The 57,671-nt window shown below is 40.8% G+C and carries 54 protein-coding genes (2 of these 54 cut by a window edge); 19 read left to right on the plus strand and 35 right to left on the minus strand.

The window, feature by feature from the left end; genetic code table 11:
- Both OO007_RS01830 and OO007_RS01835 read left to right on the plus strand, forming a co-directional pair.
- Positions 1-38 carry the end of a low molecular weight protein-tyrosine-phosphatase gene (locus tag OO007_RS01830; protein WP_325808047.1) on the plus strand. The gene continues 376 nt to the left of window position 1, outside the view, so the window shows 38 of its 414 coding nt (coding positions 377-414); its start codon lies beyond the left edge, outside the window; its stop codon occupies positions 36-38.
- A 55-nt stretch (positions 39-93) separates the two neighbouring features.
- Positions 94-2,298, plus strand: coding sequence for a polysaccharide biosynthesis tyrosine autokinase (locus OO007_RS01835; RefSeq protein WP_325807519.1), 2,205 nt, complete (start codon positions 94-96; stop codon positions 2,296-2,298).
- A 154-nt stretch (positions 2,299-2,452) separates the two neighbouring features.
- Here the strand turns inward: OO007_RS01835 and OO007_RS01840 are convergent, their stop codons facing one another.
- From OO007_RS01840 to zapB, 3 genes are read right to left on the minus strand one after another with little or no spacing between them, the layout of a single operon-like run.
- On the minus strand, positions 2,453-3,961 hold the full coding sequence (locus tag OO007_RS01840; protein ID WP_325807520.1) for a capsule assembly Wzi family protein: 1,509 nt from the start codon (positions 3,959-3,961) through the stop codon (positions 2,453-2,455).
- A gap of 57 nt (positions 3,962-4,018) precedes the next feature.
- Positions 4,019-4,321, minus strand: a complete 303-nt coding sequence (locus OO007_RS01845) for a cell division protein ZapA (RefSeq protein ID WP_131904331.1) — start codon at positions 4,319-4,321, stop codon at positions 4,019-4,021.
- 29 nt (positions 4,322-4,350) lie between these two features.
- Positions 4,351-4,590, minus strand: a complete 240-nt coding sequence (gene zapB / locus OO007_RS01850; RefSeq protein ID WP_131904332.1) for a cell division protein ZapB — start codon at positions 4,588-4,590, stop codon at positions 4,351-4,353.
- Between the two features lie 410 nt (positions 4,591-5,000).
- On the opposite strand from zapB, the gene OO007_RS01855 reads away from it, so the two are divergent.
- The 4 genes from OO007_RS01855 (at position 5,001) to OO007_RS01870 (ending at position 9,266) form a co-directional block, all read left to right on the plus strand.
- Positions 5,001-6,011, plus strand: a complete 1,011-nt coding sequence (locus tag OO007_RS01855; protein ID WP_131904333.1) for an amino acid ABC transporter substrate-binding protein — start codon at positions 5,001-5,003, stop codon at positions 6,009-6,011.
- 123 nt (positions 6,012-6,134) lie between these two features.
- Entirely contained in the window at positions 6,135-7,328 is a 1,194-nt protein-coding gene (locus tag OO007_RS01860; protein WP_131904334.1) for an amino acid ABC transporter permease, read from the plus strand.
- A gap of 12 nt (positions 7,329-7,340) precedes the next feature.
- A complete protein-coding gene (locus OO007_RS01865) occupies positions 7,341-8,444 on the plus strand; it encodes an amino acid ABC transporter permease (protein WP_325807521.1) in 1,104 nt (367 codons plus the stop codon).
- Between the two features lie 21 nt (positions 8,445-8,465).
- The gene (locus OO007_RS01870) at positions 8,466-9,266 is read left to right on the plus strand and encodes an amino acid ABC transporter ATP-binding protein (protein WP_131904336.1); all 801 of its coding nucleotides are present in this window, start codon (positions 8,466-8,468) and stop codon (positions 9,264-9,266) included.
- A gap of 204 nt (positions 9,267-9,470) precedes the next feature.
- Here OO007_RS01870 and OO007_RS01875 read toward each other — a convergent pair whose 3' ends face one another.
- The 17 genes from OO007_RS01875 to gspG all read right to left on the minus strand — a co-directional run bounded on the left by OO007_RS01875 (position 9,471) and on the right by gspG (position 28,804).
- Positions 9,471-10,361 (minus strand): DMT family transporter, encoded by an 891-nt coding sequence (locus OO007_RS01875; protein WP_325807522.1) that lies wholly within the window; start codon positions 10,359-10,361, stop codon positions 9,471-9,473.
- A 149-nt stretch (positions 10,362-10,510) separates the two neighbouring features.
- Complete coding sequence (dxs, locus tag OO007_RS01880; RefSeq protein WP_325807523.1) at positions 10,511-12,382, minus strand: 1-deoxy-D-xylulose-5-phosphate synthase; 1,872 nt, start codon at positions 12,380-12,382, stop codon at positions 10,511-10,513.
- A 126-nt stretch (positions 12,383-12,508) separates the two neighbouring features.
- A complete protein-coding gene (locus OO007_RS01885; protein WP_325807524.1) occupies positions 12,509-13,411 on the minus strand; it encodes a polyprenyl synthetase family protein in 903 nt (300 codons plus the stop codon).
- A 40-nt stretch (positions 13,412-13,451) separates the two neighbouring features.
- Entirely contained in the window at positions 13,452-13,706 is a 255-nt protein-coding gene (locus OO007_RS01890) for an exodeoxyribonuclease VII small subunit (protein ID WP_131904340.1), read from the minus strand.
- 358 nt (positions 13,707-14,064) lie between these two features.
- Complete coding sequence (gene rpoH / locus OO007_RS01895) at positions 14,065-14,949, minus strand: RNA polymerase sigma factor RpoH (protein ID WP_131904341.1); 885 nt, start codon at positions 14,947-14,949, stop codon at positions 14,065-14,067.
- 108 nt (positions 14,950-15,057) lie between these two features.
- Positions 15,058-16,338 carry a glutamate-1-semialdehyde 2,1-aminomutase gene (gene hemL, locus OO007_RS01900; RefSeq protein WP_131904342.1) on the minus strand — a complete coding sequence of 427 codons (1,281 nt, stop codon included), beginning with the start codon at positions 16,336-16,338 and terminating at the stop codon, positions 15,058-15,060.
- 244 nt (positions 16,339-16,582) lie between these two features.
- A complete protein-coding gene (locus OO007_RS01905; RefSeq protein WP_325807525.1) occupies positions 16,583-18,016 on the minus strand; it encodes a dynamin family protein in 1,434 nt (477 codons plus the stop codon).
- A 71-nt stretch (positions 18,017-18,087) separates the two neighbouring features.
- Positions 18,088-18,819, minus strand: a complete 732-nt coding sequence (locus OO007_RS01910) for a hypothetical protein (protein ID WP_131904344.1) — start codon at positions 18,817-18,819, stop codon at positions 18,088-18,090.
- A gap of 17 nt (positions 18,820-18,836) precedes the next feature.
- Positions 18,837-19,787 (minus strand): tetratricopeptide repeat protein, encoded by a 951-nt coding sequence (locus OO007_RS01915; protein ID WP_325807526.1) that lies wholly within the window; start codon positions 19,785-19,787, stop codon positions 18,837-18,839.
- 71 nt (positions 19,788-19,858) lie between these two features.
- Complete coding sequence (locus OO007_RS01920) at positions 19,859-20,479, minus strand: AAA family ATPase (RefSeq protein WP_325807527.1); 621 nt, start codon at positions 20,477-20,479, stop codon at positions 19,859-19,861.
- Positions 20,476-21,384 (minus strand): hypothetical protein, encoded by a 909-nt coding sequence (locus OO007_RS01925; protein WP_325807528.1) that lies wholly within the window; start codon positions 21,382-21,384, stop codon positions 20,476-20,478. Before OO007_RS01925 ends, OO007_RS01920 begins: the two co-directional genes overlap by 4 nt.
- 18 nt (positions 21,385-21,402) lie before the next feature.
- The gene (locus OO007_RS01930; protein WP_325807529.1) at positions 21,403-25,323 is read right to left on the minus strand and encodes an efflux RND transporter permease subunit; all 3,921 of its coding nucleotides are present in this window, start codon (positions 25,321-25,323) and stop codon (positions 21,403-21,405) included.
- A 63-nt stretch (positions 25,324-25,386) separates the two neighbouring features.
- Complete coding sequence (locus OO007_RS01935) at positions 25,387-26,562, minus strand: efflux RND transporter periplasmic adaptor subunit (RefSeq protein ID WP_325807530.1); 1,176 nt, start codon at positions 26,560-26,562, stop codon at positions 25,387-25,389.
- A 328-nt stretch (positions 26,563-26,890) separates the two neighbouring features.
- The gene (gspJ, locus tag OO007_RS01940; protein WP_325807531.1) at positions 26,891-27,484 is read right to left on the minus strand and encodes a type II secretion system minor pseudopilin GspJ; all 594 of its coding nucleotides are present in this window, start codon (positions 27,482-27,484) and stop codon (positions 26,891-26,893) included.
- Positions 27,481-27,852, minus strand: coding sequence for a type II secretion system minor pseudopilin GspI (gspI, locus tag OO007_RS01945; RefSeq protein ID WP_131904350.1), 372 nt, complete (start codon positions 27,850-27,852; stop codon positions 27,481-27,483). Before gspI ends, gspJ begins: the two co-directional genes overlap by 4 nt.
- Complete coding sequence (gspH, locus tag OO007_RS01950) at positions 27,842-28,339, minus strand: type II secretion system minor pseudopilin GspH (RefSeq protein ID WP_325807532.1); 498 nt, start codon at positions 28,337-28,339, stop codon at positions 27,842-27,844. Before gspH ends, gspI begins: the two co-directional genes overlap by 11 nt.
- Before the next feature lie 18 nt (positions 28,340-28,357).
- Positions 28,358-28,804 carry a type II secretion system major pseudopilin GspG gene (gene gspG, locus OO007_RS01955; RefSeq protein ID WP_131904352.1) on the minus strand — a complete coding sequence of 149 codons (447 nt, stop codon included), beginning with the start codon at positions 28,802-28,804 and terminating at the stop codon, positions 28,358-28,360.
- A 182-nt stretch (positions 28,805-28,986) separates the two neighbouring features.
- Here gspG and rrtA point away from each other — a divergent pair, with 182 nt between their 5' ends.
- Positions 28,987-29,598 carry a rhombosortase gene (rrtA, locus tag OO007_RS01960; RefSeq protein ID WP_325807533.1) on the plus strand — a complete coding sequence of 204 codons (612 nt, stop codon included), beginning with the start codon at positions 28,987-28,989 and terminating at the stop codon, positions 29,596-29,598.
- A gap of 21 nt (positions 29,599-29,619) precedes the next feature.
- Here rrtA and OO007_RS01965 read toward each other — a convergent pair whose 3' ends face one another.
- From OO007_RS01965 to purD, 4 genes are all read right to left on the minus strand, one after another.
- A complete protein-coding gene (locus OO007_RS01965) occupies positions 29,620-30,393 on the minus strand; it encodes an HvfC/BufC N-terminal domain-containing protein (protein ID WP_325807534.1) in 774 nt (257 codons plus the stop codon).
- Positions 30,390-31,223 carry an MNIO family bufferin maturase gene (gene bufB, locus OO007_RS01970; RefSeq protein ID WP_325807535.1) on the minus strand — a complete coding sequence of 278 codons (834 nt, stop codon included), beginning with the start codon at positions 31,221-31,223 and terminating at the stop codon, positions 30,390-30,392. Before bufB ends, OO007_RS01965 begins: the two co-directional genes overlap by 4 nt.
- A gap of 78 nt (positions 31,224-31,301) precedes the next feature.
- The gene (gene bufA2, locus OO007_RS01975) at positions 31,302-31,592 is read right to left on the minus strand and encodes a BufA2 family periplasmic bufferin-type metallophore (RefSeq protein ID WP_131904356.1); all 291 of its coding nucleotides are present in this window, start codon (positions 31,590-31,592) and stop codon (positions 31,302-31,304) included.
- 185 nt (positions 31,593-31,777) lie between these two features.
- Positions 31,778-33,064 (minus strand): phosphoribosylamine--glycine ligase, encoded by a 1,287-nt coding sequence (gene purD / locus OO007_RS01980; protein WP_325807536.1) that lies wholly within the window; start codon positions 33,062-33,064, stop codon positions 31,778-31,780.
- Between the two features lie 114 nt (positions 33,065-33,178).
- On the opposite strand from purD, the gene ispH reads away from it, so the two are divergent.
- On the plus strand, positions 33,179-34,123 hold the full coding sequence (gene ispH / locus OO007_RS01985; protein ID WP_325807537.1) for a 4-hydroxy-3-methylbut-2-enyl diphosphate reductase: 945 nt from the start codon (positions 33,179-33,181) through the stop codon (positions 34,121-34,123).
- Positions 34,124-34,125: 2 nt separating this feature from the next.
- Here the strand turns inward: ispH and OO007_RS01990 are convergent, their stop codons facing one another.
- The 4 genes from OO007_RS01990 to OO007_RS02005 form a co-directional block, all read right to left on the minus strand.
- On the minus strand, positions 34,126-34,674 hold the full coding sequence (locus OO007_RS01990; protein ID WP_325807538.1) for a GspH/FimT family pseudopilin: 549 nt from the start codon (positions 34,672-34,674) through the stop codon (positions 34,126-34,128).
- Between the two features lie 301 nt (positions 34,675-34,975).
- The gene (locus OO007_RS01995) at positions 34,976-36,358 is read right to left on the minus strand and encodes a TolC family outer membrane protein (RefSeq protein WP_325807539.1); all 1,383 of its coding nucleotides are present in this window, start codon (positions 36,356-36,358) and stop codon (positions 34,976-34,978) included.
- 161 nt (positions 36,359-36,519) lie between these two features.
- Positions 36,520-37,011: a hypothetical protein gene (locus OO007_RS02000; protein ID WP_131904360.1), complete on the minus strand. Its 492-nt coding sequence runs from the start codon at positions 37,009-37,011 to the stop codon at positions 36,520-36,522.
- Entirely contained in the window at positions 37,008-37,835 is an 828-nt protein-coding gene (locus OO007_RS02005; protein WP_131904361.1) for a symmetrical bis(5'-nucleosyl)-tetraphosphatase, read from the minus strand. Before OO007_RS02005 ends, OO007_RS02000 begins: the two co-directional genes overlap by 4 nt.
- Before the next feature lie 161 nt (positions 37,836-37,996).
- Here OO007_RS02005 and OO007_RS02010 point away from each other — a divergent pair, with 161 nt between their 5' ends.
- The 3 genes from OO007_RS02010 to OO007_RS02020 all read left to right on the plus strand — a co-directional run bounded on the left by OO007_RS02010 (position 37,997) and on the right by OO007_RS02020 (position 40,835).
- Positions 37,997-38,335 (plus strand): P-II family nitrogen regulator, encoded by a 339-nt coding sequence (locus OO007_RS02010; RefSeq protein ID WP_131904362.1) that lies wholly within the window; start codon positions 37,997-37,999, stop codon positions 38,333-38,335.
- Between the two features lie 2 nt (positions 38,336-38,337).
- Positions 38,338-39,672: an ammonium transporter gene (locus tag OO007_RS02015; protein WP_131904363.1), complete on the plus strand. Its 1,335-nt coding sequence runs from the start codon at positions 38,338-38,340 to the stop codon at positions 39,670-39,672.
- A 131-nt stretch (positions 39,673-39,803) separates the two neighbouring features.
- Positions 39,804-40,835: an aminopeptidase gene (locus OO007_RS02020; protein WP_325807540.1), complete on the plus strand. Its 1,032-nt coding sequence runs from the start codon at positions 39,804-39,806 to the stop codon at positions 40,833-40,835.
- Positions 40,836-40,911: 76 nt separating this feature from the next.
- On the opposite strand, the gene OO007_RS02025 is transcribed toward OO007_RS02020, so the two are convergent.
- Entirely contained in the window at positions 40,912-41,730 is an 819-nt protein-coding gene (locus tag OO007_RS02025; protein ID WP_325807541.1) for an MOSC domain-containing protein, read from the minus strand.
- A 148-nt stretch (positions 41,731-41,878) separates the two neighbouring features.
- Here OO007_RS02025 and OO007_RS02030 point away from each other — a divergent pair, with 148 nt between their 5' ends.
- The 3 genes from OO007_RS02030 to OO007_RS02040 all read left to right on the plus strand — a co-directional run bounded on the left by OO007_RS02030 (position 41,879) and on the right by OO007_RS02040 (position 44,790).
- The gene (locus OO007_RS02030) at positions 41,879-43,015 is read left to right on the plus strand and encodes an NAD(P)/FAD-dependent oxidoreductase (protein WP_325807542.1); all 1,137 of its coding nucleotides are present in this window, start codon (positions 41,879-41,881) and stop codon (positions 43,013-43,015) included.
- 74 nt (positions 43,016-43,089) lie between these two features.
- Positions 43,090-43,872, plus strand: coding sequence for a fatty acid desaturase family protein (locus OO007_RS02035; RefSeq protein ID WP_207906928.1), 783 nt, complete (start codon positions 43,090-43,092; stop codon positions 43,870-43,872).
- 18 nt (positions 43,873-43,890) lie between these two features.
- Positions 43,891-44,790 carry a radical SAM protein gene (locus OO007_RS02040; protein ID WP_325807543.1) on the plus strand — a complete coding sequence of 300 codons (900 nt, stop codon included), beginning with the start codon at positions 43,891-43,893 and terminating at the stop codon, positions 44,788-44,790.
- Here OO007_RS02040 and OO007_RS02045 read toward each other — a convergent pair.
- Positions 44,780-45,769, minus strand: coding sequence for a Rossmann-like and DUF2520 domain-containing protein (locus tag OO007_RS02045; RefSeq protein WP_325807544.1), 990 nt, complete (start codon positions 45,767-45,769; stop codon positions 44,780-44,782). The genes OO007_RS02040 and OO007_RS02045 overlap by 11 nt on opposite strands.
- Before the next feature lie 41 nt (positions 45,770-45,810).
- Between OO007_RS02045 and acuR the strand changes: the two genes are divergently transcribed.
- Positions 45,811-46,452, plus strand: a complete 642-nt coding sequence (gene acuR, locus OO007_RS02050) for an acrylate utilization transcriptional regulator AcuR (RefSeq protein ID WP_325807545.1) — start codon at positions 45,811-45,813, stop codon at positions 46,450-46,452.
- Between the two features lie 73 nt (positions 46,453-46,525).
- A complete protein-coding gene (acuI, locus tag OO007_RS02055) occupies positions 46,526-47,518 on the plus strand; it encodes an acrylyl-CoA reductase (NADPH) (protein ID WP_325807546.1) in 993 nt (330 codons plus the stop codon).
- 111 nt (positions 47,519-47,629) lie between these two features.
- Here acuI and OO007_RS02060 read toward each other — a convergent pair whose 3' ends face one another.
- On the minus strand, positions 47,630-49,753 hold the full coding sequence (locus tag OO007_RS02060) for a DUF5011 domain-containing protein (RefSeq protein WP_325807547.1): 2,124 nt from the start codon (positions 49,751-49,753) through the stop codon (positions 47,630-47,632).
- Between the two features lie 463 nt (positions 49,754-50,216).
- Between OO007_RS02060 and OO007_RS02065 the strand changes: the two genes are divergently transcribed.
- Positions 50,217-51,416, plus strand: coding sequence for a zinc-binding metallopeptidase family protein (locus OO007_RS02065; RefSeq protein ID WP_131904373.1), 1,200 nt, complete (start codon positions 50,217-50,219; stop codon positions 51,414-51,416).
- Positions 51,417-51,524: 108 nt separating this feature from the next.
- On the opposite strand, the gene OO007_RS02070 is transcribed toward OO007_RS02065, so the two are convergent.
- The 4 genes from OO007_RS02070 to OO007_RS02085 form a co-directional block, all read right to left on the minus strand.
- Entirely contained in the window at positions 51,525-52,205 is a 681-nt protein-coding gene (locus tag OO007_RS02070; protein ID WP_325807548.1) for a Fe2+-dependent dioxygenase, read from the minus strand.
- A 23-nt stretch (positions 52,206-52,228) separates the two neighbouring features.
- Entirely contained in the window at positions 52,229-53,332 is a 1,104-nt protein-coding gene (locus OO007_RS02075; RefSeq protein ID WP_325807549.1) for an alpha-hydroxy acid oxidase, read from the minus strand.
- A gap of 121 nt (positions 53,333-53,453) precedes the next feature.
- A complete protein-coding gene (locus OO007_RS02080) occupies positions 53,454-55,781 on the minus strand; it encodes a TonB-dependent receptor (protein WP_325807550.1) in 2,328 nt (775 codons plus the stop codon).
- A gap of 223 nt (positions 55,782-56,004) precedes the next feature.
- Positions 56,005-57,018: a Fe(3+) ABC transporter substrate-binding protein gene (locus OO007_RS02085; RefSeq protein WP_325807551.1), complete on the minus strand. Its 1,014-nt coding sequence runs from the start codon at positions 57,016-57,018 to the stop codon at positions 56,005-56,007.
- Positions 57,019-57,164: 146 nt separating this feature from the next.
- Between OO007_RS02085 and exbB the strand changes: the two genes are divergently transcribed.
- Complete coding sequence (gene exbB, locus OO007_RS02090; RefSeq protein ID WP_325807552.1) at positions 57,165-57,656, plus strand: TonB-system energizer ExbB; 492 nt, start codon at positions 57,165-57,167, stop codon at positions 57,654-57,656.
- A protein-coding gene (locus tag OO007_RS02095; RefSeq protein ID WP_165874598.1) for an ExbD/TolR family protein crosses the window boundary here: on the plus strand, positions 57,643-57,671 show its 5' portion. Its footprint extends 346 nt past the window's final position; 29 of the gene's 375 nt are visible here — the first part of the coding sequence; it begins with the start codon at positions 57,643-57,645; its stop codon lies beyond the right edge, outside the window. The genes exbB and OO007_RS02095 overlap by 14 nt, the downstream gene beginning before the upstream one ends.

Raw genomic sequence — 57,671 nt, forward strand, 5'->3', positions numbered from 1 at the left:
AAGGCCTAGAAGCCTGGCAAGAAAAACTGTGGAATTAAACCTAAGAATGTTTATTAATTCCTATTTAAAGATGACTGAGAACAGATATATTAAATGACCACTACAAATCAACAACATACGGAAGACGACGAAATAGATTTAAGAGAATTGTTAGCGACTCTTCTGGATGGGAAATGGCTAATTCTATCTTTAATGATTTCATCTTTACTTTTAGCGATTATTTTTGCTTTTGGAAAGACTCCTATATATAGAGCTGACTCATTATTACAAATAGAGGCTGAAAAAGCTGGAATCCCAGGAATTGAGGAATTAGCAGGACTAGGTGGCGTCAGCGCGTCTGCTGGGACTGAGTTACAAATTTTAAAATCTAGAAAAATTATAGGAAAAGCTGTTAGTGATTTAAAATTAGATATAATTGCCACACCTAAAAAAATTCCTTTTTTTAGCAACTTAATCAAACGATTCGTTGAAGAAAATGAATCTAATTATGCTCCCTTTAATTCTTCGTGGCTAAGTCCTTATTCATGGTCACATGAAAGCATAAAAGTTAATCGTCTAGACGTCGCAAAGAACTACTTAAATAAACCTCTGTCCTTAATTAGCCTTGAACGCGGAAAATATAGTTTATATCATGATGACAAGCTCCTCTTAAATGGAGTTGTGGGTAAACTAGAATCTACATCTGACGGTTTGTTAGAAATTAATATTCAGGAACTGAATGCTGGCGAAGGCAAAGCATTTATAATAAAAAAACTGAGCAAATATCAAGCCATTGTGACATTACAAAAAAAGTTAAATGTCTCAGAACAGGGCAAAAAGACAGGGATCATTAATCTTGCATTGGAAGGAGAAAATAAGGAACAAATATTAAATATTCTCGACAATGTTTCTAATTCTTATTTATTACAGAATAAATCACGCAGTTCTGAAGAGGCTAGCAATGCACTTAATTTTCTAAATGAACAGATTAAACCGGTCAAAGAGCGATCAGAAGCTGCTGAAGCAGCCCTAAAAGAATATAGAACGAATAATCGTACAGCCGATATGTCAATGGAAACCCAGACGATATTAAAAGTAGTTGCAGATATTGACACTCAGCTTCAACAATTATCATTAAGAAGAGACCAGTTAAACTTAAAATACACATCTAATCACCCTACACTGACCTCTCTCGCATCCCAAGAAACAAAGCTAAATAAAAGACGAAACGAAACACTTTCTAAAATCACTGAACTTCCAGAAACTCAACAACAACTTCTTAAGTTAGAAGGCGACTATAAAGTTGCCAATACAATCTATGTTGATTTATTAAATAAAATTCAAGAATTTAAAATCGCCAAAGCCAGCAATGTAGGCAACGTATATATTCTTGATACTGCAGCAGTCAATGAAACCCCAGTCAAACCAAAGAAAACTATGATAATGGCACTAGGGCTGCTGCTTGGGTTTTTCGTTGGTATTTTAATTGTATTCCTGAAAAAAGCGCTATACCACAAAGTAAACAATCCTGAAAAAATTGAAGAACAAATAGGTTTACCTGTATATGCAACCATACCTTTATCTAAAGGTGTTAAATTAACTGGCGGTCTCAAGAAGAAGAAACAAAAACAAAAGACATTGCTCGCGATTGAAGACAATAATGACCCTGCAATTGAGAGCCTCAGAAGTCTAAGAACAAGCCTTCACTTTGCATTGCTAGAAGCTAAAAATAATATTGTAATGATTACAGGACCGTCGCCTGGAATCGGGAAGTCTTTTATCTCTTCAAATTTAGCAGCAGTCATATCAGGCAGTGATCAACGTGTTTTACTAATCGATGCCGATATGAGAAAAGGCTATTTGCACAACTTGGTAAACACTCCAATCTCTCCGGGTTTATCTGATTTGATCAGTGAAAAAAGTACTATTGAAGATGCCATCCATACTTATGAATGCAATGGAAATAGCTTTGATGTATTAACCAGAGGACAAACACCTCCAAACCCATCAGAGTTATTGATGCATCAAAACTTTGAGAAATTACTTACTGAGTTATCTGGTAACTATGACTTAATTTTAATCGATACCCCACCAATCCATGCGGTAACTGACCCTACAATCGTAGGTCGTTTATCAGGCGTGGTGTTCATGGTAGTTCGCCAAGATATGCATGCGATGAAAGAGATTGAACATGCCGTGAAGCGATTAAGTAATACAGGTATTGAAACCAAAGGATTTATCTTTAATGGCTATGATGCCAAGAAGAATAGAAATGCTTATGGCTACCAATCTTATTATGGAGAGTATCAATCAGATTAGATTGATCTTGTTGAAACTAGACCCCTTGCATTATTTACTCAACGGTAATTGATTGAGAAAAAATAAAGGGATCTAGTTTAATTTAGCGACAATGCTTGCTTGTTATCACTTAGAGCAAAAAACCAAACAATAGCACTTATAAACGATTTAGTTCCTAGAAGGACTTGGTAAAACTAAGTGATATACCAACGTCATTTTCTCTTTTACTTGAATAATCTCTCTCGGAAATTAACTGAACCCCCAGGTTTATTTTTGTATCTATATTAAGCGGCTTTTCTAAACTTAATCCTACTGCTGACCACTCTTTTCCATTTGGAGCTATAGGGTTATTCCCTACCCCATCTTCATTCAGCTTTGCGTGCTTAACCCAGCCACGCCAAAAATTACCATTATTTTGATTAAGAATTAACCCGGCACTGACCATTTGGCTATCTGAATCAATTCCATGCCCCATTGACACATCTAGGTAGCGATAACCATCGGTGTAGCTACTATGGTTATAGACAATATTATTTCTGTCTCTGCCTTTATAACTGCCGGCGCTAGTATCAGTTGCTTCGAGGTAAGCTCTCCATGAACCTTGCAGTTTTTTAGAATAACCTGCTACCGAGCCACCTAACATAAAGACTTCATCGCCAAGTAATATAGAGCCATCAACACGATCCTCTCCGATATATTGCCCATACAATGAATAATGTTGATTTTCGCCACCTACAGGAAGCTTCCATCTAAAATCCAATCCTGCTATTTGATTTCCTCTCACCGTTCCAAGCGCGCCATCTTGCTCTTCAACTCTCATACTAAAGAACGTTTTAGTAAAATCAGAGAAACTCTCATCTTGACCTTCTCCGCCCCACTGAATAGTTCTATGCAAACCTATTTCAAGCGGCTTAAAGGGCCTGAAAGTAAAGCGAGTACCAATGAGTTTCGCATCTGGAATTCCTCTATCAGATTCGAGCTGCCCCACGAATGCGTGAAGCTTGCTAGTACCCAACCACCTTAATAGGAAAAAATCATCCTCATCAGGTTTTGATAATACATTCTCGACAGAGATACTGGGTATTGGTCGAGCATTATTTGAAAGAATCAAAGACCCATCCCAACCTGGCCCCCAATATCTAGATTGCTGACCTACCGTTACTTTCCAATTACCTATGTCACTTGCTATATATGACTCATCCAATCTAAAAGCACTGTCATCTGGATGATCGGTCTCATCTGCAACTGTTGCTTTTAACCGCAAATCGATGAAAGGGTTTCCCCATTCGCCATCGTAAGATACTGAGTATTTCTCTCTGCCTTCTCCTGAAAAGTCTCTTATCAACAGCTCTTGAGAACGTGCATCGGCTGTTATTTTAAAGCTCGAGTTATAGTCTTCTTCTTTTAAACGTTGTTTAACATTTGCATAAGCCTGCCTTAATGCAGGTAACATTGGAGAATCTTTAACAGGTTCTTTTAGGTTTTCATGTATATCTTTTGCAGCTAACGGCCATGTTGTTAATGGCGAATCTAATAAACGTGCATCAGATAGTAGCTGTAACTCATGCCTTAATTTCATATCTCCTGCGTCTAACCATGGCTTTGCCAGCACTTGGCTTGATACAAAGAGCATTGGTAGCGTTGCAAACAACGAGCATATTTTGATATTAGTTTTCTTAGACATGTAGAACCCAGTTTGGAGAGTGATATTTGAAGTGGTTTTATCTGCTTAGATACAGAGTTAAAACTTTGATGATTTTAACATTAGATCGATAGATTGCTGCATATCATCAATTCTATCTGAAATATCAGAATCAACTTTAGGCTCTCTATTTGATTTAATTAAATCATGGGCGATATTAATTGCTGCCATCACCGCAACTCTATCAGCACTCAAGGCTTTTCCGCCTTCTCTTACTTTGTGCATATTTTCATTGACGTTTCTAGCCGACACCAATAAAGATTCATGCTCACCTTCAGGACAAGAAATTTTGTATTCTTTTTCCATGATCCTTACTGTTACAGGTATTGTTTCTCTGCTCATCTTTGATTCCCCTAATTCGTTGGCATCTTTTAGGATGCTTTATCCATTGCTTTTAATCTTTCCATCATTGCTTCTACCTGACCACGCACTTTATCGTTCTTAGCCTGTAGCTCTGATCTTTCCAGCATTAATTGCTGATTACTAAATTTAAAGGCATCGTTCTCTTCAGAGAGTTTTTTACAATATGCCAGCAACTCTTTTACTGAGCTTTCTAATTTATCTATTTTCATGGTGATAGAAAGCTGCTCATCATTGGATGTCTTATTCATAATTACATTAAATCCCGAATGAAAGTTGGCTTCAAAAATGCCTAAGAAATGGAAGAGTTTCAGTATACGTAATTTAAACTTCAAAAACAAAAATTCAACTCTCGTCAAATGGTAAGAGTTATTTTATCGACGAAGTGTTCAATTTTTATTATCACTGGACCTTAGTAACAATAAAGTTAAGTAATATTACCTAGAAACTTTGATTTACTTATAAGCGTTATAAGAACATAGTAATATACTGTTTTTTAAGAAATAAAAATAAACCTGACAAAGCTTGAAAAATGGTCTTTACTCTGTGTAAGATGCGCTCGTGCGAATACTTAATACTAGGCATTGGAATTTCTGTTTTAGAATTCCCAAACTAGATTTGCGCGGCATTTTAACCCCCTACACAATTAAAGAGGTATACCATGAAGAAGAGCGTTTTATTCGGTCTTGTAACTGCTGCTATTTTTAGCTCAAACGTACAAGCTGACACACTAGATGATGTTAAAAAAGCAGGAATGCTTAAGTGTGGCGTTAGTACTGGCCTTGCTGGCTTTTCACAAAAAGATGAAAAAGGTAACTGGAGCGGACTAGACGTAGACGTTTGTCGCAGCGTTGCTGCTGCTGTACTAGGTGATGCTTCAAAAGTTAGTTACAAGCCACTTACTGCTAAAGAGCGTTTCACAGCATTACAATCTGGTGAAATCGACATTTTGTCTCGTAACACAACCTGGACTGCTACTCGTGATACATCACTCGGTCTAAACTTTGCTGGCGTAGTTTATTATGATGGTGCTGGCTTCATGGTTAACAAGAAGTTAGGCGTTGATAGCGCACTTAAGCTTGATGGTGCTGCGGCATGTATCCAGGCTGGTACTTCTACAGAATTAGCGATTGCTGATTACTTCCGTGAAAACAACATGAAGTACAAAGTTGTAACATTTGAAACGTCTGACCAAACTCGTTCTGGTTTTGAATCTGGTCGTTGTGACTTCTTAGTATCTGACCAATCACAGCTTTACTCTTTACGTATCGGTCTTAAAGATCCTGATGGAGCTGTTGTATTACCTGAAGTTATCTCTAAAGAGCCACTAGGACCTGTTGTACGCCAAGGCGATGACAAATGGTTCAACATCGTAAAGTGGTCACTTAATGCAATGATCGAAGGTGAATTCCAGGGCGTTACATCTGCAAATGCAGACGAAATGGCTAAATCTGGCAAGCCTGGTCAAAAGCGTCTTTTAGGTGCTGAAGGCGATCTAGGTGAGAAACTAGGTCTCAGCGCAGACTGGGCTCATCAAATCATCAAGCAAGTAGGTAACTACTCTGAGTCTTTCGAGCGTAATGTTGGTATGGACTCAGCACTTAAAATTTCACGTGGCTTAAACGCTCAGTGGAACAAAGGCGGAATCCTTTACTCTCCAGCAATGCGTTAATAGCATAGCTATATTAAGGGGCCTTTGGCCCCTTAATTTTAACCTTTATTCTTTCCTTTAAGCTTGTTCGCTTAAATCTATTCAGAAGCGTGCAATTGAGTTACTCAACGATAGTTTTAATATATGCAAACTAACAAATCCAAAAACTCATCCGCCACTCCCAAAGCAGCATTTTATAACCGCGCCGAAGTACGATCCGTCGTATTCCAAGCAATCGTGTTTCTGGGACTCGCGTATTTTTTCTACACCATTTACAACAATACCTTAACGAATATGGAGGCTAGAGGCATCCGTACTGGTTTTGGTTTTATGAGCCAGCCTGCCGGCTTTGATATCTTATTATCACTGATCCCTTTTGAAGCCACAGACTCTTATGGCAGAACCTTTTTTGTAGGCTTATTAAATACACTTTTAGTCTCAGCTATCAGTATTGTATTTGCCACACTCTTAGGTTTTTTAGTGGGTGTTTCACGTTTATCTTCAAACTGGTTAGTATCGAAAGTCGCTACAGTGTTTGTTGAAACGTTTCGTAACATTCCTCTACTACTACAAATTTTCTTCTGGTATTTTGCGGTACTCGCAACGTTGCCAGGTGTTCGAGATAGTATCTCCCTTGCAGATTCAATATTTGTCAATGTCCGTGGATTGTCAGTACCAAAGATAGTTTGGTCCGATGGTGCAAGCATTGTCTTTTATGCATTGATCGCTGCCATTGCAGGTGCTTTCTTTTTAAGCCGCTGGGCAAGAAAACGCCAGGAAAGTACTGGTCAACCTTTCCCGACTCTTTGGGCTAACTTAGGATTGATCATCGGCTTACCATTTATTGCTTTCCTACTTATGGGCTTACCAGCTTCTATCGAAGTGCCTAAATTAGAAGGCTTTGGATTTAAAGGCGGAATGACGCTAATTCCTGAACTGGTCGCATTAACCGTTGCGTTATCAGTATATACCGCGGCATTTATTGCAGAAGCGGTTAGAGCCGGCGTTCAATCAGTATCACATGGACAGGTTGAAGCCGCTGCCGCTTTAGGCTTACCTAGTGCAAAGGTATTGCGCTTTGTTACGATTCCTCAAGCACTACGCGTTATCGTACCTCCACTGAACAGTCAGTATCAAAACCTAATCAAGAACTCGTCTTTGGCAATGGCTATTGGCTATCCGGACTTAGTCGCTGTATTTATGGGCTCCACGCTTAATCAGGTAGGACAGGCCGTAGAAATTGTCTTTATGACGATGATGGTCTATCTCATTATTAACTTAACGTTATCCATGTTTATGAACTGGTATAACGCTCGTATTAAACTCGTTGAGCGCTAGGAGGCTATTGCTATGGATAATACATTTACACCAATAGAAGCAAGAAAACCGCCTTCAAGTGCAATTGGTCCAATTGCATGGATGAAGGAAAGTTTATTTTCATCACCAGTAAATACTTTATTAACCGTATTTTTTGGATATTTAATCATTCGTTTTATACCTCCCGTTATAGATTGGGCTTTTATTAGCGCTAACTGGGTCGGAACAACACAGGATGAATGTACAAAATCGGGCGCATGCTGGATTTTTATCAAACAGTGGTTTAGCCAGTTACTTTACGGTTCTTACCCTGAAAATCTCCACTGGCGCGTAAACCTGGCTCTGATAGGATTAGTTGCAGTTGTTGTATTGCAGTTCTTCCTACCTCAGCACCTACGTCGTCGTGTTGGCTGGGTTAGCCTATTAGTTTACCCATTAGTATCACTATGGTTAATGTACGGTGGTTTTGGTCTAGAAACAGTAAGCACTGATAAGTGGGGCGGTTTCTCACTTAACATCCTACTCGCATTTGCTGGCATTTTGATGTCTTTACCGATAGGTATTATTTGGGCACTAGGTCGCCAATCTAAAATGCCTTTTGTTAGAGTTGTCTGTATATCATCGATCGAGCTGTTTCGTGGTGTTCCACTAATTACAATACTCTTTATGGGTTCTGTAATGTTGCCACTATTCTTCCCTGCTGGTGTCCAGCTGGATAAGTTAATGCGAGCATTTATCGCTATTACCTTATTCCAATCGGCATATATGGCTGAGGTAATTCGTGGTGGTTTACAAGCAATCCCTAAAGGACAGGTAGAAGCGGCTAATTCACTTGGTTTAGGTTACTGGAAAACTATGCGTCTGATTGTGTTACCACAAGCGCTTAAGATTTCGATTCCTAATATCGTGAATACCTTTATCGCTCTATTCAAAGACACCACCCTTGTATTGATCATAGGTCTGTTTGAAGTACTGAGTACTATTCAGGCGGCACTGCAAAATTCAAATTGGCTCGGCGGTCATCACATAGAAGGTTATGTGTTTGTTGCGTTTGTGTTCTGGGTTTTCTGTTACACCATGTCACGCATTAGTGTACATATAGAAAATAAACTCAACACCGGCCACTCAAGAAGCTAATTAGAAATTCGGAGATATTTAATGTCTATTACAGAAAAAACGTCTGACAATAATTCGTCAACAACTGAAACAAGAACAAGTAATGCAGATTCAATTATTCAAATAGAGAATCTGAACAAATGGTACGGCGCGTTCCACGTACTTAAAGATATCAACCTGGACGTTGCCAAAGGTGAGCGTATCGTTGTCTGTGGTCCGTCAGGATCTGGTAAGTCAACATTGATTCGCTGTATTAATCGCCTCGAAGAATTCCAGGAAGGTAGCCTGACAGTAGATGGTGTCGCACTGAATGAAGATATCAAGAATATCGAAGCAGTTCGTCGTGAAGTAGGTATGGTGTTTCAACACTTTAACCTTTTCCCGCACCTTACAATTTTAGAAAACCTTACTTTAGCGCCACTATGGGTACGCAAAATACCGAAGAAAGAAGCTGAAGCTACGGCGATGGAATACTTAGAGCGTGTAAAGATTCCTGATCAAGCTTTGAAGTTCCCTGGTCAATTATCGGGTGGTCAGCAACAACGTGTTGCGATTGCACGCTCATTATGTATGAACCCTAAAATTATGTTATTTGATGAGCCTACCTCAGCACTTGATCCAGAGATGATCTCTGAAGTATTAGATGTAATGGTAGAACTTGCTGAAGAAGGCATGACTATGCTTTGTGTAACGCATGAAATGGGTTTTGCGAAGAAAGTTGCGGATCGCGTTATCTTCATGGATGCCGGACAAATTGTTGAGCAGAACAATCCACACGAGTTCTTCGACAATCCACAAAACGAAAGAACACAAGCCTTCCTAAGCCAGATTATTGGCCATTAAGGTTTTATTTAAGACTCAATAAAAAAAACCACCTTAAAGGTGGTTTTTTTTATGCAAGACAGAAAAGTATTATTCAATATTTTTTTACTTTGCCACCCCCCTACTTTGGGGCAGTTTTTTTACTTCAATTTTAATAAGTAACTCAAATGATTGGAGTAATATGAGATTGACTCTTCAGTTATTTACATTCAGATAAAAAATACACTACTTACTATCTTGAGGCTTTCTATTCACCAGATAGATTCCTGAAATAATTAAAGCAGCACCAGTCAACAAAACCAGTGACAGCTGCTCATCAAGAACAAAGAAAGCAATAAAGACGGCGCTCACAGGCATAAAATAAATGAACACAGCTGCCCTTGCTGCGCCTAGCACCTTCACACCTTCCTGGAACCATACAAACCCTACTACGGTTGCTAATATTGCGAGATAAAGCAAGTGCATAGAAATGGTAACGTTAAGCGTAGTAAGCGCAGAGAATATTGCTGCAGGCTTAGTCACCAAGGCAAGCAACAATAAAAATACCGTACCAAAGCAACTTGCATAAGTTATCGCCACCAATGAAGATAATTCATTACTAATAAAACGGCCGATCAAGGTATAAATTGCCCAGCTAAATGCGCAGCCAATAAATGCTATTTCCCCAAGACCAATGCCTTTATCAAACAGAATTCCCAAATCACCTTTAGAAATGATTAAGAAGGCACCAAACACGCACAACACGAGTCCTAACAGTCTTACCGGGGTAAGCCTTTCTTTAAACAAAACAATCGATGCAACGGCAGTTAATACAGGATTTGAAGCGGTTATTAAGCTCCCTCTGCTGGCTTCAGCATGTAATAAACCATAAAAGAATAATAAATTATAAGCGGCAATACCTGTTGCCCCCATTCCAAGTAATGCGAAAAACTGTTTTTGAGAGATTTTAGGTAGTGTGCCTTCTTTAATAAAGACCAGTAACAACAATGCAGAAGAAGCCAGCATAAAACGAAATAATGCCGAAATCATGGGATCCATTTCAGCACCCAGCATTTTCGCTGACGTGAAAGTTCCTCCCCATATCATCATGGCGAAGAGTAATTTAAGGTAGATCATGATTTAAAGTCTCGAATAATCAATTAGGGGATAATTGAATACAAATTGCATATTTATCCAGTAGATCATGAATTATAAGGTCACCCCCCTACTTTGGGGGATTTTTTTCAGAAGCGTTTTATTTAAGAAGGATTCTTAAGAATTTAGTACTAAGCAGTTTTAAGATGCTCAGAGTATTTACCCTGATTGAATTCGCCAATCTGTTTAACGATACCAGCACCATCGAGACCTATTTCTTCCAGCTGCTCTTCACGAGTGGCATGTTCTATATATTTATCGGGAATACCGCAATTCAAGACAGGCATCGAAATATCCTGCTCAAGCAAGAATTCATTAACCGCACTACCTGCCCCGCCCTTAATAGCATTGTCTTCAAGGGTTACAAATAATTCATGAGATTCGGATAAGCTTCTTATTAAATCTTCATCGATAGGCTTCACGAAACGCATATTTACCAGCGTGGCACCGAACGCTTTGGCTGCAATTGTTGCCTCTTCTAACAAAGAACCAAACATTAAGATTGCAATACTATTGCCTTTGCGTAGCACTTCTCCCTTTCCGACTGCCAGCTCTTTCATTTCTTCCTGAGGTTCTACACCCGTGCCTTTTCCACGAGGGTAACGAACCGCTGTAGGTCCATTTTGCTGGTAAGCTGTGTACAGCATTTGCCTGCACTCATCTTCGTTAGATGGAGCCATTACGATCATATTTGGGATACAGCGCAAGTAAGAAAAATCATAATTGCCCGAATGCGTTGGACCATCTGAACCAACTAAACCTGCACGGTCGATTGCAAACACAACAGGCAAATCCTGTAGCGCGACATCGTGTATTAACTGATCATAAGCGCGCTGTAAAAATGTCGAATATATCGCAACAATTGGCTTTAAACCATCGCATGCCATTCCGGCAGCAAGTGTTACTGCATGCTGTTCGGCAATCGCGACATCGTAGTAACGATCAGGGAATTCTTTAGAAAACTCAACCAACCCGGAACCTTCACGCATTGCCGGAGTGATACCGACAAGCTTTTCGTCTTTCGCAGCCATATCGCACAACCAACGACCAAACACTTGTGTGTATGTCGGCGTACTGGGTTTATTTGATTTTTGCACTCCGGCTTTCAAATCAAAAACAGAGACCGCGTGATATCCAATCGGATCTTTTTCAGCGGGCTCGTAACCTTTGCCTTTTTGAGTGACAACGTGTAAAAACTTAGGCTCGTTGATGTCTTTGATGTTCTCTAGAATCTTAACCAATTCAATCACATCATGACCATCGACTGGGCCGTAATAAACGAAGCCCATTTCTTCGAATAGCGTTGCAGAGGGCATTATCATGCCTTTGGTATGCTCTTCAGCGCGTCTGGCAAAACGCTTCATGACTGGCGTATTCGCAAGTATTTTCTTGCTATTTTCACGCATCGTTGAATAAAAATTACCCGACAATAAACGCGCTAGATACTTACTTAAACCACCCACATTGGGTGAAATAGACATATCATTATCGTTTAAAACAACCAGCATCTCAGTATCAATGTCACCAGCATGATTTAAAGCTTCATAGGCTAAACCCGCTGTTAATGCGCCATCACCGATAACGGCGATTGAATGTCGATCAATACCTTGTTGTTTTGCTGCAAGCGCCATACCTAACGCAGCACTGATAGATGTACTGGAATGGCCTACGCCAAAATCATCATATTTACTTTCTTCACGACGCGGAAAACCACACAAACCATCTTTCTTTTTAATGGTACGAAGCTGATCTCTACGGCCTGTTAAAAGCTTATGCACATAGGCTTGATGCCCGACGTCCCAGATCAATCGATCATTTGGCGTATCGTAGACGTAATGTAGCGCAACGGTTAATTCAAGCGCACCTAAACCAGATGCTAAATGGCCTCCGGAGTCTGATACTGATTGCAATAAATACTTACGCACCTCATCACACAGCGCTGGCAATTCTTCAATTGTCAGGCTCTTTAGGTCTGCGGGTGTATTTATATTGTCAAATAACATGTATCTTAAATTATAGCCTTGATGGTTATTCTAGATAACAACTTTAGATAGCAACTCTAGATAGTAAGCCTAGGTAGCGGGTCTATGTATTGTAACTATGATAATGAAAAGACGTACTGCTTTAAATCAAGCAATGCGCTTAACAATAAAACTTGCGATTTCTCTTAGTGAATCGGCTTCTTCTCCAAAATCTATGAGAGAGTCTAACGCTTTTTTGTTCAAATTAAACAATTTTTCTTTAGCTGCTGACATTCCCATGATGGACGGATAGGTTGGTTTTCCTGCCGCAATATCGGATCCCTGTTGTTTTCCCAGCGTTTCTGTATCGCTTTGAATATCAAGAATGTCGTCTCTAACCTGAAAAGCCAAACCAATTGCTTGAGAGTATTCTGTCAAACTTCTACGTTTTTTTACAATCTCTTCGCTATTCGCTTGTTCTTTTGTTTCCATACAATACGTCGCCATTTCAACACTTGCTGTAATTAATGCGCCAGTTTTATGGTTATGCATGATTTCTAATTCATCTTCAGTTAACTGCTTTCCCACTGCCGCTAAATCTATACTCTGTCCCTTCACCATACCATCTGGGCCTGAGGCAATTGCCAGGATATTGAGTATTTTTAGCTGATTTTCTGCGCAGATTCCTTGCATTGGGTTTGATAGCAACTGGAATGCCAAGGTCTGCAGAGCATCTCCCGCAAGAATGGCTGTCGCTTCATCGAAAGCGATATGAGTGGTTGGTTTGCCTCTTCTAAGCGCATCATCATCCATACTCGGCAAATCATCATGAATCAGAGAGTAGGCATGTATCAATTCGATAGCGGCCGCAGGTAAATCGAGCAAATCGACATTTATCTTTAATGCTTCTCCGGTGGCATATACCAATAAGGGACGCACACGCTTACCGCCACCCAAAGCTGAATAGCGCATCGCTTCATGCAATTGTGAAGATGAAATGAAAGATGAGCTTGATAGAGGTACCGAGTCTAAAAACTGTTCGATACGATGCTGATAGTCTTCGCGTGTCATAATATTTTAAAAATTAACCTTGGTGTTTGTCGAAAATAGCCTATACAGAACTATCATCAAAATCACTCTCTTCGTCATCTTCACTGAGAATTTTCACACGGTGTTCAGCATCTTTTAACGCTGCCTGACATGCTCTACTCAGCTTCACGCCATTCTCAAATTCTTTTAGTGACTCTTCTAAAGATAGATCACCAGATTCAATTTTCGATACCAATGCTTCCAAATCAGCCATGGCAGTTTCAAAATCTGGTTTTGTTTCATCTGCAGATTCATTTTTCAGAGACTTTTTATTCATCTAAGCTGTGTATCCAATACGTATGCTGGGCTGTTGATTATAATGGCTTAATCCTGAAAGGATAGTGGTGTTTAACAATGCCAACACGGTTTTATGGATAAATAAGTGTAACTTGCAGAGCGCATTAGAATAACCTACCATATCACCCTGTTTTTATAGGAGTGGAAATTCTCATGTTCGATTTTAGTTTTGGTGTACCACTGTTGATCGTTACAGCACTGATCATTTTTGCATGGCTGAGTTTTTTCTCAGTAGTGTTTGGAATGTAAATTTGCTGAGTATTAATTACAGACAATAAAAAGGTCGCTTTATAGCGATCTTTTTATTGTTTTGAATTTACAGCTTGTTAACTGTTGTATTAAGCAGCTTCTACTGAACTCTTTAGCTTTTCAATCGCGTTACTCTCAATCTGACGAATACGCTCAGCCGACACTTCATATTTTGCAGCCAAGTCCTGCAACGTCGCTTTTTCTTCTACTAACCAGCGAGAAGCTAAAATATCCTTACTGCGATCATCTAAGGTAGACATCGCATTTTTGAATAAGACCTGAGTATGAGACTCCCAGTCTGCTGTTTCGATAGCATCAGAAGGATCTTCGACATCGGATTGCAAGTACTGATTCGGAGAATATGCACTATCATCATCGTCATCTGTTGATAAATCAAAACCGATATCCTGACCAGACATGCGCTTTTCCATTTCCAGCACGTCTTTGCTTGTAACACCTAAATCATTCGCGATATCTTTAACTTCTGCATCGTTCATCCACGCTAATCTTTTCTTTTTACTTCTAAGATTAAAGAATAATTTGCGCTGTGCTTTAGTTGTAGCAACTTTAACAATTTTCCAGTTCTTTAAAATAAACTCGTGAATTTCTGCACGAATCCAATGAACTGCAAAAGATACCAAACGCACATTTACCGTCGGATCAAAGCGTTTTACTGCTTTCATTAATCCTACATTACCTTCTTGCACTAAATCAGCTAAAGGTAAACCGTAACCGCTGTAACCGCGCGCAACTTTAATTACAAAACGTAAGTTATGCATAATCAGTTGGCGAGCTGCTTCAAGATCGTCGTTATCGCGTAGCTTAACTGCTAGTTCGCGCTCTTCAGACTTCTTTAAAACCGGAATTTCACGTACAGACTGAATGTAACTCTCGAGACTTCCTGAAAGAACCGGCATAGTCATCGCTGTACTTGTCGCTGCTGTGTTTCCTACTACTAATGTATTGTTTGTCATATCTTTTCCCCTGAAACTTCCTCAGATTGTTATGCTATTTTAGCACTCAAAGACTTAGAGTGCTAATACCACAAAAAGTTTCGGACAATCCGTAATTATTTTTAATAATTAAAGATTTGCGAAGACTTTTTCAGCGGCGCCTAATGTTGCATTTATGTCCTCAACGGTATGTGCATTAGACATAAAACCAGCTTCATAAGCAGAAGGAGCCAGATTAACGCCCTCATCCAACATACTATGGAAGAAACGATTAAATCGCTCTATATTGCACTTTGATACTTGTGCAAAATTTTCTATTTTATCTTCATCACTGAAGAATAAACCAAACATTCCACCCACTTGATTACTGCTTAATGGAATGTCGCTCTGTCGCGCACGCTCTAACATTCCATTAACGAATAATTCGGTTTTCTCTGTTAGCTCAGGATAAAAACCATCACGAGAGATGATTTCCAGTGTCTTCAAACCAGCAGTCATTGCCAACGGATTACCCGATAAAGTACCTGCTTGATAGACAGGACCTAAAGGAGAAAGTTTCTCCATAATATCTTTACGCCCACCAAATGCGGCAGCTGGCATACCGCCACCGATAACTTTGCCCAAGGTAGTCAAATCTGGCTTTATGCCGTAATGTGCTTGTGCACCACCCAGTGCAACGCGGAACCCGGTCATGACCTCATCAAAAATCAATACGGATCCATGCTCATCACACACTTCTCGGAGTGTTTCGAGAAAACCTTCCGAAGGTGGAATACAGTTCATATTCCCTGCTACTGGCTCAACAATAATACAGGCGATCTTATCTCCCATTTTTGCAAACAAGTCTTTTACTTGCTGCGGATTATTGTAATCCAGCGTTAAGGTGTGCTTTGCCAAATCAGCGGGAACACCGGGAGAGTTTGGCTCACCAAAAGTCAAAGCGCCTGAACCCGCTTTTACTAACAACGAATCACCATGTCCATGATAGCCACCCTCAAACTTCACAATATCATCACGACCTGTGAATCCGCGCGCCAATCGAATAGCTGACATGGTTGCTTCAGTTCCAGAGCTCACCATTCGCAACATTTCTATGGAAGGCAGGATTTCACAAATTTTCTTCGATATTGTTACTTCTATTTCTGTTGGCGCACCAAAGCTTAAGCCGTTTTCACTGGCAGTTTTAACCGCTTCGATGACTTCTGGATGCGCATGACCCGCGATCATTGGCCCCCAAGAACCCACATAATCGATATATTTGTTGCCATCTACGTCAAATAAATAAGCGCCTTTTGCTCTTTCTATAAATAACGGGGTACCACCGACGCTTTTAAATGCACGTACGGGAGAATTTACTCCACCAGGGATTGTAAGTTGAGCCTGCTCAAATAAAGATTGAGATTTAGTCATAATAATTCCGAATTTTCTAATTAATATATCGTGCGGTTATTTGTCGTTGTTTTGACGTTTCAATGTAAAACATTACATTGAAAAAAAGTGCCTATAAGTAGGGGGGTGCATTAAATTAAATACACCCCCCCTACTTATAGGCACTTTTTTATTTTATTCCAAGTTAGAATTAACTCAAGCAAGACATCCGTCAATTTTTTGAATGACTATTTATCTATTTGCCTTGTTCTCGGTGAATATGCTTTTATGAGTCTTCTTTACCAGATGGACTGGTATATCGATCATTCAAGGTTTGGACGAATTTGTCGATATCACTGCGTATACCGTCTAATCTTTTACGTACACCTGTACTCCAACCGACTGGATTCTTTCTGAAAATACTGCGCCACCAGCGTGTATTTTTTCTAAACGCATTGGCGATATTTCCATAAGGCTCGTCAGTGCTTAATTTTTTTGCAACGCCATTCACCAATTTTGAACGGACCATCTGATGAATCAGATAGAAGATCACAACTATCGCAGCTAACACCCCGATACCTAATATTTTGTTTTGTTTCAAAGCATCCAGCCATGGAGGATTAAAGACCATTCCCTGCCAGTAACCCGCAATCACTGAAAGTGTTATCAAGCCTAAAATGATAGGAACAAAAACCACCACATCGGTGATTAATACTCTTTTCTTCCAACGTTGCATAGCCAGTTTTACTTGAGGCACTGCTTGTTGCTCTATTTGATTAGAGAGTGACTCCATGCTTCCGATAATTCGATACACTCTTTCTACATCAATATCTTCCATACGTTTAGATATTTCTGCGTAGTCATTATTTCGCTTGTTTAGATATCGCTCCCAAACGGCTTTATTCTCAACAGGGGCAGCTAAGTCAGTATTAAAAATGACGTAGAAACGGCCGGCATTTAAACCACTTTGCACCAACGCTTTTTGCCATGACGCCACAATATCTTCCATATTGTCGTCATTTGCAGATGTATCAATCTGATTCAAGATAAACATGAATTTGCTATTATCACTGCGCTTTTGTGAACCTTGCACAAGATGCTCCAGAGTATCTTGCATTGCTCCTGGCTCAGGATGCCTTGCATCGAACAGCACCAACACCAAGTCCGAAAGATCAATAATATGATCAGTCAGTTTCAAGGTTTCTTTTCGTTGCTCATCCGCGTCAAAACCTGGAGAGTCGATAACTATCTTTCCGCGAAGTTTTTCGCTTGGCGTTGCCTTCATTTGCAAATAATTATCTATTCGTGAGCCTTCGCCCTGCGTAACAGATTCGATGTCTTCGCTTATTTGATAAAAAGGGAAACGAGGATCACCATCTAAAGCAATTCCGGGTAGCGTGCGTACTTTTGAATCTCTGCTGTAAGTGAGAACCGTGAATTTGTCATCGACCGCCTGATTACCTGAGTCTTGAACATTAAGCCCCAGATACGAATTGATGAAACTTGATTTACCAGCGGAGAACGTTCCTAAAATTGAAACCAGTGGCCACCACGATATCTGGGTAGCATACGATTGATCTGCAGCTAACAAACCCATTTTTTGAGAAATTTTGTCGAGCTTTCTATAACGATCTACGACTGATACTAATACAGGGTTTTCGGTCTCAAGGTGTTTTTGCAAAAGCTCTAGTCGGTCTTGCATTCTCTTTGCGGGTGTCATGAAATTTCCTTCCGAGTCACTTTAGACATCTGGTTTTACTGGTTAAAACGGGTGCAACCAAGCATTTAGACTTAGTTCATAGAAATCGCAGGCATAGCCAAGTAGGGGCTATTTATTCGTGCAGGACCTTGATCATTAGACATGGATTGCTGGAAAAGAGCTGGCTGCACTTGATAACTCGAACCTGCTGGTGATACTGGAACAGGCATCGGAATATCCTGCTGATAATTTGAAACAGGTTGTTCTGCAGGGTAGGCGAAATATGATTGCGGCAAAGGCGCTCTAGAACCCGGGAAAGGCATGCTCTGACTATTCTTCCAAGGCAAAAAGTTATTCATAAAGCTTAATGGAGTAGAAATATTCTTATTCATACTCCACATATCTCTTTGCATATTGTTAGTAGATGCCGCCATGTCGTAAGTAGCTGTTCGCATTCCACCAATACTCGTTACCATTTCATCGGTATTTTGCGTCATATTGGTCAAGTTACTCGACATGCTATTGGTAGAATCTACCAGACTATCCATTTTCACAGACATCTGATTCATATCACCAGAGATTGAGCTCATATTATTGTCTAGTGAACCGCTCATATGAGCAATGGTATCAGCCATTCTGTTTACGTCAGATGTTAACGAGAATATAAGAAAAAAGCCGAAAATAGAAAGCACAAAGAAAGCAAACATAGATGGATAGACCAACATCTGCATACGTTTATGAGTTGCTGCAGCCTTCATTTCAAATTCTTGAAGTTCGTTTTCCATTTCAAGAATGTAATCTCTATGTAGTTCGCTCTTAGCCATATTTTCCTAATGTTTGATTATTGTTTTACAGCTTGTAATTTCTTGTGTATCTCTGCTGCGCGATCAGGGTAAAACAGACCGATAAAACCTATCATATTTGCGACTCTTTCAGCGTTACCTTGCTCGATCATAGGTATCGCGATCTCTGAATACAATTGTGCAGCTTTTTTAGGGTAGCCTTGTCGCCAATATACGTTACCTAATTCGCCACGATACTCGATCACATTGGGTTCTAATTCGATTAACTGCGAATATATTTGAGAAGCCTCTTCCAAGCCGTTATTCCAATAAGCTTCGCGGGCCATTAACAGCATTTCTTCGGTACTTGATTGCCCTAAATCTTCAATGCTTTTTGCATCTGCCGTAGCTTCTTCGGGTTTAGGTGTTTCTTCGATTGTAGATGCTGCCTCGGTTGCTGCGACTGCAACATCCGCTTGAGTACCTGTTTTACCCGCTGTTGTTTCTATAACTGCTTGAGGAGCTTCTGCTTCAGTTGCTTCAGCTTCGGCGATTTTCTTCTTAGTCGATGAGCTACTATATCCACCAACAACCAAACCATCAGGGTATGATCTACTAGTTACTGTTGTTGAATCTATTGTTGCCTTTTTAACAATTTCTTCACTTACTGGAGCAGTTTTGTTATCTACCACAGAAGATTGCTTTTCAGTTTGTGTAGATTTTGTATTTTCTGTTTGAGTGCTTGCGGCTACTTCAGTTTCGACCTCAACTATCTCTTCTACAACTACTTTCTTTTTATCTGATTCGATTAAAGCAGAAGTCACTGCAGAAGGTGTTTCTAGTGTCTTAGTCGTGTGAGTAGTTTCAACTTGCTGTTGTTTATTAGCATGATCATCTACATGAACATCCTCTTTAGCACCGTGATTACCAATAGATAAAAGGATTGCTATCGCACCCACGAACCATGTCGCAAGGATAGGATGCCCCATTAACCAACGAACAATATACATTTAATAAATCTCCTTAAAATAATATGTGTCTATTACACGAGTTTATACTAGAAATACTATTCTAGTATAAACTAATACAATAGCTCTCCTAATTCTTCTATTTCTGCAGCGGCCTTTGATTTTGCGTCCATTTCGAACACTGCCATGCCCTCACTAAACGAGCGCCTATATGCTGTTCTTTGATAAAGTCTAGGCTCTATCATTTTAATTCCTGACAAACTGTTTAATGCGTCAAAAGCATCATCTGTTTCCCTCACTGCAGTATGCGTATCTGAGCGATTCATGAAACCAATAATTTCTGGAACTACACCAGTTTTTCTAACGTTACTTATTAATTTTAAAAAACGTTGAGTTGACCATACATCTGCCTGACTTGGTGCAACTGGAATCACGATTCTATCTGCGCGCTGAAGAGCTGTATTCATCGCTTCATTATCTGATATACCGATATCTACGATGACTTCAGTATGTTTACCTTCACTACCTAGCTCATTCGCATTATGAATAGGTTCCAGAGTAGGCATATGACCATCTTCGGTTCTTATTTCCAGAGCATCCGTAATTGTTGCTTGCGGATCTAAATCATAAACAGACACATGTACATTTCTTCGTGTGGCAACCCAAATAGATAAATTAAAGGCGACAGTACTTTTACCTGTACCACCTTTTAAGTTACCTATAACCGTTATCATTTACTTTGACCTTCCAACTCTTTATTTTCTAATTCTGAATGATCTTTCTTCATAGCCTTGTTTTGTGAAGGTAACTTCATACCTTGTTGCCCCCATTGATTGGGAATTGGCGCAAAGTAGTAACTACCATTTAACTGCGGCTGTTGAGGAAAATGATAATTCGGATAAACGGGCATAGGAACATATCTATATTGCTGCATATACCTGACACCATTTGGGTTACCAGGCATCTGCATCCAAATTGGTTGACCATTAAGTTGCGTTTTAGGGCTTTCTTTCTTTAAGTTATTACCCTCAGGAGCAACAGGCATTTTCGGCTTTTGCAGTTTAGCTGTTAATTTATTGCTTGGTAGTTGTGGCGTCTTTTTTAGTTCAGGTTTTAAACTACGAATTTCAGGAGCAAAAGGCTTAACTGGTTTTTTGGCTGTTACTTCGGCAGTACTTTTAGCAGGAGCCTTTATTTCTGGCTTCTTCATAGAGGAATTATCAAGCTTAGGAGCAACTGGTGCTTTTTCTGTTTGCACTGGTTTTTCTATCAAACTCTCCGGTGCTTTTGGCGCTTCAGGCTGAGGTGATAATTGAGGTGCTTGCGGTTTATTTAATGTTCCTGCAGTACTTTTCGAAAAAGGCCCAGGAGGAGGAAGCACAGAAGACTTTAATGTAGACTTGGCATCAGCAGCAACACTAGCTTCAATGCTTTCTGTTAATTCTATAGTTGCTTCATCTTTAGGCGAATCCTCTTTCACGAGGATTTCTACAGTCGTTTCATTAACACTTATTGATTGGTTTTTTTCCAAAGTCGACTGTTTATTATCCGCGTTACCCGTTCCAGTCATTAATATCATTACAGAAGTTACCACTGTTGCAACGACAGCAGTGAGTGCTCCTTTTTTTGCATCATTCATATTCTTACTATACCTACTCTATATATCATTTTTTAAACGTATTCCTCTACGTTTTGGTTTTGAACTAGCCGCACTCTTCTCTGTTTCTGTTGGCTTCGTTGTTGTTTTTGGTTTGGTTTTTGGTTTGGCTGTTGTTTTTGCTTCAGTCTTCGTCTTTGGCTTCGTCTTTGACTTTGACTTTGACTTTGACTTTGACTTTGACTTTGTTTTCGACGATGCCTTATTCTTGGCATTTTTTGTTGATTTAGCGGGAGTTTTAGATTTTGCTCTCGAAGTGACTTTCATTACCTGAGAAGGCTCATCATCTTTCTTTGACTTATCGATCCCTGCTCCGGCGTCAACAACACTTGTCTGATCTCCAGTATTTTCTTGAGCCACAACAACTGAATCATCTGATTTCAAAGGTGCTTTTTCTACTACATGAGAGCTTATATCTCGTTTAAGCTTATATGATTGGTATAAACCTATTAACAAAGAAAGCAGTTTCTTTACTAAGGAGAAAATCACCCTAGCTAGCACCAAAACAATAGCTACAAATATCGATACGACTTTCTTAACACCAGAAAAGAATTTGCCTTCTTTAGCAGATGAGGTGTTCTCAAATTGATTAGGTTCATTCTTCGAAAAATCGGCCTCAAAGTCGGGGGGTGTGATCACTTCTCCATCAGGCCCTACACATAATGCCTTTCCTGCGCTTATACATCCTAAGGGAATCACTAAAAGTGTTAATAAGGTTGATACCAGACCACCGAAAACTAATGATACCGCCATGCCTTTAAAAATAGGGTCTGTAATAATTACCAAAGAACCCCCAATTAAAGCAAATGCTGTAATCGCTATAGGTCGAGTCCTTGCTTCACAAGAATGTATTACCGCATCTACGACGCTCATACCTTCGTTAATCACAGCATTTCTAGAAAAATCGACGAGCAAAATCGAGTTTCTAACGACAATTCCTGCTAAAGCAATAAAACCTATCATAGAAGTTGCGGTGAAATCCGCACCCCAAAGCCAGTGTCCGGGAATAATGCCAATTAATGTCAGTGGTATCGGAGCAATAACTATCGCTGGCAAGATGAAGTTTCCGAATAAACCAACAATTAACATATAGATCAATACAAGTGCTGCCACAAAGGCAATACCCATATCTCTGAATGTCTCAAATGTTACTGTCCATTCGCCGCCCCATTCGAAATTAGTTTTATCAGCAGTGTCTTCTCGACCAAACCAGCTACCACCAGTCACTAGTGTGCCATCAGGAGACTTATAGCCCTCTCCATCATTTGCTTCTGCCAATAAATCTTGCACTTGAAACATGCCATATACGGGTGCCGCTAAGTCACCGACTGTCTCTGCGGTGACAAACTCCACTGCCCGCAAGTCTTTGTGATAGATTGGCTGGTCAGCTTTTTCAGTTACAAACCTGCCAAGCTCAGACAAAGGCATTGTTTTACCCATTTGATTACTTACAGGTAATTGTATGAGTCGGTTGATTTGAGATCTTGCCGCTAACGGTATTTGCATGACTATAGGAGTGGGATCAATCAGCGCATTCTTTTTAATATCACCCAGAACAAACCCACCCATAGCCATTTCTAGAGTCACATTAATATCTTCAACGGAGATCCCATTGCGCTGGGCTTTAGCTGCATCAACCTTAAAGCGCAAAATATCGTGAGGTTCTTCTAAGAAATTATCTACATCACCTAAATTTGGTGCTTTTTCAAATATTTCCGTGATATCCCTTGCGACCTGTCTGCGTGTTTCCGCACTTGGACCATATATCTCAGCCACAACCGATTGAAGCACTGGCGGCCCAGGGGGCATTTCTACTACTTGTATTCTTGCGCCAGCTTCTTTAGCAAGCGGAGTAAGTACTAACCTGGCTTCTTCTGCTATTTCGTGGCTTGATCTATCCCTGTCATGTTTATCCGTTAACTGGATTTGAACATCCCCTTGCCAGGGTTTATCGCGTAAATAATAGTGCCTCACAAGACCGTTGAAATTAAAGGGAGAGGCTGTTCCTGCATAAGTTTGAACTGCGGTCACTTCTTTAACTGCTTGCATTTTTTCTGCTATCTGACTGACCAGATTCGCAGTTACTGGTAGCGCTGTCCCTTCAGGAAAATTCACAACAATATTAAATTCAGGCTTATTATCCAGTGGCAGCATTTTCACCTTCACACCTTTAGTGTAAAAGAGAAGTGTACAGAGGAAGAAGACACCGATTATTCCGAATAAGAGCAACCTTCCTTTTCTCTTATCTTGAATGATTGGAACAATTAACCCACGAAAAAATCTTTCAAGAGCAGCGGCTTGACGATGCTCTTTCTGTTCCATAACTTTCAGCTTTTTTAGGCTAGGCTTAAATTTATTGGTTAACCAAGGAGTGAAAGCAAAGGCAGCAAATAATGAAAAAAGCATTGCTACGGAGCCTAGGATTGGTATGGGAGACATATAAGGCCCCATCATCCCACTCACAAATCCCATTGGTAATAATGCAGCGATTACCGTAAATGTCGCTAAGATTGTTGGATTTCCGACCTCACGCACTGCATCAACCGCCACATCAACATCCAGGCTCTCTGAGAGTAGCCAGCGCCGGTAAATATTTTCCACCACAACAATAGCATCATCGACCAAAATACCGATTGAGAAGATCAAAGCAAACAAGCTAACTCGATCTATAGTCAGCCCTAAAATCCAAGCTGATAAAACCGTCACTGTTATAACTACGGGAATGATTATGAAGGTAACTAATGACGCTCTCCAACCTAGAAACAGCAATACTAAAACTGTCACCATCAGCGTTGCTTCACCTAGCTTAAATAATAATTCATTAACCTTAGATTTTGCTGACTCACCATAATTTCTGGTAATAGCAACGCTCACATTATCCGGAATTAATCGACCTTTTAAATACTCGAGTTTTTCCAATACACGCTCTGCAACTTCAACACCGTTTGCACCGTGTTTTTTGGCAATAGCAATAGTTACCGCAGGAGCACCATGAGCCACCTCATTGCCGGAGTCATTGCTTGCTGCGCCAGTATAATAACCTACAATTTTTGTTGCTTCGCTTGGCCCTTCTTTTACTGTAGCTACGTCACGAACATACACTGGTCGCCCATCAACTACCCCGACCATCAGACGCTTTATATCAGCAGAAGACTTTAAAAAAGAGCCCGTTACTACTTGTACAAACTTGTCATTTGGCTCAACTGACCCAGCATTTCTCTCTGAGTTAGCCATCCTGATTGTATTCGCAACCTGAGTTAAGGAAACACCGTAAGTCGCAAGCCGTTCTGGTAGTATTTCAACAAGGAGTTGATCCGTTCTGCCATCAACGATAAAACTCTGACTAGCATTAGGGACTTCACGTAAGGTCTGCAACAAATCCAGTGCAACGAGCTTCAAAGAAGCATCATCGACGTTATTTGACCAAAGTGTTATTGAAACCACAGGGACATCATCAACCCCAACGGGTTTTACTAGAAAACCAGCGATACCTTGCGGCATTTTATTTCTATTCGATTCAATTTTATCGTGTAATTTTACGATAGACGCTTCAAAGTTTTCACCCACTTTAAACTGAACAGTTATAAGAGCCTGACCACGAGATGACGCTGAATAAACGTGTTTTACGCCGGTAATTTCCGACATGATTCCTTCAAGAGGTCTTGCCACCTGGCTAACAACCTCAGATGAAGTTGCCCCCGGATAGCTGACAAAAATATCAACCATCGGCACTGATATCTGAGGGTCTTCCTGCCTCGGTGTCATCTGCATTCCCAAAATGCCTAAAGCGAGGAAAGCAATCAATAAAAGCAACGCAAGTGGCGAAGTGATAAACGCTTTTGCCATACCACCGGCAAGGCCTAAAGAATGTTTAGGTATTTCTACTTTCTTTGTTCCTTGACCAGTTACGTTATCATTCATATTTATTTGTTCAGTCTATTTAGAGTTATATTTGTTTCGTTTCATAGTTGAGTCATGAATGAATCAAAGTACTGCTGAATCTTTGGGATACCATCCTGAAGATGCTCCTGGAGGGGGATTATTTATAACCCGTTCTCCTACCTTCAAACCTGAAACCACAGACACCAAACCATCACTTTGAGTTACTCCCACTCTAATTAAACGCAATGATGACGTTTTAGTTTCTTCATCTGCCACCAACACCGTTGGCAAGCTTCGACCCGGGATTAAGGCTGTCTTGGGAATTGTAATAACAGAATTACCACCTGGGGTGGTATCGGGTAAAAAGATCTCCGCATACATACCGGGTGCGGCAGATACGCCTATAGGCAAATCGAATTTAACTACCACGGTATGTCGTGAGGGGTCTGCAATAGGATATATTTGAGACACTTTTGCAATGGTACGATTTTTATTGCTGATTCTTACGGGAACACTCATTCCTTTGACTAAGCTTGAAACCAGCATTGAAGGAACATCTGCCTGCAAACGCAAATACTTAATAAAACCAAACTTCATTAAAGGTTGTCCGGGCTGGACAGCGTCTCCCACTTCGACCATTTTACTCATGATGATACCTTCGAATGGCGCGACTGAAACGGTATCTTTTATTTTAGTATTTAATTCATTGAGCTGTGACCAAGCCATCATAACCTGACTTTCAGCCTGGGAAACACCCGTAGCACTGTTCACCAAGTCTGAGTAACGATTATATCCTTGATCAGAGTTACCCATCATGTCATACAGAGGGCGTGTCATGAAGATATCCATCATTGATGGCAGCCCCATTCCAGGCATACCATTAATGCTTTTGCTTTTTGGGGAAATTATTTCGCGTTGGTGTTGTGCTTGTGAATTTTTAAGTGCAGCTTGAGCCGAAGTAATTTGTGCCCACAACGTATTTCTTTTAGCCAATAACTGAGCATCATCAACCTTTGCAAGCATTGCTCCCTTGGTAAAGCCTGACCCTACCTCACCACCTATCGCAGTGATTTTTCCTGGTGTTTGTGCGGTTACCGTAATTTCCCTGTAAGGAACTACCGTGCTACCTAAAATCGTTTGAGAACTTGAAATTGAGCGATTAACTGTAACAATTTCCGTTACATTTTCAGCATGGGTGAATGAAGAAAAAAAGAAAACCGGGGCAATAAAAAAACAAAGACTAGCAACAAGCATTTTATGATGTTTGCACTTCAACATTATTAGTTTTCCTATTATTAATTCCACGTCGGCTCCTATACTGGGCAATTAGCTATTTGAAATCCCCATGAAATTTCACAACACTAAGCTACAGGAGTACCACCCGACTGTTAAAGCAAAACTGATAGAGCCCTTTAAAAGATAGACAATAGTCAGTTGTTTTCTGCCATTAACCCTTTCATTTGGAGGATACAAAGGTTAACCGCACAAATATTGCTGTTTTTACTATAGCTTCTAAATAAGCATATTTCCAGCACAAATCTAGTTCCATAAGGGATAGAAGAGATGAGTTTTATTCTTATTTTTAGGTATTTAGGTATTCTGAAAATTAGCGAATTGGAAACAATCTAATTATCTTACCCCAGTACTTGTGCTCCAGCGTAACCTCAACAGCAACTGGAAGTGCCTTGAGGTCACTCCAGTTTGATTGCCATTGGTCTTTATCGTCCAGCAACCTTAATTCTAATGACTCCACACCCGTCAACAGAGTCATTTCAACAGGTTCAAGATCGATATGATCTATGTATGCCCAGCTGTTTCTTGTTAGCACTTCTTCTTCAAGATCATAACGTACCCGCTCTAAAGAACTCTTAGCTAAAGCCAGCGGGTTCGAAACACCTGCTTTGGTAAATTCTAAAATGCCTTCAGAGTCATCTGAGTCTAAACCATAAGAAAAAGCAGGCTTAACTTCATCTGCATCATAACCAGTCTTTCTCGGCCTGCTTACAACCTGACGTATATCTTTTTCTAAAAACAGCATGGTTCGCTGCAATTCTTTTAGTTTCTGTTCCTGCTCAGTGATAGCCTGATTACTTGTCAGCATATTAGACAAGCCAGCATATGCAGTAATTGCCATAAAAGAAAATATACTCATGGCAACCAAAAGCTCAAGAAGCGTAAAACCTTTTGCTGCTGATTTCATGGCTTAGTTAAAAAGCCCACAACGGTTACAAATGGATCTAGATCATCTTTACTCTCGCCCCACACTGATAACTCAACTCGCTTCACCTTCTCATCATCAGTTTCTATGGTATTTTGCTCCCAATTCCACTTTCTATCAGACATTTCAGATTCACCTTTAACTTTTCCTGTTTTAGGCCACTCAGAACTAAGACGTAATTCCGTTATTTTGTTCATCGCAACCCAGCCAGCAAATGTTTTATCTGTCATTCTCGAGGTGTTTTGCGCTGCATTTTCAATGACTTTAATTGCTCCACCCATTGCTACCGCAACAACAAAAAGCGCAACCATAACCTCTAAAAGCGTAAAACCAGCGTTATTATTTTTCATTTTTGGTGTAGCTCTGCTCTATCTCACCCGTGGCACTGACTACCATTTTAGAAGAATCTTTTTTTTCAAAGAAAAGTTCATAGGTAAACGGTGTCATCTCACCACTGGATAAAAATACGATTTGAGGATTTTCGTTTTCACGCTCTTCTAGATTTGTAGAAATGCCATCCAAATACAATTTAGAGGTAAGCGACGAAGGAAATTCTCGTTTATTGAAAGGTGCTTCTGACAAAGCAGTCCAACTATTGTTTTCATTTCTGTAAAAACCATAGCCTTTATCATCGATTTCCAAAGCTATTTCGGCAGATTGTAAAATCGATTCATCTTGGGCAAGAGAAATCAACGCACTAAATCGTTCGGTGTTTTCTTTCAGTAATTTATCGCCAGCAGGAGGAAAAGATAAAGTCACAGCTCCCATAAGAACTGCAACAATAACGATTACCACCATTATCTCTATTAAGGTAAAACCCTTGTGCGAGATCTTCATCATTTATCTAGGATAGACTTAATTATCTAGTTGCCAGTTACCAATATCATCATCGCTTTGGACACCGTCAGGACCAAAAGAATAAATATCAACGTCTCCCTTTGCACCTGGGCTTAAATAATTATAAGGATTTCCCCAAGGATCAATTGGCGTCTTTTTAGTATAACGTCTCCAGTTTTTAGCTTCAGGATCACCTGACGGCTTGCTTACCAAAGCTTCTAAGCCTTGATCAGTACTTGGGTAGTTATAATTTTCAGCTCTGTAGATTTCAAGCATTGAAGAAATGCTTTTTATGTCTGTCCCTGCTCTTGTCACATTTGCCTTATTCAAATTATCGAAAATAGCCGGACCTACTGCGGCAGCCATTACAGCAATAATTACGACAACAACCATCACTTCAAGCAAGGTAAAACCTAGGCTTTGCGCACGAGACAATGATTGAATGTTATTTCTACTTCTTTTCATTTACTTTCCCTACAATCTTTTGAATTAATCTAATAAATTAAGTTTTCAGGCAAGTTACCGTCATAAACTTATCAAAACTTTTACTTCAAAGGCTCAAAGAATTTATACTATTCACTTTCTCTAAAAGTCTAATTCTTTAAAATGACGGCATTTTGCCATATTTTATACAAGGTTGTTTAAAAATGATCAAATTGAAACAACCGCTTTTCTTGGCAATAATTTCACTTACCGTAGTATTTTTTATTGCCCAACTCCTTCAAAATGATTTCGTTTTTAATCGTGGGCAAATTGAATCTGGGCAGTGGTGGAGAGTTATTGGCGGTAATTTAACGCACTCAAACTACCCACACTTATTTTTAAACCTCAGCGGGCTTTGGATCTTAGCCTTATTATTCATAGACACCTTGAAGGCAAAAACATTCATTTTCTGCAGTGTTTTTCTTTGCCTGATGGTGGGACTTGGTCTTTATTATTTCACCCCTGAACTACATATTTATTATGGATTTTCTGGTGCTCTTTATGGATTATTTTTTATCGGCGGTGTAAACGCGGCTTTGAATAAAGATGTTTTTACTGGCATATCAGTAGCTACACTCATCCTAGGCAAAATCACCTGGGATTTTTTTCAGGGAGGAAGCAGTTCTAGCGAGGAACTCATCGGCATTCCTGTCGCAACTGACGCGCATCAATATGGCTTGATTGGGGCAATAATAATCAGCATTTTATTGTTTATTTTGCACCTTAAAAGAAATAACAATCCATCTAAAGACCAAAAGTCACCCCCCCACTTATAGGCACTTTTTTCATATTCTATTTTAATAGGTTAATCCTGTAAGCAACCCATCCTCTATCCATTGCGATAAAAAACCCGCTATTCGTGCCGGAGCAAGTTCAGCATCTACCCACTCACACACACCCTCGCACAAGCCTTCGAAGTTTCCTGATTGCATAGCAGAATCTAAAGCCCATGCTTCATCGACATCTAACGATCGATAATAGTTGAGTAATTCTTTTCTCCAGACTACCCAGCCTAATGGATAGTCTAATTTTTCTGGAGGAATTGGGTCTAACTGTTCATCAATCGCCGCCCATAGCTGCGGAGTGTTCCATTCAAAATTTATTCGTGACACCGATGGATGAAAGTCAAATTGTAGTTGCCCCCAGTTTTCAATCGGTATTTGCTGCAGTGATTCCATTGAGATCGACGTAGTGTTATTACTGTCAAAAGCTTTTCTTTGTGCCCACTCGAATCTCGCCATTTCTGCCAGCACAGGAACATCGGAATATTCCTTTGCTAAAAATTCCTCAAGGTGGCTACCAAAATAACGTAGAGAAAAGTGATGCGACGGATGAGCCTTCATATACGCGTAACTCATCGTATAAAAACCATCATCACCTAGTAAAGTATGCACAGAAGGGTAATTTTCGGATAACGCATCAATTAAACGATAGCCATAGCCTGCGCCATAGATATCCAAACGCACTTTAGCGCTCACTTCTGCCGTTGACACAATGTCAGTTTGAATAGCATTATCATTTTCTAGCAGAAAAGACATCATGCTTTTTTGCAGTCTATATAACTCGCTCATTGAGCGGATCTCTTATTGGCTGCAGATATTTCTTTCGCCATTTTCAATTCTTTCATCAAATAAGGCAATTCGGGAATATTATCATCACGCTCGATCATCGTTGAAACACCGTCGAAACGTTTAACCGCCTCTGCGTATAAATCCCACACACCTTCAACTACATCGTTATCGTGAGTATCAATAATGTACCCATCATATTGACTATGCCCAGCAAGATGATGCTGCTGAACACGCTCAGGGGGAACGCCATCAAGATAATCCAATGGATTAAAGCCGTGATTGAATGCGCTAACGAATATATTATTAATATCCAGGAGCATTAGACTATCTGATTCTTCAGCAATAGCGGTGACAAATTCCCACTCGGTCATGCCTTCGGATTGTTTGTAGCTTATATAGCTTGATACATTTTCTATCAAAATACGCCTTTCAAGATAATCCTGAGTCTGGCGAATTTTTTCAGACACAAATTTAACCGTTTCTTCTGTGTAGGGTAATGGCAATAAATCATGCGCATTTACACCATCCAAGCCAGTAAAGCACAGATGATCAGAAATCCAGTGCGCTTTGGTACGATCCGCCAACGACTTTACCTGACTCAAATATTTCATATCAATTGGGTCACTGCTGCCGATTGACATGGATACACCGTGCATAACAATCGGATAACGCTCACAAATCTGATCCAGGAAATAAAGTGGCTTTCCACCCTCGACCAAATAGTTTTCAGTGAGAATTTCGAACCAATCAACGTCAGGAGAGGTATCGAGTATCGCATTATAGTGTTCTTTACGTAGGCCTAAGCCAAAGCCAAGAGATGGATATTTCATAGTGAAACCTTAAGGCAAAAAAATACCCGATACAACATAATTGATCGGGCACTTCATAAATCTACTTACTTTTTACGATTAAGCCTGACCTAGCACTTTTCCGCCTTTATCAGCACAATCAGTAGCTGATGCTTTTACCCAGCCCTGACCTTTACAGCTATTAAGACCTTTACATGCACTTGTAGCTGTTGCGCACGCGCTGGTTCCTTTACAAGAGTTTATCCCGGCACACTTTACGTCAGCCATTTTCTTATCTTTCGACATCGATGCTGATTTTGCGCTATCACCACCAGTAGAACAGCCTGCTAACAATAATGCTGCCGCTGCTGAAGCCAATGTAAATCCTGTTACTTTAGATGCTGTTTTCATTTTGTATCTTTCTCCTTGGTATAATTAAATGACCATGTTTTGATATCTTGAAACATGGTCGATAACCTGCAAGATGCAAATCATCCAAATACCTTACGTATCTAATATTTTTTAGATGCATAGCAGCTTGGTTTATATCCAGGCTTTAGAGAAAGCTTTTCCACTTAGTAACTAAATCAACACAATCAACTTAACTTTTGCTCACGAGAAACTGCACGATGTCCGATATCTCTTCGAACATATACATTATCCCAGCTAATTTTATCAACTACAGCATAAGCTACCTGTTGAGCCTCGCTGACACTGTCTCCTAAACCTACCGCGCATAAAACTCTGCCTCCGTTGGTTTTGAGCTCGCCATCATCAACCGTTCCGGCGTGAAAAACTTTACTGTTTTCAGTCTCTTCAGGAATACCTGTAATAACATCGCCTTTGTTGTATTTATCCGGGTAACCACCAGCAGCTAAAACAACACCTAGTGAAGATCGTTGATCCCATTCAATTTGCGCTTCATCTAACTTTTCATCTAAAGCAGCTTCGATTAAATCGACCATACTAGATTTTAAACGCATCATGATAGGCTGTGTTTCCGGATCACCAAAACGCACATTATATTCAAGTACTTTTGAATTACCCTTATCATCGACCATTACACCCGCATACAAAAATCCTGTAAACGGATGCCCTTCATCAGCCATGCCTTTAAGCGTTGGTTCGATTACATCTTTCATTATTTTCTGGCTAATTTCATCAGTCACCACTGGTGCAGGAGAATAAGCCCCCATACCGCCAGTATTTGGACCAAGATCACCTTCATCTCTCGCTTTATGATCTTGAGAAGACGCCATTGGCAAATAATTCTTTCCATCCGCAATCACAATAATGCTAGCTTCTTCGCCCACTAAAAATTCTTCTATGACGACACGATGCCCTGCATCACCAAATGCGTTACCCGCCAACATATCTTTAACCGCGGCGATTGCTTCATCTTCGGTTTCTGCCAGTATCACACCTTTACCCGCAGCGAGCCCATCCGCTTTGACTACGATTGGAGCACCTTGCTCTTTTATGTAAGCAATAGCTTCATCAATATCAGTGAAATTCCCATAAGCAGCAGTAGGAATATTATGTCTGGCAAAAAAGTCTTTAGAAAAAGCCTTAGAGCCTTCTAATTGAGCTGCGCCTTTTGAAGGACCAAAACATCTGAGTCCGTTCTCAGCAAAAAGGTCTACGACTCCCTTAACCAATGGCGCTTCTGGGCCAACGACAGTTAGATCAACATTATTCTCTTGAGCAAACGCCAATAAACCCTCGATATCTTCTGCGCCGATATCTACATTTTCAACTTTTTCTTCTAAAGCCGTTCCTGCATTACCTGGGGCTACAATGACTTTTTCTACTCGCTCTGATTGAGCTATTTTCCATGCCAATGCATGCTCTCTTCCACCACTACCGATGAGTAGTACTTTCATAGTAATTCCTATTTATAAACTGTTTTTAAATTTAACCAGCGCGAATTTTAACAAAACTATGCTTTCAGTTGTTACAATAAATTTTTTATGTGAATCTTTTACGAGACTAAAGCAATGAAAGTTACCTTAGCAAACCCTCGAGGCTTCTGTGCCGGCGTAGATAGAGCTATCGAAATAGTAGATCGTGCCATTGAATTACTCGGCGCTCCCATTTATGTGCGCCATGAAGTGGTGCATAACCGTTTTGTAGTAAGTAATTTACGTGACAAAGGCGCAATCTTCGTCAATGAATTAGATGAAGTCCCTGATGATGCTACCGTAATTTTTAGTGCTCACGGTGTATCACGCGCTGTTCAAGACAAAGCCAAGTCAAGAGGCCTAAATGTTTTTGACGCGACTTGTCCGTTAGTTACCAAAGTTCACATGGAAGTTTTACGGTACAGCAAAGAAGGAAGAGAAACGGTTCTGATCGGCCATAAAGGTCACCCAGAAGTAGAAGGCACTATGGGTCAGTACAACAAGAGCTTTGGTGGGGATATATATCGCGTCGACTCACCCGAGGAAGTGGAGCTATTAGAGGTTAAAAACCCAGACAAGCTTGGATTTGTTACGCAAACCACCCTATCTATGGACGATACTGCAATTATAATCGAGTCTTTGAGGAGTCGATTTCCCAGCATTAAAGGCCCGAAAAAAGATGATATTTGTTATGCGACTCAAAATCGTCAGGATGCTTTAAAGAAACTTGCCGATAAAAGCGACATTATTCTTGTCGTTGGTTCTCCCAATAGCTCGAATTCAAATCGTTTAAAAGAACTCGCTGAGAAAAGAGGCACTCCATCCTATTTAATTGATGGGGCTGAAGACATAGAAGAAAGCTGGTTTACAGATAAAACCTTAAGGGTAGGTGTAACTGCAGGAGCTTCTGCGCCTGAGATTTTGGTGGAGCAGGTTAATAAGAGACTAGAAGAACTTGGTGCTGAAATAATGCCTGATGATCAGGGAATCATAGAAAACGTATCTTTTGTATTACCCAAAGAGCTTCGCTTAAACCCATAGCTTTATGGGTCTTCTGACTTGATTCTTCCAACTCTATTTACTGTTACTTCTTTTAAAGTGACAGTAGGTTCGGACTCATGACCAACATCGAATGTTGTATTGCCTGCCACTCTACCTGAAAACAAGAAGGTAATATTATTAGCGGTACCATTGATAAACATTCTATCAAAACCGTTGTGCACTTTGATAATCTCCTGCTCTTCTTCAAGATTATCATCATTACAATCAACAGCTACTGCAGTAGGTGAACCATCACCATTACAGTCATCATAGACGATCCAGCCACCAGAATAATCAGTCCCACCATTACAGCTAAGCTGATCAGTACTGGCACAAACAATTACATTTCGGCTTCTTTTCAATGCTTCACTTCGAGCCAAAACCATTGAAGAAATAAATTCGTTTGTTGTTGTCGGTATTTTATTATTTCTAATTAATTGAGAAAAACTAGGCACAGCAATTGAAGCAAAAATTGCCACAATACTGATCGTTACAATCATTTCAATAAGTGTAAACCCGGAATTATTTCTAATTTTAGATCTGTTTTTCATATCAATCAGTCCACAAACCATAATGAGGCCAAGGATTGGTCATCGGTTTGTTTTAATTTAAGCCTTTATAATTATTAATATTATTAAACTCAGCCAGAATTTTGATTCTGTACCTATTACTAATGCAGTTGTTTTAACAACTTTTGACTACCTGATATTAAACCATATTTTGATATTTGAAGAGAGACTCTCAGATAAGCGGCCATTTACCACTTGAACGTATAAAATCAAATGATAAATGGCTACAAATAAGAGATGAGTTCAGCAACAAAGTTATTAAGACTTTATTGCTAAAACATATTTAGGTCTTTTTCAGCAATATTTTGCTAAGTGCTGCCAAATCAGCCTCTGTTAGCGTACCTGAAGCCTGTTTCAGCTTTAGAGTATTTAGTAAGAAATCATATCGTGCAGAAGTATAATCACGTCTTGCAGAGAACGTATTTCGCAATGCAAGTAACACATCAACCGCTGTACGTGTTCCCGCTTCAAAACCAGCTTGCGTTGCACTTGCAGCAGTTTGTGATGAATTCAAAGCCTGTTTCAAAGCTTTAACTTGAGCTAATCCTGACACTATTGTTAAATAAGCTGCTCGAGACTGCTGAGTCGCCAAACGTTTTTGTAACTCTACAGTTTGTTGCGCCTGATGTAATTTATGACGAGCTTCACGCACACGCGAAGAAATATTGCCGCCATCCAGAAGGTTCAGGCTATATTGCACACCCACTGTGGCATCAAATTTGTCAGAATCATAAATATCCTCACCTGCAACAGAATTCACACCCTGATTTGCAACCAGGTTAAGGGTACCTTTTTTTGCCGCTCTTTCATATTCTATGGTTTTTTGCGCGACTTCAACGGCATGCTTTGCAGCGATTAAATCTTTACTATTTTCAACCGCGGCTTTAGACCACGCTTCTATATTAGTAGGCTTAGGAACAAGTAGAGGCACATTATCAGCAGCACCATTCAAGTGTTTATAAGCACGTGTAGTAATCGCTCTTAACGACTCTCTAGCAACATCTATTTGTTGATTAGCGATTTCAATCTGCGCCACAGAAAGGTCATATGAAGCTTGAGCTTCTTTTACATCTGTTATGGCTGATCGACCTGCATCAAAAAAGGCTTTAACCTGATTGAGCTGTTTACCGATTGCATTTTTTTCCGCTTTTCTAAACACCAATGTGTCATTAGCATTCAAATAAGCGAAATAAGCATCCGCCACTCTGATAATCAGGTCTTGTCGATCCGATTCTAGCAACGCTTTTGATTGAAGAATCGATGCATCAACTTGATCGATTTGTGCATCTAACTGCTTATTGATAATGACTTTGGTTAAATTTAAATCATAACCAATGTTTGCGTATCCGCCAGCATCTTCTCCACCGTAGGATCTTTTGCCCGTATATTGCGCAGTATAATTCGCGCCAGCAGTGACCGTGAGTTGCGGTTTTAGGCCTGATAAAACTTGTGGTTTAGCTTCAAGCGCAGCAAGAAAACCCATTTCGCTGACTTTCAGCTGGGCATCATTTTTCTTCGCATCCTCATACACTTGTAATAAGGTTTCTGCATTAACAGGAGCAGAAACTGTAGCCATGATTATTGCACTTAATAAGAACGGTTGCTTCAACAAAGCACCTTGAAACAACTTGATATTTAACGATTTTTTAGCTATCTGAAAATTCATCAGAACAGACCCCGAAAGGAAATAAATTTAAAAACGATCAGCATAATGACTCTCTAATATTTAATCAATCTAAAACTATGTAATCTTGTGTAAACAATGTGTGCCAATCAACCCCATAAAGGGATATACACCCCCCTACTTACGAGGCTTTTTTTAGCACATTAAAAAAATACCAACAGTATTGCAGTCGCCAAAGCCAAAACCAGCATAATTAAAAAGAAACCACCGATACGTGACTTTGTTTCTTCTTCCCTGACATTGCTTTCTGCTTTGTTGCGTAGTTTTTCGATGTGTTTCTCTAAAGGCAAACCTTCCAGTTTCCCTTTATAGGCTGCAACTCCACCTTTCACATTAATCAATGGGATCAGCATGTCTATATTCGCTCTCGCGACCAAAGCATTTTGTGTGGGTGAAAAATAATCCACATGCTTCTTCTCTACACGCTTTAAAATATCATCTCGACATGTCTCGTGCATGGCCTCATAACTTTCTTTGAGCATTTCCCGATTGCGCTTTAAGGATAGCTGTAACTCGTTTAAAGAAGCAGCTGATGCAGGCTTCATCACCCTTACCAGATAGTCATCTCCTTTAATATTGAGTTTAAAGCTTCCTGCTGGCGTTATGCTGGATTCATAATCATGCTCATCACTCATGAAAGATTCCCACAGGTTTCACTAATTAAAGGATAAGCATCGCCATCGAGTCTCACTGCTGTCAATTGCCGACCCCAGACACACCCTGTATCCAAAGAGGTAACATTATCATCATGGTAATATCCTAAACTTGACCAATGTCCGAAAATTATACGTAAAGGAATCTGTTTTCTACCTTTCCATAAGAACCACGGAACTTGCTTGGTGGAACCAGGTTTTGTCATTTTAGGGACACCATTCAATTTTAAATCCAGAGAACCATCTTTCACATTGCAATATCTCATTCGCATAAAGGCGTTCAGAATATATCTGTGACGCTCATACGATTGTAGATCTTCACTCCACAAATTGGGTTTATTGCCATAAACCTGCCTGAGCCACTCCTTGGTGTCATCCCCACGCAACGGCACTTGAATCTCTTTGGCATATTTTTTGGCTTCTTTTAGTGTCCATTGAGGCGATATTCCGGCATGCGCCATGCAAACGCCCAGCTTTTTATCCACATGAAACACTTTTTGATGCCTTAACCACTCAATCAATTCTTCACGATGCTTAGATTTTAGGAATTTTTTTAAGCTTGGACTTTTAGGAAGAACGCCATAATGCATAGCGATAAGGCTAATATCATGGTTTCCTAAAACTGTCAGTGAAGCATCTCCCAGACCTTTAATGAATCTCACGGTTTTTAATGATTTTGTGCCGCGATTAACCAAATCACCGACAAACCAGAGTTGGTCGTTTTCAGGAGAAAACTGTATTTTTTCTAGTAGGCGTTGCAATGAATCATAACAGCCTTGCACATCCCCAATTGCGTAAATCGCCATCTTTTCATCAACACTACAGTTAAAGTTTAATTTTACCTTTTTTATTTCAAAAATCACACCCAGCAAACGAAAACCTTTACTGAAATTGGGCGGCTCTCCCTTTCAAATCAATTATAGGTTATTATTCTGCGCTCTAAAAAAAGCTAAACAATGAGGAAACCATGAAACTGATAACCGCTATTATCAAACCCTTCAAGCTTGACGATGTTCGAGAAGCCCTGTCAGAAATTGGCATTCACGGCTTAACCGTCACAGAAGTCAAAGGTTTTGGCCGCCAAAAAGGCCATACAGAACTTTACCGTGGTGCAGAATACGTTGTCGATTTTTTACCCAAAGTAAAAATTGAGACTGCCGTTCCTGCAAACTTATTAGATCAAGCCATAGAAGCAATCATCAAGGCCGCAAACACGGGTAAAATTGGCGATGGCAAAATTTTCATACAAAACATAGAACAAGCAATACGAATCAGAACGGGTGAAACTGGCCCAGAGGCACTTTAACTATGGGCTGTCATTCGAAAAGCGTAAACGCACCTCTATCTATCAAATTTTTTTTTAAACTCCTTTCTTTACTCCTTCTCAGTTTTCCTTTTTTAGCTCAGGCTGATGAATTAAACGGATCCAACACAGCATGGATTCTCACCGCTACAGCACTGGTTTTATTTATGACACTGCCAGGACTAGCTTTGTTTTACGGAGGCCTGGTCGGCAAGAAAAATGTGTTATCAATACTCATGCAATGTTTCGCCATTGCGGGTATCGCCAGTATCCTTTGGCTAATCGTTGGTTACAGTATTGCTTTTGATGAAGGTAATCCGTACTTCGGCGGTATGGGCAAATTCTTATTCAACGGCATCACCGAAAGCTCATTAGCTGGAGATATTCCTGAGTCATTATTCGCATTGTTTCAGATGACCTTTGCCATTATCACTCCGGCTTTAATCATCGGCGGATTTGCAGAACGCACTAAGTTCTCGGCTGTTCTATTATTTTCTGCACTGTGGATTGTCTTGGTTTACGCACCAGTAACGCATTGGGTTTGGGGCGGTGGATGGCTTCAGCAAATGGGTCTACTCGATTTTGCTGGTGGTACCGTGGTTCACGTTACAGCGGGTGTTGCCGCATTGGTCGCAGCCATTATGATTGGCCCCCGAAGGCAATTTGGCAAATCAGCCACAACACCACACAATATGACAATGACCGTTACCGGCGCAGGCATGTTATGGGTTGGCTGGTTTGGCTTTAATGGTGGTAGTGCATTAGCCGCTAATGGTGACGCCGCAATGGCAATGCTAGTGACGCATATCTCTGCCGCTACCGGAGCAATCACCTGGATGTTTTACGAGTGGATCAAGTTCGGCAAACCAACAGCTCTAGGCACTGTTACAGGAATGGTCGCAGGCTTGGGAACGATTACACCCGCTTCTGGATACGTTGGCCCTGCTGGCGCTTTAGTGATGGGTTTTGTTGCTGGCGTCGTCTGTTTCAACGCGGTTATTATCATCAAACAAAAATGGAAAATTGATGATTCACTAGACGTTTTCCCAGTTCACGGTGTCGGCGGAATTATCGGCACGCTAATGGCTGCTGTTTTTGCGTCGACTGAAATAGGTATTTTCAGTGGTCAGGGTTTCAGCAAAGAGAGCATTACTTCAATCGGTGAGCAATTTGGTGTTCAAGCGATTGGTGTCGCTTCTACCTTTATCTACACAGCGATCGTTACCTACATACTATTCAAAATCGTTAGTCTGATGACCAATGGTTTACGCGTCGATCAAGATCAGGAAACACAAGGTCTGGATATCATCGATCATGAAGAACGTGGTTACGAACTTTAATCGTTATGCTTAGAGCAGCATAAAAAAAACCGCTGTAAGTAGGGGGGTGGCTTAATAAAGTCACCCCCCTACTTACAGGCACTTTTTCTAGTATCATGGGATTAACCAAACCCATAACTTAAGGATTTTTAATGAGTCAAAAGATGAAATCTGCATTCAACAGAATCCTTCTCATCGTCCTTATCACTTTCCTCTCTCAATTATCATCAGCCTGCAGCACAGTTCAGTATTACGCTCAGGGCGCAAAAGGCCATTTAGCGTTAATGAGCCAACGCAAACCCGTCAAACAAGTGCTTGTCGATAAAAAAGTCTCTGACAAACGCAAGCAACAACTTAAAGAAGTTCTGGAGATTCGCCAGTTCGCATACGACAGACTGAAACTCCCACAAAATAACAGCTACACAAGTTATGTCGAACTTAAGAGAAAAGCGGTTAGCTGGAATGTCATCGCAAACCCTAAATATTCGATGAGCCCAGTACAGACATGCTTTCCTTTTGTGGGTTGTGTGAGTTATCTGGTTTATTTCTCCCCCAAAGCCGCCAAGCGAGAAGCAGAAAAACAAAAGAAACTCGGACGCGATACTCACATTATCGAATCACCTGCTTATTCGACGCTGGGTGTTTTCGATGACCCGATTCTGAGCACCATGCTCAGCAGAAGTAGCAGCTCGACTGCGGAAGTGATATTCCACGAATTAGCACATCAACGTCTGTATCGAAAAAATAATTCCGCATTTAACGAAGCCTTTGCCAGCGCAGTTGGACAGGAAGGAACGCGATTGTGGCTAAAGGAAAAACACCCGGAGAAACTGGAACAATACGAACAACATCTTAAAAAACGCTGGGCATTTTTCAATTTGCTGATTAACACCAGTAGCGAGTTGAAAGCGTGGTATTCGCACAACTATGAAGAGGCAGTTACCGAGAAAGGCAAACGGCGAATCTATCAACAACTTAATGAAAAATATGCGCGCTTAAAACAAAGCTGGGGAGGCGATAAACGCTTCGACAAATGGTTTACACAATCACCTGTCAATAATGCCAAACTCTCAGCAATTGGGGTTTACTACAAACAAGTACCAGAATTTTCACGGCAGTTAAAAGCATTTAATTACGACTTTGGAAAATTCTACAAATACTATGAGAAACAAGAAGAGCATTAAAAAGTATCGGTAAAAAGCACCAGTAAAAAAACGCCTGTAAGTAGGGGGGTGGCTTAATTAAAAACCACGATTCAAACTAGGACGTTTGCTCCAAACGATCCCCCACACGAATCACTCCCTGTTGCTGGTGAATCACGTTCATCCCAAAAAACACCTTATTATTCCACTTACGGTATTTTGATAATGTCGCAATCGGCTCCTGCCCTACCCGCTTACCAAGATCAGGATCGACCATAGGCATTGGGCAACGGCTACAAGGTTTTACGCCCTTCATCGGCACGCCAGCAATTGAAAAACTGCTTAAATCGTCTTCGGCATAAGCATCACAACCGGCGATAACGACATTGGGGCGAAAGCGGCGCATATCTACGTCTTTATCGAGCCTTTGATTTAAATCGGACAATGATTCTTGAGAGATAAACAGCATCGGAAATCCATCTGCGAAACCTGTTTGTTCACCCTCTTCTGCAAACTCCAGATCACATTGGCGCATCACGTCATCGGCAATATAGACAAGATGGCAATCGACGCCCAAACAATCGCTTAACCATGCATCGGCTTCAGCACCGACTTTCTGCACTTGAAGTTCATCACCCCAGATAAGCACATCCATTTTTTCTGAATCATCATCTGTGTTTGCAACAATATGAGAACCTTTGCCTTCCATGCTTAAGGTTAATTGAGCATTCTCCTGACTGGCATCTATATCCGTTTTAATCAATGCCATTTGCGGAATGGTTCTTTGTGAGAGAAATTTACCGTCAGGCGATACCAGCATCCAGCGTCGATCATATTTCAAGCCCATATTATCTATTTTAGATTCTTTCAGCCCTATACCAGCTAATGATTTAACCGGGTAAATTATTAAACGGGTTACCTTCACTTCACTTGTCATTTGTTGTTTACGCCATGATTGTTTTCACATAAATTCGGAGTGAGTTACCGATTGAATATTAGGATTTACTAATATATAATTTTCGAGTATTTACTCACGTTGGTCTTCTCAGCAAGACTTAACTCCATAATAGCAACTGGAAGAAATCATGGCTCAGGAAATTACTATTATTGGTGCTGGTTTTGCCGCACTTACTGCAATCAGAGAAATTCGTAAAAGCGATCAAGACATCAAGATTACGCTGATCGCCCCCAAAGCCGAGTTTATTTTCTTACCCAGCCTGATCTGGATTCCTTCCGGGCAAAGAACTGGCGATGATTTACGCATTAATCTTGATGCTTTTTTCAAGAAGCACAACATCCACTTTTTTGCGGGAAGCGTTACGGCTATTCAAGATGGCGGACGCACTGTAATTACCGATAACGGTGAGATTAAAAACGATGCCTTGATCATTGCAAGCGGTGGGCGTTTTATCAAAAAACTACCGGGTATCGAGCACGCAATAACCATTTGCGAAGGCATTGAAGCCGCAGAAAAAATGCGCGATAAAATCAAAGCCATGGATGGCGGCACCATTACACTTGGTTTTGGTGGCAACCCTAAAGAGCCCTCTGCGATGCGTGGCGGTCCCATGTTTGAATTGCTATTTGGGTTAGACACACAATTACGTCAGGAAGGTCGTCGCGATAAATTCAAGTTGGTATTTTTCAGTCCTGCGCCAAAACCTGGCGCGCGTTTAGGGGAAAATGCAGTAAAAGGCATTCTCAAGCAAATGGAAACCCGCGGTATCGAAACGCATCTTGGGCATAAAATGAAACACTTTACTGAAAATAAAGTCACCACTGAAGGGGGTGAAATTGATACTGATCTGATTATTTTCATGCCGGGCATGACAGGACCTTCGTTTGCCGCCAACACGGAAATGCCGTTAAGCCCGGGCGGTCTAATCCAATCGAATATGAATTGCGAAGTGGAAGGTTTCGAACATTGTTATGTGGCTGGAGACGCAGGTAGCTTCCCTGGCCCAGACTGGAAACCAAAGCAGGCGCACATGGCTGATTTACAAGCAGAAGCTGCCGCTAAAAACTTATTAGATGGCCTCAAGGGTAAAGCTGCAACTCACACATTCAAATACGAACTGGCTTGCATCATCGACTCCAATGACAAAGGCACACTGGCATTTCGAAATGAAAAACGCACTATCACTATTCCTCCCTGTCGTTTGTTACACTACGTTAAAAAAGGCTTCGAGTGGAATTATCTGCGCACATACCGCAACCCATAAGTCTTAAAATAGATTAGAAAATATCTCGGTGATTATGCTATGTTATCCACGGATTTTTGAGGAGATATAATAGTTTGTTTAAATTCGCTGCTGACCGCATACCCATTACCGTCATTCTTTTATTGACCCTATTAGACTTTGTTGTTTTCCTCAATACGGAAAGTATCTGGATCTTCTCTATTTATCTTGCGGTTATGATTCTTCCTAAAGCCTGTATTAGTGCGTGGAACCATCATCATCAGCATGCTCAGGTTTTTAAGCACAAAGCGCTGAATAGAATTCTCGAAATTTTCTATGCCCTACATACTGGCATAACCACTAATTTATGGGTGTTGCACCATAATATGGGGCACCACCGCAATTTTCTTGACCAAACAAAAGACCAAAGTCGCTGGAAAAGAAAAGACGGTAGCACCATGAATCGTTTGGAGTACACTTTAAGCGTTGCACTAACCGCTTACCCACGCGGTTATAAGGTCGGCAAACAGTACCCAAAAATGCAAAAAGAATTCTTAGTCTACACTGGCGTAACCATCGCGATACTGATCGGATTAACCATCTACAGCCCGTTAAGTGCTCTATTTGTGTTTATTTTCCCGATGGTGATCAGCCTGCTTTACACGGCTTATGCGACCTCAAAGCATCACCGTGGATTAGATACCTCTGATCAATTTGCAGCGTCTTACAATAATACCTCTAAGCTCTATAACTGGCTCACTGGAAATCTTGGTTACCATACCGCGCACCATTATAAGCACGGAATTCACTGGTCTAAATTACCTGAATTACACGAGCAAATTAAAGCGAAGATTCCTGACTACTGCTACGAAAAGCCGTTTTGGAAAAAAAGCAGTTAACTGGAATAGATACTCCCTATGTTTAGCCAACCACCCGTAACCTATATCGAACCGGTTTTTCGCCCGCCCAGCGAAGGGCGCTCACTGATCTTACAAGTGACGAATGGCTGTAGCTGGAATAACTGTACATTTTGTGAAATGTACACCGCGCCACAAAAGAAATTTGCACCCAAATCCGAAGACAAAGTCTTAGAAGAAATCAAACGCTGTGGCCAACAACTTGGGCAGATTCGCCGTGTTTTTCTTGGTGATGGTGATGCTATGGCATTATCGGTTCGCCGCCTTAAAACCATACTGGAAGCAATCAAAGAACACTTACCTTCGGTAACTCGTGTATCGGCCTATTGCCTGCCTAGAAACATAAAACGAAAGACCGTTGAAGAACTCCAGGAACTACGCGACCTAGGCTTATCGCTGATTTATATCGGCGCCGAATCTGGCGATGACGAAGTGCTTGAAAAGATCAATAAGGGTGAAACATTCGAATCGACGAAAGATGCCATACTCAAAGCCAAAGCCGCGAATATCAAATCATCAGTAATGATCATCAATGGCATGGGTGGTAAAGAATATTCGAAGCAACACGCGATTAGATCAGCAGAATTGGTCAATGCGACACAGCCCGATTATGTAGCAACGCTGGTGCTCTTTTTCAGCCATGGTAAAGAAAAAGTAGAAGCGGGTTTTGGCGGAACATTCACTCCGTTAAATACCGCAGAGCTTTGCGAAGAAATGCGTACATTTATCGAGCATACGCAGCTAGAAAAATCCATTTTCCGCAGTGACCATGTTTCGAATCATCTGGTTTTAAAAGGCGTGCTGGGTAAAGACAAACAGAACATGCTGGATGATATCGATGATGCTATTCAACACTTTAAAGCACACCCTGAAATCCAGCATCAAGTGACTAGCTTTTAGCGTTTAAAATATCCCTTATTTTCTGCAGATTTTCTTTACCAGCAGAACCTTGCTTTTCTGATAAATCAGCGCTTATTTCCCCAAGTAATTTATAGATTTCACCTGCCGAGGTATTCCAGTCATTGACTGCCTGTAACTGCTTTGAAACAACTTGATAATCGCCACGAGCAATCGGTCCTGTTAAAGCATTGGCAGTCCCCATCGCAAAAATATTATCGGCCGTGCCTTTGACAATCGGCTCGAGAATTTTCATCGCCATTTCTCGGTCGACACCACTTTGAGCAAACGCATGGATGCTTAACTCCTGCAATGCGACCAGATAATTACAAGCGATCACACTCGCTGCGTGATAAATGAGTTTATTCTTGCCGTCCTCTCCTGCGTCGATATCAAAGCAAACGCCATCAATGACTTCTACCCATTTTTTTAAAACCGTAACTGCTTGCTCATCCCCTTCAAACCCACAATACGTGTTTGCAAAGCTTTTAATCGCTTCTTTTGGGCTAGAAAAGCTTTTCACAGGGTGAAGGCTAGCGGTAACTACCCCCCCCCACTTTGGGGCACTTTTTTCAGCGTTAATTATCGAAGCGGGTTTCGAGCCGCTGCAATGGAAGACAATATTTCCAGCTTTAACCACTCCGGTTTCTGCGAGCTGATTGATACAGTGTTCCAATTGATCATCGCCACAGCCGATTAAAAACACATCCGCTGCTTGCAAGCCAGACAACGAATCTAGCGGATTCCCTGCGCCAATGAATGCCACCGAGTCATGTGCACTTTGTTGAGATTGATTGACCACATCACAAATCTCAACCACCGCGGCGTTATGCCACAGATAGCCCAGTGTTTTAGCCACATTGCCACAGCCGATAATACTCAGTTTCAGTTTTGTCATGCGATCAACCATTGATAGAAATTGTCCGAGACCAGAAGTATCACATACTCGATCTAAACTCAGCATATTTTCTCTAATTTTCATGCTTATTTGACTTTACTAGACGGTCGGTCTATAAATACAACATGACTACTAAATCTGACTCAAAAGTAAGCACCAAAAAGCGCGGAAGACCAGCCAAAGGCGGACTTGGCTTTGACGATACTCGTGAAGCATTAATTCGTTGTGGCATGGAATTACTCACCGAACAAGGCTTTAACAGTACCGGATTAGATCAAATCCTGAAGAAAGTTAATGTACCCAAAGGCTCCTTTTATCACTACTTTGAAAACAAAGAAGCTTATGGCTATGTGGTGCTTGAAGAATATTCGCAATTCTTTATCCACAAACTCAAAAAGCATTTGCTGAATGAAGAGCTACCTGCGCTAGAACGTCTAAAAGCGTTTGTCGACGATGCGATAAAAGGTGTTGAACGTTACGATTTTAAGCGTGGCTGTCTGGTGGGTAACCTCACTCTGGAACTGGGATCATCACACGAGCAATTCAGAGAGAAACTCAACAAGGCATTCAATAACTGGAAGTCACTGATTGCCGATTGCCTCGAACTGGCAAAAACCGAAGGCACACTGGCAAAGACAGCAGATTGCGATGAATTAGCGGATTTCTTCTGGATCAGCTGGGAAGGTGCAGTCATGCGCGCCAAACTCACTCAAGACAAACTACCGATGGAGCTGTTTTCACAGCAATTCTTTAAGCTCCTTCCGTAGCCAAAGCAACTAAGCAAGAAAAAAGAAGCTAAGAAACAAACAAGTAAATTACTATTTATATTGGAGAACAAAGATGTCCTTTAACGCCCTATTAATCAACAGAAGCGAAGACAAGAAAGTTAGCGCTAGCTTAGAAACAATCGATGAATCACAACTACCTGAAGATGGTGATGTGATTGTTGATATCGATTACTCAACGCTCAACTACAAAGATGGATTAGCAATTACTGGCGCAGCCCCAGTTGTCAGAAAATACCCAATGGTTCCTGGCATCGATTTCGCTGGTACCGTTTCTGAAAGCTCAAACTCCAACTGGAAAACAGGCGACAAAGTTATTCTTAATGGCTGGGGCGTTGGCGAAGGACATTGGGGCGGACTCGCTCAAAAAGCCAAGGTAAAGGGTGAATGGCTCATCGCCAAGCCAGAACGTTTAAATTCGTATCAGGCAATGGCAATCGGCACCGCAGGTTATACGGCAATGCTATGTGTTATGGCACTGCAAAAACATGACGTGAAGCCAGAAGACGGCGAGATCCTAGTGACTGGAGCAAATGGTGGCGTGGGCAGTTTTGCCATCGCGATTCTTTCTGCTTATGGCTATGATGTTGTTGCTTCAACAGGCCGCCCAGAAGAAATGGATTACCTCACTGAACTAGGTGCAAAATCAAGCATCAATCGCTCTGAGTTATCAGAGCCAGGCAAACCACTGGATAAAGAACGCTGGGCAGGTGTTGTCGATGCAGTCGGCAGTCACACACTAGCTAACGCGTGTGCTCAAACCAAATACGGCGGAACTGTAGCGGCTTGCGGACTTGCCCAAGGCTTTGATTTACCGGCAACAGTCATGCCATTTATTTTGCGTGGCGTCACGCTTGCTGGTGTTGATAGCGTAAATGCACCACTTGCAAAACGTCAGGAAGCCTGGGATAAAATTGCAGAAATACTCTCGCCGGAAGTTTATGAGAAAGTCGTGAAAAAAATCGCTCTATCTGAAGCAATCGATGTTGCTGGTCAGTTACTGGAAGGAAAAGTACGTGGACGTGTGGTTGTTGATGTGAACGCATAAAACATCCATTTGGTATTTAAAAAGCCCATCTTATTAGATGGGCTTTTTTGTTACTGGAGATGAATCACACTAAAAAAGTGCCTGTAAGTGGGGAGGTGGCTTTACCCAATACTAATCACAACTGCCTAGAATGGTTTTTAAACCATTTGTATCTTCAATCCATAATTCAGTGGCACTACTTCCAATGACATGTGCCGGAATACGAGGTGAACTCGGGTCGAATGTTGTAACTTGAGTGCCTGCTGCCGTTCCATCCGTTTGGTAAAATCTTGTGGCATCTGTTTTATCAAGGAAGTAAGCAATATTCCCATCGTTTAATAAATTATCGACATAACTCGGCGCTAGAAAACCTAGTCTTGAATTATCTATCAATAACTCATGTTTACCTGTTGATGGCTTGTAAGACCAATTAAGACCAAGCACTCTATAAATGATGTAATCATTTGTACTCGCCAATTCCGTCAAACCATAACTAAATCGTTTAATCAAAACAGGGCTGGTATTTTCCTGATTGAGAGCGACTTTCCATATCCCACTATCATCGATGTAATATAAGTCGTTTTTGTAAAAGGTCATTGATCGAGAAGCAACTTCACCAGCCGGTGAGCCGTAAAAATCAATATCATCTAATAACACACGAGTCGACTGCCCATCGTATTTTAGAACCGTAAATTTAGGGTCAGTCGGGGTTGAAGATTTATTTTTGTAAAGTGTGTACCAGTTGCCTTTGTATTCCCTTGCGTCGATAGAACCTGCATTTATATTTGCTAAATGGACAATGTAATCATCATTCGCTTCAAATAACTCAGTTGTACCTGCTGCGCTGCCATCTGTACCCCATAGGCTGCCACAAAACGAAACAATACTGACTTCATTCACCTGCACCTGAGGTTCGCCAGGAGTGTTATTGATCAAGATATATTGACTTAAATTACTCTCGGGAATGACCGAAGTCGTATTCCAGTCTGCATCACGATACACAAAACCTAAATTAATTGAATCACCCAGGTTCTCCAGCGAACTTTTTGGGATCGCCATTTCTATGATGGTATTTTGTCGAGAAAAGATAATATCGGCAACGTGATAATCCCATGACCAATAACTATCGTTGGATTTTGATTTACTCAGGTCTCTATTTTCAACCATATAATCTGCACCACCCTGATTCCAAACAGACCCGGAGAACTGGAAACCGGTTGCAGAGTTATTATCAACATCGAGAAAAAGCTGTGTATATCGATCCGACGCACTGCCATCAATCATCACATACAGGTTTTCATAACTATCAGTAACTTTGATCGTGCCATTGCTAGTTTCAGCGAATACATTGATATCCTGCCAATCACTTATCGAACCATCAATCGCAATGCCACTCGCTGTTTCTAGTAACACAATAACCGTTCTGGACACTTCTGCCTGATTGCCTGCCTGATCAGTCACTTTATAGACAATGCTATAGGTGCCAGTTTGTGATGTATCAACATTTGACGTGGCTAAAATACTGTTCGTTAAATTGCCATCAATATTGTCCGTAGCGGTAGCTCCCGGATCATTGAAAACAGTGTCTTTCTGTACTTTAAAGGTACTCGCACCATTTAATGAAATCACTGGCGCTGTCGTATCGACTGGTGGCGTTACATCGATACTGTACTGAGCCATAAGGCTTGAACCCGGCCATATAGAAAGCACGTTCCAATTTTCATCTCTAATCACAAAACCGACTCTAATTTGAGGCGTTAACCCTGTTAACAGGTTCTGATTGATAACTGCCGAGATTGATGAAGAAGTTTTTGTATATTCAATATCACCTACGTCGACATTCCATGTCCAGGCACTATCAAACTGGCCATTTTTTTCAAACAAGAGTCCGTCTTCTATGACATAGTCAGCGCCGGTATCATCCCAAAGCGTCGAATCAAATCGAAAGCCTGTATCGGGATTATTGTCCGTATTCAGAAAGAATTGAAAATGCTTGTCATCTGAAATTTCATCACTCGTATGTGTAATAGTCAGAAAGCCATTACTACTCGTTACCGTAGGTGCGGAAAACTCTGATCTAGCCAGCATATCAACCGTCTGGAGGTTGCTCTGGGTAATGATTTTAGGTTGAGATACAACCGTTGAATTGTTTGTGTTTGAGCTTTGATTAGTCGAACCTCCACCCCCACAAGCGGAGAGAGACAGCCCCGCGATTAGAATAAGAAAAAGTGTAACGTTAGGCATGGGTTTGATCATTTGTTTCATCCTTAAGGATTTATATGAAAGGTATTTGATGGATGCTAACCATTACTTACGTTGTATACATGCATGAGGTGAATGAATGGTAGAGGGTGTCATATCAATGGAAATACGCTCTTTCTAAACTACTTATAGAAACACGAGCCCAGATCGACTAGATAAACAATCTCTAAAAAAGTGCCTGTAAGTGGAGGGGTGCCTTTATATTTAGATAGATAACTTCTGATTGAGGAAAATCTGGTAATACATAGCCCACTCGAAATGAGTTCAAATTCGTACCATTCAATGAACTGAAACTAGGATAAACTGCACACAGAATTTCTAGTCGATTCTTTATTCTTGCCTCTGTTTTATAGGCTTATTAAAAAGGCTTAGCATTAAAGGCTTGAGAATCCACTAATAGACCAGATAATTGATCCACCACATTTGTACCCATTCTCAAAATTAAAATAGAATAATTATGAAAACATTTAATTGTAGCTGCAAAGATAACCAGATTTTATTTTTTGAAAGCAGTAGTTGTATTGCTTGCCACAGAACGGTTGGCATTGATGACAATTTTGAGAAAGTTGAGCCTTTTAATCTAAACAAGGAAACAGGCTTTTACTACAAGGATGGAAAGCCGGAGGTTCGCTATCAAAAATGCGATAACCACGCTGAATACAAAGTGTGTAATGGCATGGTTAATATGGAAACCTTTGAACCCGATGAAGAAAACGAAGACGAGGTACTATGTTTCGCTTGTCGCTTTAATGAAACCATCCCGGACTTAACCGTTGTTGAGCACATTCCACTGTGGAAGAAAATGGAAACAGCTAAACGCCGCGCCTTGTATACGCTTAAAGAGTTTTGCCTGCCTTTGCACAATACTCATGAAGACCCAGATAATGGCTTAAGTTTTGACTTCACCACTGACCGCGATGTAAAAGATCATTTTGCGACTAAATTAGAAGATTCAGAAACGGTATTTACCGGCCATGATTGCGGCCATATTACGATCAATCTTGCTGAAGCGAATGAGGTTGCACGATCTCACACCAAACTGGCTATGGGCGAACAATATCGCACTTTGCTAGGGCATTTCCGCCATGAACTAGGGCATTACTACTTCAATATATTGATTTTAGGGTTCCCTAAAAAACACGCTTTGTGTAAAGAATATTTTGGTGACGATGAGCTGGATTATCAGGCAGCGCTGGATAGACATTACAAGGAAGGCTCGCCAAAAGACTGGAGCAAAGAATTCATCAGCGAATATGCCACGATGCACCCCTATGAAGATTGGGCGGAAACCTGGGCGCACTATATGCATATTATGGATACCCTGGAGACGGCGAAAAACTTTTCCATCACTGGCTCAACATCAGCAAATAAAGAAGAGACCGAAGAGGTTGAAGATTTAAATTTACCTCAGGACGAATACTTCTTTTCTGCGCAAACATCGATTAAGAGTATTCTGGACACATGGATAGATTTTTCGGTGATTCTCAATTCATTGAATCGCAGCATGGGGATGAATGACGCTTATCCGTTTGTGCTAACAGAGCCAGTCCGCACAAAATTATCCTTTATTCATCACGCTATTCACGATCGTTTGGATCAAATGCCGTCAAAACCGAAATATAAAGCAAAAAATAAGCATAAGAAGTGTAAGCACTAAATCCGCTAGGTTTCGCTTTATTTACGCTTTATTTCCGCTTGATTGCAGATTTGACAAAAAAGTGCCCCAAAGGTGGGGGGTGGCTTTTTATAGCCTGATCAGTATCTGCTAACACTGAGACCATTGTCGAATCGAGTTATGATATACGCCGCTGAGCCTACGCACCTCAGCATCGTCAGCCCCTCTATCCATGGTTAATACCTGAATAGACTGATCCAATTCAAACAAGATTTCACGTTGCTGACTGTTTTTGACTAAACTCTGCACCCATAAAAAAGCACTTATGCGGCTGCCTTTTGTTACAGGCTTAACCTCGTGCAGGCTGGTTGAAGGGTAAACAATTAGATCCCCTGCATTCAGCTTGACTTCCTGAGCGCCATATTGCGTTTCAATCATCAGCTCCCCGCCTTCGTATTCATCAGGGTCAGTCAGAAAAAGCGTGGCTGAAATATCTGTTCGAATCGTTTCCTGATTTGGTGTTGTCATGATCGAGCTATCAACATGCAGACCATAACTTCCATTGTTTTGATAACGATTAAACTTAGGCGGATAAAACTTAAACGGCAGGGTTGCAGAAACAAAGGTCGGATGAGTTTGCAGACGTTGTAATAGTGTATTGCTTAAGGATTGGGTGATCTCGTTGCTATCATCCAGTTGTTGATTCGACTTTACAAAAGACGCCTGACTGCCAGCACTTAATTTGCCATCTTGCCAAGGCGCGTTATCGATATGCGCTCGAAACTGTTTTACTTCTTCCTGAGTTAGCACTTCTGCAATAGGTAATAACATCGTGTATGACTTTTAAGTTTAGTTTATATAGATTGTTTTGAATAAAGAGTATCTTGCGTAATCTGATCGATCGTCGCACAGCCCATCAACGCCATGGTAACTTCAAACTCTTCAATTAACAGCTTGAGAATATGTGCCACACCCAATGCGCCAGCAATTGATAAGCCATATAACTGCGGGCGACCAATTAAGACGCTGTCTGCACCCAAGGCTAAAGCTTTGAAAATATCTGAACCGCGCCTGATTCCACTGTCAAATAACAGCGTAAAATCATCACCAACAGCCTCTCGAATATCGGCAAGCACGTCAATTGCGGCAGGCACGCTATCAAGCGTTCGACCGCCATGGTTAGATACCACAATGCCTGCAACACCCAGCTCTTTTGCTATTTTTGCGTCTTCACTATGCGTGATGCCTTTTAAGATAACGGGTAAGTGAGTTTGAGATTGTATCCATTGAATATCTCGCCAGGTCGGGGCATCGCGCATTATTCCATTTAAGATTATGCTCTGATCTGCTTCAATACTCTTAAGCGGTGGACGTTGATAGTTAACCAGATTCGCTTCCATGCCAGCAGGTAAAGTAAACCCCGCACGCTGCACCCTATTTCTAAGTCCATTTATTGCGGCATCTACTGTCACAACGATAGCACCATAACCTGCATTTTCAGCACGCTGAATTAGTGACAAAGTGGCGTCTCGGGACTCCTGAAAGTACAATTGAAACCACTTTTCGCCTTGCAAAGCATCAGCGACATCTTCCATTGGAACCGACGATAAAGTGCTGCCGATAAAGCCAAGGTCTAAAACATTAGCGGCTTCGGCAGTGGCAATCTCTCCTTTAGGATGTACTAACTTTTGATGCGCTACCGGCGCAAGCATAATCGGGTATTTAACCTTTTTGCCCAATACTTCGGTACGTGTAGAAGCGGCAGAAAAATCAGCAAGCACGCGCCTGTTTAACAAAATGCTATCGAAGGCATTTCGATTGTTCTTAAGGCTAATATCATCCGCCGAGCCACCTGCAATATATTCATAGACAGGATGCGGAATAAAATCCGCAAACAAGCTTTCATAGTCTTGAACGCTGACGAGATTAGCTGGGATGGATTCTAATTTTTTCTTCACTTTAATTTTTTATTTCATGTTTGTTTAAAAGGTCATTATCCCACATACCAAAAAACAGAAGACCAGTTAAAAAACCAGCCTTCTGTTCGGGGTTAAACTTTTTAAAAAATAAGACTAGCGATTAAAATTCATAATCGAAAGTCAGTGTTGCATTACGCGCATCGCCTTTATACAACAAAGCGCCACTACGGTAACCGGCAGTGTAATAATCTTCATCAAGAAGGTTATTCACATTTAAACGCAGACCCATGTTCTTGTTGATGTTGTATCGAGCAAAGGCATTAACAACTGTTGAACTAGGTATTACATATGATGAGTCAGTTCCTGTATCCGGCTGACCAGCTATCATTTTACCTGTGTATTTAACGCCACCACCCAAGGTTAGCTTTGGTGTTGTCTTATGCGCCACTTGTAAAAATAAGCTTTTTTCAGCAAAGTTAGCTAATGCCAAGCCTTCACTGTCTGGGTTAACGCCAGATTTCAGCACTTCTGAATTCATCACTGCCGCACCAAATTGCGTACTTAATTTTTCAGTGATGTTTCCTACTGCTGATACCTCAATACCTGTCACACGGTTTTCACCATCATTGAATAAGCTTTCACCTGCGTCATAGTCAGATTCACTCGCACTTTCCATAACATTCGTTTTGGTTATTTCAAATGCTGACGCTGTGAGTAACAATTTGTCATCCATCACATTCCATTTAGTGCCCAACTCTATGTTGTGGGTGTTTTCTGGCTCACTGTTTTTGATAGAGTTGATTGAGCTACACACACCGCCATAACCACAACCTGATGTATCTGACTCACCACCATTGATGTTACTAGAGGTACTAAAGGTTAAGTAAGCATTGCCCTTATCGTTAAAATTATAGACCGCACCAATGTGCCCATTGAATAAGGTATCTGAATACGAATAACGATCTGGATCTGTTGCGCCACGACCTAGCAAATCATTTCTATAATCAAAGTCATCAACACGAGCACCTAAGAATATTGACCATTTGTCATTAAAGGTAATGGTGTCCATCAATGACAGTGACAATGTTTCTACCGAATAATCAGTGTCGTATGATCCTTTTGTAACGTCTCTATCTAAAAACCCACCAATATTATCAACAACACTTCCATCTGCGTTGGTTAAACAATAACTGTCAGAAGCGCCACCTCTACCATTTGTTACACAATTGCTGACGCCATTGTTAGTGAGATTGTACGTACCATTTTTTACATTCATGTCTGAATATTCAAAACCAACGACAAATTGATGTTTTGTGTTACCTAATTCTTTATCAATATACAAATTGGTTTGATTCACTAAATAATCAACATCCTGCCAACCCTGATGTGAACTTAGTGTAATTGTGTCTGCGCCTGGCGCCGCTGGATCAGAATCGGCACGGTTTGTTCCACGGGCACTGGTTGTTACATAGCCATTATCTGTCTCACCGTAACGCAGAGTGTTTTTAAGACGTACATCGGCAGTAAAGTCATAGCTGGTACCAAACGTCAATGTCTTTACTTCAGAATTTAAGAAATCACTGTCTTGAACATAAACGGGGATATCATCATTAGGCTTGCCAGTCACAGAATCTAAATAGCTACCCATATCTGGCGTATCTTCTGCCTTGAGGTAATAAAAATCTGTGGTGAAATTAAGCTTTTTAGTGGCACGGAAAGCACCAGATAAAGCAACACCTGTACGCTCTTTATCTGCAGGCGAACGATCCGGGATATCTTTACCTGAATATAATAAATTAGCGCGAACAGCGACATCATCATTCACCTTTTTATTACTGTCTAAGGTGATACGTTTATAAGCATCTGTACCAAGACCTACCTGAAGCTCGTTGAAGTTATATTCTGTGCTTGCCTGCTTGGTTACGCTGTTAATAGCGCCACCGGTTGAACCACGACCCGCAAACGTAGAGCTTGGGCCTTTGGTGATTTCAATTTGCTCTGTGGCAAAGCTTTCACGAGTTGTCATGCCAGGATCACGCACACCATCAACAAACACATCACTGCGTGCTTCATGACCACGAATAATATATCGGTCACCGAATGCATTACCGTTTTCACCCGTACCTAGCGTGATTCCAGGCTGAGCTTCTAAAATATCTCTTAAGTCGGAAAGTCCAGAATCTTCGATTTGTGTTTGCGTAAGTACCGTAATATTTTGTGGTGTATCAGCCAAGTCTTTTACATGACGGTCATCACCAGAAATTCTTGCTTTGTAAGGCGCGCCAACTTCTTCATAAGGATTTTCACGCTGATCTTTTTCTTCAACCTGAATCACTTCTAATTCGTCAACACTCTCTGCAGCTGTTGCAGATGAAGCGCTCATTAAAACAGCCGCTGCTGTTGCAGTTAGCATAATGGCGCTATTAGAAGGAGTAATGATAGGACTTCTCAGACTTAAGGCAGTCTGCTTTTTGATATTTTTTTTCATAGTTACGGGGCTCTAAAACAATAGTCAAAATATTAGTAAAAATGTTTGCCTAATAATTTCTTGCCCGTTATGAAAAGCGTTTAGAAACGTTGGGTAATACATGGTAATGACAATCATTATCATTTGAATAATGATCTAAGTCAACTATTGATCTTCAAAAAGATGCTAATAAAAAGTTAACCTTAGAAAATATGAGAATCAGTACATCCACTGAAACAGTGATTTAACGCCAACGGCCTTTATCCATGGCTTGAACAGCTTGCGCATTAAATCTTCCCAGACTGGATAAATTCAACGCATCCGTTTTAAATTTACCCCATTTTTGCAAACGAGTATCTGCAGGTACACCGGGCTTGACGGGATATTCTCCATTTACCGTTGAATACCAACCCTGAACGACATCCTCGAGCATGTATTCCAAGAGTTTAATGGCATTGGCTTTATGTTTTGCAGCTGCAGTTACACCTGCTCCGCTGATATTGATATGCGCTCCGCGATCATTCTGGTTCGGCCAGAAAATACCCACTTGTTCCGCCGCACCTTTTTGACGCTTATCCCCACCAAATAACATCTGCGCATAATAATAGGTATTGGCTATGGCTATATCACAGGCTCCTGATGCAACTGCTTTAATCTGATCCCGATCGCCTCCTTGTGGTTTTCTAGAGAAATTACTCACAAGCCCCTTCACCCATTTTTCTGCAAAAGGCATACCTTTGGCTGCAATCATTGAAGCCACTAAAGATTGATTGTAAATGCTGTCTGATGAACGCACACAAATACGCCCTTTCCATTTAGGATCCGCCAAATCTTCATAAGTTGATAATTGATTAGGGTTGATGGTGCTCTTTTTATAAAAAATCACACGTGATCTATAGGTCAGACCAAACCAGGTATTTTCAGGGTCGCGTAAATTCGCAGGAATACTACGAAACAGAATGGAAGACTTGACCGGCTGAAGAATTTTCGCTTGTTTCGCACGTGACAGCCTTCCTGCATCTGCAGTAAGCAGTATATCAGCCTGTGTATTCGGACCTTCACGCCTTATTCTTTCAATCAACGCATCATCTTTACCAGTAATCAGATTGACCTTAATCCCGGTGTCTTTAGTAAACGCTTTTAAAACAGGCTGTATCAGTTGAGACTGTCTTGAAGAATAAATATTTACAACATTTTCATTGTTCGCAGAAACCTGACCTGCTGCTAATACAAAAAACAAAATCACCAAAACACGCATACTACTGCCTTTACCTTTTCACCAGATCGATCAGTGTGGAATTGATCACACTACTTCGATAAAATTTAAAAAATTCACCTTAATATATTGCAAATGATAATCATTCTCTTCTAAAATACAAGTTTTTCTTGTTATGGTTTACGAAAATGATCGAGTTTCTTAAAGTTAATCTGGATTATGGTATTTTTGGAATACTAGGTCTGATGAGTGTCATCATTGTATGGTTTGCACTCGAACGCTGGATTTACTACACCCGTGTTAAAACGCACACCTTTGATATCGAAGAAGATCTACAGATATCCTTAACGCGCGGCCTTACCACCATCTCCTCTATTGGCGTAAATGCTCCTTATATCGGATTATTAGGCACAGTACTCGGCATTTTAATCACATTTAACGACTTGGGCAAAGGCGGAGAGATCGACACCAGCGCAATCATGCTTGGCTTATCACTCGCATTAAAAGCGACTGCTGGCGGCTTGTTAGTAGCCATCCCTGCGATCATGATTTACAACGCCTTATTAAGAAAAGTAGATATCATTACCACGCGCTGGAAAAAAGAAAATCACCAACAATCTTCTTTAGTGGATAGCTCCAGAGCAAACATTACTGGAGAGGCAAATAATGCGTCGGTTTGAATCCATTAATGTCAT

The sequence above is a fragment of the Cocleimonas sp. KMM 6892 genome, assembly GCF_035798195.1.
GTDB classification, from domain to species: Bacteria; Pseudomonadota; Gammaproteobacteria; order Thiotrichales; family Thiotrichaceae; genus Cocleimonas; species Cocleimonas flava.

Coding starts and splice junctions, on each gene's coding strand:
- OO007_RS01910 (WP_131904344.1), bottom strand. CDS start 18,819: ATGGCTAAGAGCGAACTACATAGAGATTACATTCTTGAAATGGAAAAC.
- dxs (WP_325807523.1), bottom strand. CDS start 12,382: ATGTTATTTGACAATATAAATACACCCGCAGACCTAAAGAGCCTGACA.
- bufB (WP_325807535.1), bottom strand. CDS start 31,223: ATGAAATATCCATCTCTTGGCTTTGGCTTAGGCCTACGTAAAGAACAC.
- OO007_RS01875 (WP_325807522.1), bottom strand. CDS start 10,361: ATGATCTACCTTAAATTACTCTTCGCCATGATGATATGGGGAGGAACT.
- OO007_RS01840 (WP_325807520.1), bottom strand. CDS start 3,961: ATGTCTAAGAAAACTAATATCAAAATATGCTCGTTGTTTGCAACGCTA.
- gspG (WP_131904352.1), bottom strand. CDS start 28,804: ATGAAAAGAAGTAGAAATAACATTCAATCATTGTCTCGTGCGCAAAGC.
- OO007_RS02080 (WP_325807550.1), bottom strand. CDS start 55,781: ATGAAAAAAAATATCAAAAAGCAGACTGCCTTAAGTCTGAGAAGTCCT.
- exbB (WP_325807552.1), top strand. CDS start 57,165: ATGATCGAGTTTCTTAAAGTTAATCTGGATTATGGTATTTTTGGAATA.
- acuR (WP_325807545.1), top strand. CDS start 45,811: ATGACTACTAAATCTGACTCAAAAGTAAGCACCAAAAAGCGCGGAAGA.
- OO007_RS02040 (WP_325807543.1), top strand. CDS start 43,891: ATGTTTAGCCAACCACCCGTAACCTATATCGAACCGGTTTTTCGCCCG.
- OO007_RS02010 (WP_131904362.1), top strand. CDS start 37,997: ATGAAACTGATAACCGCTATTATCAAACCCTTCAAGCTTGACGATGTT.
- gspH (WP_325807532.1), bottom strand. CDS start 28,339: ATGAAGATCTCGCACAAGGGTTTTACCTTAATAGAGATAATGGTGGTA.
- OO007_RS02065 (WP_131904373.1), top strand. CDS start 50,217: ATGAAAACATTTAATTGTAGCTGCAAAGATAACCAGATTTTATTTTTT.
- OO007_RS01925 (WP_325807528.1), bottom strand. CDS start 21,384: ATGAATGATGCAAAAAAAGGAGCACTCACTGCTGTCGTTGCAACAGTG.
- hemL (WP_131904342.1), bottom strand. CDS start 16,338: ATGACTAAATCTCAATCTTTATTTGAGCAGGCTCAACTTACAATCCCT.
- ispH (WP_325807537.1), top strand. CDS start 33,179: ATGAAAGTTACCTTAGCAAACCCTCGAGGCTTCTGTGCCGGCGTAGAT.
- OO007_RS01845 (WP_131904331.1), bottom strand. CDS start 4,321: ATGAGCAGAGAAACAATACCTGTAACAGTAAGGATCATGGAAAAAGAA.
- OO007_RS01930 (WP_325807529.1), bottom strand. CDS start 25,323: ATGAATGATAACGTAACTGGTCAAGGAACAAAGAAAGTAGAAATACCT.
- OO007_RS01855 (WP_131904333.1), top strand. CDS start 5,001: ATGAAGAAGAGCGTTTTATTCGGTCTTGTAACTGCTGCTATTTTTAGC.
- OO007_RS02085 (WP_325807551.1), bottom strand. CDS start 57,018: ATGCGTGTTTTGGTGATTTTGTTTTTTGTATTAGCAGCAGGTCAGGTT.
- OO007_RS01905 (WP_325807525.1), bottom strand. CDS start 18,016: ATGACACCCGCAAAGAGAATGCAAGACCGACTAGAGCTTTTGCAAAAA.
- OO007_RS02025 (WP_325807541.1), bottom strand. CDS start 41,730: ATGACAAGTGAAGTGAAGGTAACCCGTTTAATAATTTACCCGGTTAAA.
- zapB (WP_131904332.1), bottom strand. CDS start 4,590: ATGAATAAGACATCCAATGATGAGCAGCTTTCTATCACCATGAAAATA.
- purD (WP_325807536.1), bottom strand. CDS start 33,064: ATGAAAGTACTACTCATCGGTAGTGGTGGAAGAGAGCATGCATTGGCA.
- OO007_RS01995 (WP_325807539.1), bottom strand. CDS start 36,358: ATGAATTTTCAGATAGCTAAAAAATCGTTAAATATCAAGTTGTTTCAA.
- OO007_RS02005 (WP_131904361.1), bottom strand. CDS start 37,835: ATGGCGATTTACGCAATTGGGGATGTGCAAGGCTGTTATGATTCATTG.
- gspJ (WP_325807531.1), bottom strand. CDS start 27,484: ATGAAATCAGCAGCAAAAGGTTTTACGCTTCTTGAGCTTTTGGTTGCC.
- OO007_RS01885 (WP_325807524.1), bottom strand. CDS start 13,411: ATGACACGCGAAGACTATCAGCATCGTATCGAACAGTTTTTAGACTCG.
- OO007_RS02000 (WP_131904360.1), bottom strand. CDS start 37,011: ATGAGTGATGAGCATGATTATGAATCCAGCATAACGCCAGCAGGAAGC.
- OO007_RS02045 (WP_325807544.1), bottom strand. CDS start 45,769: ATGAAAATTAGAGAAAATATGCTGAGTTTAGATCGAGTATGTGATACT.
- OO007_RS02070 (WP_325807548.1), bottom strand. CDS start 52,205: ATGTTATTACCTATTGCAGAAGTGCTAACTCAGGAAGAAGTAAAACAG.
- OO007_RS02015 (WP_131904363.1), top strand. CDS start 38,338: ATGGGCTGTCATTCGAAAAGCGTAAACGCACCTCTATCTATCAAATTT.
- OO007_RS01965 (WP_325807534.1), bottom strand. CDS start 30,393: ATGAGCGAGTTATATAGACTGCAAAAAAGCATGATGTCTTTTCTGCTA.
- gspI (WP_131904350.1), bottom strand. CDS start 27,852: ATGAAAAATAATAACGCTGGTTTTACGCTTTTAGAGGTTATGGTTGCG.
- OO007_RS01865 (WP_325807521.1), top strand. CDS start 7,341: ATGGATAATACATTTACACCAATAGAAGCAAGAAAACCGCCTTCAAGT.
- OO007_RS01935 (WP_325807530.1), bottom strand. CDS start 26,562: ATGTTGAAGTGCAAACATCATAAAATGCTTGTTGCTAGTCTTTGTTTT.
- OO007_RS02020 (WP_325807540.1), top strand. CDS start 39,804: ATGAGTCAAAAGATGAAATCTGCATTCAACAGAATCCTTCTCATCGTC.
- acuI (WP_325807546.1), top strand. CDS start 46,526: ATGTCCTTTAACGCCCTATTAATCAACAGAAGCGAAGACAAGAAAGTT.
- OO007_RS01870 (WP_131904336.1), top strand. CDS start 8,466: ATGTCTATTACAGAAAAAACGTCTGACAATAATTCGTCAACAACTGAA.
- rrtA (WP_325807533.1), top strand. CDS start 28,987: ATGATCAAATTGAAACAACCGCTTTTCTTGGCAATAATTTCACTTACC.
- bufA2 (WP_131904356.1), bottom strand. CDS start 31,592: ATGAAAACAGCATCTAAAGTAACAGGATTTACATTGGCTTCAGCAGCG.
- OO007_RS01920 (WP_325807527.1), bottom strand. CDS start 20,479: ATGATAACGGTTATAGGTAACTTAAAAGGTGGTACAGGTAAAAGTACT.
- OO007_RS01860 (WP_131904334.1), top strand. CDS start 6,135: ATGCAAACTAACAAATCCAAAAACTCATCCGCCACTCCCAAAGCAGCA.
- OO007_RS01890 (WP_131904340.1), bottom strand. CDS start 13,706: ATGAATAAAAAGTCTCTGAAAAATGAATCTGCAGATGAAACAAAACCA.
- OO007_RS02060 (WP_325807547.1), bottom strand. CDS start 49,753: ATGATCAAACCCATGCCTAACGTTACACTTTTTCTTATTCTAATCGCG.
- rpoH (WP_131904341.1), bottom strand. CDS start 14,949: ATGACAAACAATACATTAGTAGTAGGAAACACAGCAGCGACAAGTACA.
- OO007_RS01835 (WP_325807519.1), top strand. CDS start 94: ATGACCACTACAAATCAACAACATACGGAAGACGACGAAATAGATTTA.
- OO007_RS01990 (WP_325807538.1), bottom strand. CDS start 34,674: ATGAAAAACAGATCTAAAATTAGAAATAATTCCGGGTTTACACTTATT.
- OO007_RS01915 (WP_325807526.1), bottom strand. CDS start 19,787: ATGTATATTGTTCGTTGGTTAATGGGGCATCCTATCCTTGCGACATGG.
- OO007_RS02030 (WP_325807542.1), top strand. CDS start 41,879: ATGGCTCAGGAAATTACTATTATTGGTGCTGGTTTTGCCGCACTTACT.